We start from the raw sequence: 57,671 nt of genomic DNA on the forward strand, positions 1-57,671 counted from the left end.
TAGGACATGACTGTAATGTTGTTCAATCATCTGAATACTGGTGTGCCACATTGTTCGGCAAGCACATCGATTTGATCTTCCCCGATTTTATAAACTCTACTTTTACTTTTGAATAGAACTTTTCTTACCCACTCATTTTTTGTTCGGCCGGGTAATCTGTTTGGTCCGCTATGGGCGTGAAGCAGCTGTGCATCTACATCAGTTTATATTAGTTACGTTTTAAATTGCCGCTTCTAGCACATCAAAACCAATTAGGCTGATTTCCAAGTAACATAAAATTTAAGTTAATGGCTGTTCTTCCTTTTAAAAAGAAAGATTCCGGCTAAAAACAACCGGAATGACGGGGGTTGGATCATTTTAGCCAGTCAAACTGAGTTCCAGCACGAGTGTTTGTCACTTGCTAGAACTTAGATTGCTTGCTGGTTAAATTTATTGGGTTTTGGGCTTAACGTGAATACTGCTGGGCGCGTTTACCCTTCAGTACTTTCTTCTTGGGGCCTGTGTCTTGTGCTGGTTTATTGGTCTTTTTCACTCGCGCTGGTTTTGGTGCACTAGGTTTATTTGACTCTTCACTCGACTTAGCACGACGTGGTTTACCTTTAGCTTGGCCATCTTTTGAACTTTCTAAATCAATCACTGTTTCACTGGCGCGGTTTGAACGGCCTGAAAGTACCTTATTTGAAATGCTTTTTAACAATGAGCCTCGGCTAGTCACTTCAAAACCTGCTTTAACGATGCGTTTAACGTCAGCACCTATCAGTTTTTGAATACGCTCAAGGGTTTGCTCTTCTTCACGGCTCACAAAAGAAATGGCATTACCTGAGGCGCCTGCGCGACCTGTACGACCTATACGATGCACGTAATCTTCTGGCAAATAAGGTAAGTTAAAATTAATTACATAATCCAAACCTTGAATATCAAGTCCACGGGCTGCGACTTCAGTGGCGATCAAGATCTGTAATTTACCCGATTTGAAATCAGCAATAGCACGGCGACGAGAACCCTGACTTTTATCTCCATGACAAACAGCAGCCTCAATTTTGCTCTTTTTAAGCGCCGCTAATAATAAGTCTGCTTGCTCTTTGGTGCTGGTAAACACCAAGACTTGAAACCAGTTTTTTTCTTTTAACAAGGTTTCAAATAATTCGATTTTACGGCTTTCTTCTACCGGATACACAGCATGCCTGACGGTATCTGCAGTACTGTTAATTTTAGTTACGCGGATCTGTTGATGATCATGCAAAATCTTGTGGGATAGCTCGTTGACTGCCGGTGACGTGGTGGCTGAAAACAACAGAGTTTGACGTTTATCCGCTGTCATCTGCATTAACTTCATTACATCGGTAATAAAACCCATATCTAACATACGGTCAGCTTCATCTAGTACCACAAACTCGACGGCGGCTAATACCACGTTACCTAAGGTAATATGCTCTAACAAACGGCCAGGGGTTGAGATCACTATATCAACTCCAGCATTCAATTTGTTGGCTTGTCCACCCATTTTAACGCCACCGTATAATGCCGTAACACTGATCGGTACAAACTGCGCGTAACTGGTAATAGAAACTGCGAGTTGCTCAGCTAACTCACGAGTTGGCGTTAAGATCAAAGCACGAGGACGACGTGCCACTACTTCTTTGGGTTTATCTAACATGAGTTGCAGTATGGGTATTGCAAAAGCGGCGGTTTTACCGGTACCGGTTTGTGCTGTGACTTGTAAGTCTTTTCCACGACGGGCAGGCACAATCGCCTGAATTTGTACGGGTGTCATTGTACTGTAGCCACATTCAGTAATGCCGCGTTGCAGCTCAGGGGCTAGATCTAAAGATGAAAATTGCATAAGAGTTCCTCTGTAGAAGCGCTACAGTCAAAAAAACGAGGGCGGAATATACAGTATTTCAGCAGTATAGGTGAGTAATGATTGTAATTTTGGGTGATTTTTATGCAATTTTGTTGTTGGAGCAAGATAGAAATAGCGAAGAATACAGACTTTATTAAAAAGCGCGTACTAAACACGATTTTTATCGACGATAAGTTATCGCCAAAGACGTAATGCCTATCACGAATTATCTGGCGATTTATTATGTTTAACTCGGTAAAGCCAAACGTTTATCCCAATCACCTTGATGGCCTTTGTGACAGGCTTCTTCGCTATCAAAAAATACATTACGTCGTGGGTCTTTTAATAAGATCCCCGCTTTAAGCAGTTGTTTGTGAGTTAATTTACGCAGGTAGGCATCTTGTTGTTCAGCTTTGGCATCACTTATTTGTTGCTCGGTCAAAAACACAAAAGTCACCACTAAACTTCCAGGGAAATTGCTGTAATCAGCTCTGTGAGTCAACCAGTCAAAACCACTGACCTTTTGTTTAGCCTCTTCACATACTTTAGTGAGGGCCTTGACGACATTGTCATCAAGCTTTTTGATAGTTGACTTCACAGCAGCCATTTAACTATTTACCATAAGTACAAAGGTAGGCGGTATCAACCGTCACTTTAACTTGGAATTTAACATTAGCTTCAACCGTAAAAACCTGACTAGTACTAAAGGTTTGCCATTCAGTTTGACCAGGTAACAATACCGTTAAGGCACCACTTACCACTGTCATCGTTTCAAACTGACTAGTACCAAACTCATACTCACCCGGAGCCATTACACCAACAGTAGCAGGCAAGGTAGCCGTTTGAAACGCCATAGAAGTGACGTTGCCGTTGAAATATTCATTAACTTTAAACATGTTGTTATTCCTATCAAAACTAAAAATGGCGGCTAATCTAGCAGAAGTCTTGTGTTAAAAGAACCACCATAAAACTACAACATATTACTATTTAGTTGTTTTATATTGTCAGACAAGCTCATTAAATGACGAAATACACTGACTTATACTTACATTTCCATCAGGTCATTTAATTTATAAAGTCTAATATCGAAATTGCCACTTCATTGGGCTTTGCCATAGTAAGGTCGTGCCCTGCCCCAGAGATCAGTTTTGTTTTTATCATTGGCGCAACAGTCTTTAATCTATGTAACACCAAGTCCGCTGAATATATTTTTTCGTTTTCACCCACAACAAAAAGCACAGGCACCTTTAGATTTGCTAATTCCTGATCGGTAAACACGTTGGGGTAAACCATTTGTCTGGATGTAAAACTGCGTATGGCTAAATAGGCTTCATCGATGTGTTCATTTAACAACTGGCGTTTCTCTTGCCCTTGAAGGTAAGTATCTTGAGCAAGCCAATACATAAAACGCTTGGTAAAATATTGTGAAGGCAACATCACTGAAACAGCTCTAGCAATAAAACTGTTAGACAAATGAGCCACCACCCCTGCAGGAGCAAGCAGTACAACTTTCTCAAGCTGGTCAGGATAGTGCTGAGCGTATTGTGCAGCAATCCACCCACCATATGACAAACCAACCATATTGACTTTTTGCAGTGGAGAAATTTGCTGAATAACCTCATTCAGCCAAAGTATGTAATTCTCTGCTTTACTAAATTCTTGCTGAGGTACGCTACGACCATTATCAAACATAATATCCACCGCAAATACTTTATGCTCTGTACTCAGTTTTGCGATTATGCTCATCCACTGCAGAGAGTTTCCTCCAGAACCATGTAATAACACGATTGGGGAGGAGTTTTCTGCTCCTGATATTCGGATAAAAGTTTTTCCTTGTGAGGTTTCGATTATTAATTCTGACGATGCAACTGGCCATTTTAGAGCCCGTTTGTCATAGACCTCTAGGTATTCACTTTTAGCCTTTATACTTTTAAACGGATGATAAGGTGAATTAAAGTTTACTGGCTGTGGCGTCAACCAATAACCAACAGCGACTATGGCCAAAATCAACATGACTAGGGTTAAAATGAGCCGAATACACCAACGTTTGAGGGTTTGTAGTTTGAGTTTCATGCTATTTCTCCCTAGGCTGATGTTTATTGTTGCGATCTAAAGGATCACCCTTCTCATCCTGTTGTTTTTTTACCTCTTGTTTACGCTCAACAATTGCCTCGATAGTTTGCTGCGCTCTTGGATCGGGCAATAACATCTGTACCAATAAACCAATGGCAATCGCTCCACTACGGCGTTTTTTAGCCCACGACGTTAATTTAATACATAGTAAAATAAAGATGACAAACATCATCCACGGCAATAGCGCTAACAAAATCATTAATAAATTGTGCATATTTTTCCTGCTTAACAAATTGAATAAAATAAAGGCCTCAGGCCAAGTAAACTTTATTGGGTGTTAAGCGAAATACTGCGGTTCGTGACTCTCGTTCGAGTATTGATGAGAATAAAAATAGATGGTTGTATTAAGCACAGCATTAAGCTGCTGTTTAATACTCAATTGATGTGAAAACCAGTTGTTAATGTTGTGCTGATATTGGTGTTTATCGTTATGGAGTAACTTTGTATAGTTAAGGCTCTGCCAGAAAAGTCTACTCACTACATTTTGCATTGCTGCAGTTGCAAAGGAGCCTGATAGTGAATTTTGACTCGTTTTTTGCCATTGGATAGGTTCGAGTTTGGCTATAGGCAGCTCAACAACACTAAGTGGTATGTGTGTAGGGGCGCGTTCTTCTGGTGTTTGTGTTTGCTCTTGCGCCAATAACACCAAAGAGATAGAGGAAAATACCGCGACAAAAAATGCGATAAGGCAAAACTTAAATGTTTGTTTGAACATAACTTGCCTCCTCTCTATTGGTTTACTCTACTATGGTTGCCTTTACTGTTTTTTCAATAGGATTAATGGGCACACTTAATACAAAAAATAGTAGTATTAACTTCATGGCTTTTTTATTCACTCAACAAGAATCTATTTATGCTTATCCAACAACATATAACCGACATCCCAACAGCCACAGGCACGATGCGCACTACTGTGTATCGCCCCCAACAAGCTGGGCAGTTTAATGCCATTATTTTTTATTCAGAGATTTTTCAACAAACAGGTCCCATAGCTCGCAGTGCAGCTATCCTTGCAGGCCACGGTTTTGTGGTCTTGGTACCTGAGATTTTTCATGAATTCAACCCCATAGGCACCGTATTAGCCTATGATGACGCAGGTAAAGATAAAGGAAATGCCGACAAATTTGCTAAACCATTAGAGCATCATGACAGTGATACCGTGGCAATGATCAGCTACCTGCAAGAACAGTCATTTTTTGCCTCGAAAGTATTTAGCATGGGTGTATGTATTGGTGGTCATTTAGCCTTTAGAGCGGCACTTAATGCACAGATCAAAGGAGCCTTTTGTTTATATCCCACTGATATTCATTCTAATACCCTGCCCTGTGCAAATGGTAATGACTCTCTAAGTCGTTGTGGAGATATCCAAGGCCCATTATTTTTAGTTTTTGGCAAACAAGACCCTCATGTAAGCCCAGAAGGTAGAAAGCTTATTTATCAAACCCTTAGCGACCAGCAACGGGAGTTCACTTGGTTAGAAGTCAACGCCCAACATGCCTTTATGCGCGATGAAGGCGAGCGTTATGATGCGGCACAAGCTTTACGCTGTTATCTGATGGCCATTGAATTTTTTCAGCAAATTAGCTAAGCCGACATGGGGGTTGCTGACTTCATTAAACATCTAAAACAGGTAGTATTTACCTGTTTTGTGTTTATCTTTTTGTCAAATGCAGCCGCAGCAGATGACAGCATTCCAAATCAGTCTGCCTATCAACGTGCCACAACTCCTACACAAAAAGCCACGATAGATCAGTTTCGTATCCATGGTTTAAGCGCATTTGCCAAAGCGCCCCAAGAAGTATTAAGGCAATGGTTAAAAACAGGTGTTAATGCCACACGTACAACCTTGGGTATTTATCCACGCCCACTGGAATTATACGTTTACCCTAAAAAATCCAATCAGCCTGTGCCTTGGGCACATACTCGGCGGGATAAACATGAAAGCATTCATTTTTATGTGGATACGCAGTTTTCGCTAGAAAGTTTTGTAGCTGACTGGACGGTGTACCACGAGATGGCGCATATGGCGATCCCCTTTGTAGGTGAAGACTATGCGTGGTTTTCCGAGGGTTTTGCCAGTTATATGCAGTATCAGATTATGGCGCAAAATGGCATGTTAACCTTGCCCATCGAGCAAGCTTATGCAAACAAAATAGGCCCGCAGCTAAAATGGTTTCAAAGTGACAGCAACGCAGCTTTTATCGCCACTCACCTAATGAAAAAACGCCAGTTTCCAGCAGCTTATTGGGGCGCTGCTTGGTTTTTTGTATTGGCAGACACACAACTTAGGAATAAACATCAGCTCACATTGACTCAAGTCATCAGCCGTTATCAGCAGGCGGGCCGCCGCACCGACGACAGTATTCAAGCGCTGTTAAGTTCGCTGGATACGCTGATAAGCGATACATTGTTTAATGACCTGCTCATACAATTTGAGCAGCAGCCAGCCCATACGCTTTACCCTGTCGACTGGTCAGAGCCAAGTCAAAAAGCGGATTAAATCAATAACTTGTCGCTGCTAACAGGAATGTCTATATTGAGGAGTCTTTAATCTAAAACTCAATATGGAGATCAACATGCTTTTAGATAACACCGCGCTACGTCTGCTGCTTAGTACTTTGTTGCTGAGCTTAGGTGTATTGCAAGGCTGTAAACCCAACAATAACGACGACACTTTAGCCAATCAATTAGCTGACAAGGCCTCAGAAGTGAGTAGCCCCGTCAGTTTTAATGTGCCAGTTCATTACTCAACCTTGGACAATGGCTTAAAAGTGGTGATCTCACCCGACACTACCTCACCGGTTGCCGTGGTAGGAGTGTATTACCATATTGGCTTTCGCATAGAGCCTAAAGATCGCACAGGCTTTGCCCACTTGTTTGAACATATGATGTTTCAAGGCTCAGAAAATCTGGGCAAGATGGAATTTATCAGCTTAGTGCAAAACAATGGCGGTGTGCTCAATGGCTCTACTCGTTTTGACTACACCAACTATTTCGAAATTGTACCGGCGCACAAACTCGAAACCATGTTATGGGCAGAGGCCGACCGTATGCGCGGTTTGGCTATTACTCAGGAAAATCTGACTAATCAGCAAGGTGTGGTAAAAAACGAAGTCAAAGTTAACGTACTTAATCAGCCATATGGGGGCTTTCCGTGGTTAGATATGCCGCAATATGCCTTTAACAATTGGTATAACTCACACAACTTTTATGGTGATCTTGCTGACTTGGATGCGGCAACGCTTGAAGACGTAAACGACTTTTTTAAACAATATTATGCCCCCAATAATGCAGTGGTAGTGGTGGTTGGTGATGTGGATATAGACCACACCTTAACACTGATCAAAAACTACTTTGCTGATATCCCCTCTGCGCCGATGGCGGCCAAACCTGACTTAACTGAGTTGCGTCAGGAGCAGGAAAAGCGCTTTAACAAATTTGATAAACTTGCGCCTAAACCAGCCTTTGCCCTCGCTTATAAAATGCCGCCCCGTAATACGCCTGAGTATTTTGCCATGGGCATCATCGATCAATTGTTGGTGCAAGGCAGTGACAGTTTGATGCATCAGGAACTGGTAAAAAACAAACAAATTACTGGCGATGTGGGTGGTGGTATTAACTATCTGCTAGGCAACATGTTTAATTACGATGGCCCAATGTTATGGATGAGCTCATTTACCCATGACGAGCAACACAGTCAGCAAGCGATTATCTCTGCGGTGGATGGCGTGATTGCTCAGCTCAGTGAAATGCCTATCCCACAAGAGTCTATTGATCGTGCTCTGGTGAAGTTACGTTCTGCCTTATTTGATGAAGTGGACAGTTTTTATGGTTTTGGCAAACTGGATTTACTCGCCAGTTTTGCCCTGTTTGACAACAATCCCGCACGCATTAACGAGCTCGAAGCTCAGTTTAAAGCGGTCACACCTGAATTAATCAAATCAACGGTAAAAGAATACCTACGTGCCACTAACCGCACTATTTTAACGGTAACGCCCGGTGAAGAGCCCGTGGCAGGCACTAACAAACAAGGAGAATAAACATGTTTAATTATCTATCTATTTTTCTCATCGTAACGATGTTATTTGTAAACAGTGCCAAGGCTGAAAAACAATTACCCCCTGCTGGCGGCGAAGCTAAGGATTTTGTACTAGCCCAAACCAGCAGCATCGAGCTGGATAACGGTTTGCGTGTGGTGTTTGTACCCTACGGCAATACCCCTAAGGTTACTCTACGCTTGGTAAGTAAGTTAGGAAACGTGGATGACGGCGAAATGCATGCCATTGCCGATCTGAGTTACCAGTTAATGACAGAGGGCACAAAAAGCCTGTCGGCTTTGGATATCGCTCAGCGAGCTGCCGATATGGGCGGGCAGGTAAATACCTCTGTTGGCAGCAATTCCAGCTATTTGCAAATGGATGTATTAAGTGAATTTGTTGGTGATGCCGCAACCTTGCTTGGTGAACTGGTATTAAATAGCAATTTTAAAAGTGAAGATTTAGATCGTGCCCGCAATAACTTTTTACGCGAGCTGAGTGTGCAGCGCTCACAAGCTCAGGGATTGGCGGCCGAAGCCTTTAATAAGGCGGTATTTGGCGATCATCCTTATGCCATTACCTTCGCCGACGACAACAAAGTAAAAGCCATCACAGCCGAAGCGGTTAAGGCTTTTATTCAGCAAAATCTGGTGGCTAAACGCAGCATTCTCTATGTCTCAGGTAAATTTACACAAGGCAAAGCAGAACAAGCGATCAAGCAAGCATTTGCGCATTTACCCACTGGCACTGAACAAACCATTACTAAACCAGTTTATCAGGGCGCGGGCAAATTGATTTTTATCCCTCGTGAAAACGCCCCTCAATCAACCATCCGTTTTGGTTTACCGGTAGTTGATCCCAGCCATGCTGACTATATTGGTTTGCAATTAATGAACACCTTATTGGGCGGCGCATTTTCCAGTCGGATCACCTCGAATATCCGCGAAGATAAAGGTTATACCTATTCCCCAGGTAGCGCCGTCAGTACCCGTGTCAACTCAGCTTTATGGTATGAAACCGCAGATGTGACTGCTGAATCGACTGCTGCCGCCCTGCAGGAAATCATCAATGAGATAAGCCGCTTGCAAAACGAAGTCCCAGGCACAGCAGAAATAGACGGTTTCAAAAGTTATATGTCGGGACTTTATGTCTTACAGAACTCCTCACGTACTGCCATTATTAATCAATTGTGGTTTTTAGAAAGTCACGGTTTGCCATTGAGTCGTCTTGAAACCTATGTGCAAAAAATTAATACCGTCAGTGCTGAACAAGTATCTGAGCTGGCAAAAAAATACCTGAAACTGGAGGAGATGACCTTAGTAGTAGTGGGTGACGCTGCCTCGGTTAAACCGCAGCTTGCGGCTAATAAACAAATTGCAGCGCTGTATCAATAATACTTTTTGTCCCCATGGCCTAAACCATGGGGACTCTTTAGTTTACATCCTGACTGCTGATCAAATGAAACGAAGTTTGTCGTCCATCCATATAACTCACACCGTTGCGGTCAAAATAGGCTTCTTCTTCAAGCATAATACGAATTTCTTTGTTCCACTCAGGGATAAATGTCGCGGCATTTAGCTCAATAGAATAAGCAGTGTTTTCATGCAAGGGATAATCACCTTCGCCTTTTACTCCGCCTTGCGAGTCCCACATACCTAAGGTGGTACCGGCCGCATGTCCATGAAAACCAATAGGATGGGTATAAATCGAGGGTTTTATACCCTCAGCTATCGCTTGCTGGCGTGACATACTCAGTACTTCATTGCCGGTGCGGCCAAGCTTAAAATTATTGGTGAAAATATCTTGTAAGCGATTGGCGTTAGCTAAGGCTTTTTTTAAATAGGCGGGCGCATCTGTTTCACCTTCTTTGAGCACATAAGCATGTTGCTGTTGGTCGCTATTGAGTCGCAAATAAGTAATGCCAAAATCCATATGTAACAAATCACCAGGCAGGATGACTTGTCCCTCAGTACCTTCGCTAAAGGCTTTGAGGTGATCAAATTTTTCTGTTGAGGCACGTTGTAATGAAACACTAGGATGAAACCAAGTTTGCAGTTTTAGTTCAACCACTCGCTCACGCAGCCACCAAGCAACATCGTCAGTGGTTGTCACACCGGGTTTTACGACTTCATTTGAAAACGCTTGAGCCACAATCTCATGGCCCAACTTTATAATGTTGGGATACACCGCCATTTCCATGGCACTACGGGTTTCGAGCCATGCTATTGCTAAAGGTTCTGATGATACAATGTGAGTTTTGAACGATGGGCCTAGGGCTGCTGTAAACTCTTGATATTCGGTGGCGGTTAAACCATCAGCCAAGGCAACATTAGTCGATTTGTTTAAGGCTATTTTTTTAGGATTTTTCTGTTTAACCAAATCAACTAGAGCATCCCACTGACTAGGTTGCTGCTCTTTGTCCCATGATTTGCGGAACATGCTATCCACTGCATAACGCGCCACGGCTAAACGCTCGATGGCTTTGAAATTACCTTGTTCATCTTGACCGGGATCAAATAATACTAAGATGGTACGACGTCTGGCAGACAACCAATTGGCCGGTAACATGGTCTTGAGCACGGGATCTTCATTGTATTCCCGCGATATTAAGATCCACATATCTATACCTTCGCGGCGCATCAACGAAGGTAAGAGATTTTCTAACCTGTCATCCAACATATTATCAATTAACTGCGCTCGGTCGCGCATGCTTAAAATTCGACCATCAGCAAAAGCATTGGCAGATGCTAATAATAAAAGCCAAAGGCAAAGGTGTTTCATGTCAATAATCCTGATAAAAAAACCATGTAAAGTAGCAAATACAGCAATCTCTCTAATACCCTACTCATAAAAGTGAGGAGACATAGCGACACTGCATAAGTCTGCGTACAATAACAAAAAAATAAAAGAATACCTCAATATGAAAAAATCAATTTATGTAGCCTATACCGGCGGTACGATTGGTATGCGCCCATCAGCACAGGGATATATTCCGGCTGCTGGATTTTTATCGCAAACCGTGGCCAATATGCCTGAGTTTCATCGTGCTGAAATGCCCCATTTCACTATCCACGAATACGACAGTTTGATTGATTCATCGGATATGAACCCTGGTGATTGGCAGCAGATTGCTGATGATATCCACAACAACTATGCCCAGTATGATGGATTTATTATTTTGCATGGCACCGACACCATGGCTTACACGGCCTCAGCCTTGTCATTTATGTTTGAAGACTTAGGTAAACCAGTGATAGTGACAGGCTCACAAATACCCTTGGCTGAGTTGCGCTCAGACGGACAAGTTAATTTGTTAAATGCCTTGTATATTGCGGCCAATTATCCAATTCCCGAAGTTACCTTGTTTTTTAATAATCAGTTATTTCGTGGTAATCGTAGCCGTAAAGTCGATGCAAATGGCTTTAATGCCTTTGACTCACCCAACTTAGCACCTTTGTTAAAAGCTGGGATCAAAATAGAGGTAAACAATCAACTGGTTGGTATTCAAACGGATAAAAAAATGTATGTCAGTCCAGTCAAATCTCAACCTATAGGCGTGGTAACTCTGTATCCTGGGATCAGCTCTGAAGTTCTCAGAAACACCCTACAACAGCCCGTCAAAGCCTTGATATTATTAAGTTTTGGCGTAGGTAACGCGCCTAAAAACTCAGCGCTTTTACAACAATTAGCCGACGCAGATAAACAAGGCATAATAGTACTTAACTGCACTCAGTGTGTACGGGGTAAGGTAGATATGGGGGGTTATGCCAATGGCCATGCTCTACGCGAAGTGGGGGTGGTATCCGGCATGGATATGACCCCAGAAGCCGCCTTAGCCAAATTACATTACTTGTTAAGTCAAGACTTGCCAGTGAGTGAAATCAAACGTTTACTGACAACCAATCTTCGTGGAGAGTTATCTCAATAAGGTCCTCATTGTTAGCATATCCATGCCTGTTGAATAGCGCAGGCACTTTGACTATCCTAAGCATGAACAAACGGAGCAAGGTGGTATCCGAGTTGTACAGATAAACATATAACGATGAGATCTGACATGAAAAACCACTTGGAAAAAGTCCTTAGCGAAATCCCCCAATTCCTCCAACATTTTAGCCTTTGTTTGCTGCGGCCTCGCCGTTTTATCCATGCCGAATTACAACAAGCTGAGCAAGGAGATTGGATCAGCAAAGGAGTAGAGTTTCTCATCTTGTCGTTTTTAATCGCCTTGTTCATCAGTCAAGTATTACCTGAAGCGGTAAACCCCATCACTTTACCTGCCAACGACGCCGCTTATACCGTCATGGCGACCCAGGCATTATTTGATTTATTTTTACTGTTTTTTATCGCAGTTATCGCCTTTGGCTGCTGGAAAATTGTTGGAGTAACAGCCAGTTTTTGGCATTTTTTTCGTCTGTTTGCTTATTTTTGTGGTGTCACTTTGGTGCTCTTGGTATTTGCCGATGCAATAACCAATATTGCGATGATCGATCCCATAGTTGCAAAAAGCTGGATCCAACTCGAGCAAAGTGCAGCTGAACTGCGCCCTTTAACCGAACAAATGTTATGTCACACCGACAGCGAAACTGGCGAACTGCTGGCTACCAGTAACGAAGCCCTACAACAGCAATTGCAACAAGCCCAAGCCGTTTATGATAAGGCGACTAATCGCCCCTTATTTTTATTGGGCAATAGCATACAAGCAGTGGTTTATGTGGTTTTACTGGTCTGGCTCAGCATTGCTTGGGCCGGCTATGGTAAGGCCTTGCAGCTCTCAACAGGCAAAATCATACAAGCAGGCATTCTCACCCTGGTATTAGTTTTTATTGCTTACATGCTGCTTACCTTAGTGCAAACTGGCAGCCAAATGATGGCCATTTATCGAGCCTGTATTTGAAATCCTTAAAACTAAGATATTGCCTTGGCAATCAAGTCCTTAGGCTGTCACAATAGTCGGCTATGAGCGCCATTCCCAACAGCGGCGCCGTTTATTGTATTCAGGACTAAAGCACTATGAGCATCTACCAAGGCAATATTCGCAAAATGCGCGTGGCCACCAACAATGAACATCTCGCCCAATATCAACTGCCCGTTGGCGAACAACTGATTGAAATGAATCCGTTAATCAGCACGCAGATTAAAGTCAGTTTCGACAATCAAATTCATTGTGTACATTGCCAAAGCTTAACTAAAAAGAGTTTTAATCAAGGTTATTGTTATCGTTGTCTGATGAAATTAGCGCAATGTGATACCTGTATTATCAAACCTGAACTTTGCCACTACGATGCCGGCACTTGCCGCGAACCCAGTTGGGGCGAGGCCAATTGCCTCAACCATCATTATGTTTATTTAGCTAATACCGGCACCATAAAAGTAGGAATTACCCGTCACGTTCATGACAATGTTTCGAGTCGTTGGATTGATCAAGGTGCGACCCAAGCCATGGCTATTATGCGAGTTCAAAACCGCTTAACCAGTGGCTTAGTTGAAAGCGCCTTAAAAGGTTTTATTGCCGATAAAACCAACTGGCGAACTATGCTTAAAAGCCAGCCAGGCACTACAAATTTACAACAGTTAAAAGTCGAACTGCTTACCCAGATTGAAGATCAACTCGATGAAATCATCGATGAATATGGTTTTCAGGCTATTGAAATTCTCGACCTACCCGCAGTAGATATTTACTATCCAGTTGCGCAGTATCCCGACAAAGTAAAGTCCATCAACCTCGACAAAGACCTAAACTTCAGCGGCGTATTGCAAGGAATAAAAGGCCAATACTGGTTACTTGACGGAGACCGCGTGATCAACATGCGTAAGTATTCGGGGTATAGTTTAAATATAGAAACGGCAGAATAATACAAAGATTGACAATCTTTGTATGTCGCCCTAGCATAATTTAAAGATTGTCCAAGTTTGGAAACTGTCATGCACGTATCACTAACTAGCGAATTAGAATCCAGAATTAAGGCCAAAGTGGAAAGTGGTTTATATAATAATGCCAGTGAAGTCATCCGCGAAGCCCTGCGTTTTATGGACACCCACGAAGATTGGATCCACGAACTAAAACTGGCTCAACTGCGCGAACAGCTCAATACGGGTATTCAGGAGTTAGTTAGTGGCAAAGGCATCAAAATTGAATCAGCAAGCACGCTCGATTCACTGTTTGACGAAATAAAACGTTAAGCCTTAGCCTGTTAACAGCCATGCCTACTTATCAACTGATTATTGCCCCAGCCGCAATTGTTGATCTCAAATCTATTTATCAATACGGACTCCGCCGTTGGGGCAAAGCCCAATCTGACAGCTACATTGAAAACATTAAAACTCAGTTTTGGTTATTAACAACCCAGCCATTAATGGGAATCGAACGCCCGGAATTACTCAACAACATCAGAAGCCAGCCCATTCAAAGCCATACATTATTTTACCGAGTTACAACTAATCAAATTGAAATTGTCCGCTTACTCCACAGCCGCCAAGATCCCCAAGGTCATTTAAAATGATCAGCAGTAGCAGTTAAATTTGTTACGACCCAGTTTATTCTTTGCCTAGCTTGAGTATGGGATTGACACTTTTCTCAGTTAATTAAAAAAGCCAAATAATGATAAGGCAAATCCACGAGCTAAATTGAGCATAATTTGCTAACTTGCAACGCGACAAAAAGCAATGTCATTTTTAACATAATAAAAAGAGAACGATAGGAAACAAGACACATGAAAATTCTTAAATCAGTATTCCCACTCAGTTTACTCACCATAGCCTTAATGGCTTGCACTGATAATTCAACTCAAAATCTACAACAAACTGAGTCTAATCCTGCACAAGTTAGTCAAACCACTCAAAGTGAATCAGCGCGACTTAACACTTATTTTGCGAATATGTTTGAGCAAGATCTTAAACGCTCGCCCGAACGCCAAAGTTACCTAGGCTATAAATGGGATTATGATAAGTGGGATCAAATTGATGAAGCCAGCAAGGATGAAAGCCTAAAAATCAACCAGCAACGTTTGGCAGATTTACAAGGCTTTGATGCAACTAAGTTAAGCGAGCAAGAGCAACTCAGTTTGGCCATTGCCAAGGTTGATTTACAACGTAAATTAAACAACGAGCAATTCCGCCACCACACCTACATCATGGACCAATTTGGCGCAGTACATACTATGGTGCCGAGCTTCTTAATAAATATTCATAAAGTTGATAGCATTGAAGATGCAAAAGCCTACATTGCTCGCTTACAAAACACTCGTACCTTATTTGCACAAACCATTGAGCAATTAAAAATCAGAGAAGAGCTAGGCGTGTTTCCACCGCGTTGGTCTTATGATCAAATGATCCAAGCTTCACAAAATGTGATCAATGGCAGTCCCTTTACTCAAACAGAACAAGCTTCAACTATCTGGAATGATTTTCAAAACAAAGTAGCGAAGTTGGATATTGCACAAAACGAAAAAGACATACTAGTCGCACAAGCTAAAACAGCACTACTTGAGACCGTTAAACCTGCTTATGAACTATTAGTTGCCGAGCTTGAGAAACAACGTGAACTCACTCCACAAGGTGACGGTGTTTGGCGTTTACCCGATGGCAAAAATTGGTATGCCAATCGTTTAGCCTGGTTTACCACTACAGATTTAAACGCTGATCAAGTACACAACATTGGTTTACAAAATGTTGAACGTATTCACACAGCAATGCGCAGTATCATGGAAAAAGTAGGATTTAACGGCAGCTTAACTGAGTTTTTCGAGTTTATGCGCACAGACCCACAATTTTATTATGCCAATACCGACCAAGGCCGTGAAGAGTATTTAAAAGAAGCTAAATCACTGATAGATATCATGGAAACTAAGGTGCCTGAGTATTTTGGCTTAACTCCCAAAGCGCCTATGGTAGTAAAACGGGTTGAGGCCTTTAGGGAACAATCTGCAGGTAAAGCCTTTTATCAAAGTCCAGCCAAAGATGGCTTAAGACCGGGTACTTACTATGCTAATTTGTTTAATATGAACGATATGCCCACTTACCAGATGGAAGCATTGGCTTACCATGAAGGTATTCCGGGTCATCATATGCAACGGGCTATCGCACAAGAATTGGAGGGTATTCCAGAATTTCAAAAGTATGCTTCGTTTACTGCCTACACCGAAGGATGGGGTTTATATACCGAAGAGTTAGCCAAGGATATGGGCTTTTATCAAGACCCCTATTCTGACTTTGGTCGTTTGGCGATGGAATTATGGCGCGCTTGTCGATTAGTCGTTGATACCGGTATTCACGATAAACAATGGAGCCGTGAGCAAGCTATTGATTATTTGATTGCCAATACCCCCAACCCTAAAAATGATTCAGTCAAAGCCATCGAACGCTATATTGCCATGCCAGGCCAAGCCACGGCTTATATGATCGGTAAACTAAAAATCATGGAGCTCAGAGAGTACGCCAAACAAACCTTAGGTGATAAGTTTGATATCCGCGGTTTTCATGATCAAGTACTTAAAAATGGCCCTCTACCTTTAAACTTATTAGAAGAAAGGATCCACTCTTGGGTGGCAAGTCAAATATAGACTGCCAACAAACTTAATTTACATTCAAGTTAAAAACTAACAAAGGCGCTATTTCAGCGCCTTTTTAAAATCAATAAATCCCCGTTTAAACGTTCCCTGATTTGCTTGAATTGGCTAAGTAATCTTGTAAGCGACCAACATAGATGTTGGAAGGTAAAATAACGTAGGGAGCAGTTATCGAGATTGCGGTCGCGCAGCGATAAAGTAAGCGAAGCTTATGCTCCGTGGCAGCAGGCCATACTGTGTTGCGCAGCGATAATGCTTTGAGGCTTTTAAAAACAAAAAGGGCGCTATTCAGCGCCCTTCCCAACCAATCTAAAATCAACAAGCAAAAAACAACACTAAGCTAGCCGCTTACTCCCATTCAATGGTCGCTGGCGGTTTACCCGAAATGTCGTAAACCACTCGTGAAATACCGTCAATTTCATTGATAATGCGGTTTGAAACCTTACCTAAAAACTCATAAGGTAGGTGTGCCCAGTGAGCCGTCATAAAGTCGATGGTTTCTACTGCGCGTAGCGATACTACCCAATCGTATTTACGCGCATCGCCCATGACTCCTACCGATTTAACTGGCAAGAATACCGTAAAGGCTTGGCTGACTTTGTTGTACAAGTCGGCAGCGTGCAGCTCTTCAATAAAGATGGCATCAGCACGGCGTAACAAATCGCAGTATTCTTTTTTCACTTCACCTAATACTCGCACCCCAAGACCTGGGCCAGGGAATGGATGGCGATACAACATGTCGTAAGGTAAACCTAGCTCTAAACCGACTTTACGTACTTCGTCTTTAAACAATTCACGTAGTGGCTCAACTAAGCCCATTTTCATGTCTGCAGGCAAGCCGCCTACATTGTGGTGAGACTTAATTACATGAGCTTTACCGGTGGCCGAACCAGCAGATTCGATAACATCTGGGTAAATAGTACCTTGAGCTAACCACTTGGCATCTACCAGCTTTTTCGATTCTTCGTCAAAAACTTCAACAAAAATGCGGCCGATGATTTTACGTTTGGCTTCTGGCTCATCTTCACCGGCTAGGGCGGCTAAAAAGCGGTCTTCGGCTTCGATTTTACGAATATTTAAACCAAAGTGATCGCCAAACATGTCCATCACTTGTTTGCCTTCGTTAAGGCGTAACAAGCCGTTATCCACAAATACACAAGTCAGTTGTTTACCAATGGCGCGGTGCAACAACATGGCCACTACCGATGAATCAACGCCACCGGATAGACCTAAGATAACTTCGTCGTCGCCGATTTGCGCTTTCATACGAGCGATGGCATCTTCGATGATGGCGCCCGGAGTCCATAGTTTTTCACAGCCACAAATATCCAAAACAAAGTGCGACAAAATGCGCTGACCTTGACGGGTATGCGTCACTTCAGGGTGAAATTGCACCCCGTAAAATTGTTTTTCAGGATGTACAAAAGCAGCAAAAGGACAGCTAGCAGTTTGCGCCGCAGTAATAAAGCCGGGAGGGGCTTTACTGACTTTATCACCGTGACTCATCCATACATCTAACAGCGCATTACCGTTGTCACCAATGTGATCTTCGATGTTATTGAGCAAAGCCATGTCGGCAATGACTTCCACTTTGGCATAACCAAATTCACGCATGTCGGAGCCTTGTACTGCCCCGCCCAATTGTTCAGCCATGGTTTGCATGCCGTAACAAATACCAAATACCGGCACACCCGCTTCAAATACATATTGGGGCGCTCTAGGTGAATTTGCCGCATGTACTGACTCGGGGCCACCCGACAAAATAATACCGTTTGGCTTAAATTCACGAATTTGCTCTTCGCTCACATCCCAAGCCCAAAGTTCGCAATAAACGCCTATTTCACGCACACGGCGCGCGATCAGCTGAGTATATTGCGAGCCAAAATCAAGGATCAAAATACGTTGGTCATGGATATTTGTGGTCATGTAGGTACTCTTTTGCAAAAAAAAAAGGACTGAGCTCACCCAGTCCGATTTAACACTCTAGGTATTAACCTAAACGATAGTTTGGCGCTTCTTTCGTGATACTCACATCATGAACGTGAGATTCACTCATACCAGCGGCAGTCACTTTGACAAACTGCGGTTTAGTGCGCATTTCTTCAATAGTAGCTGAACCTGTCAAACCCATGGCTGAACGTAAACCGCCCATTTGTTGGTGAATGATGGTAGCGATAGGGCCTTTATAAGCCACTCGACCTTCAATACCTTCTGGCACTAATTTTTCAGCATTTTTACTGTCTTGGAAATAACGATCAGACGAACCATTGTTTTGATTCATCGCACCTAAGGAGCCCATACCACGGTAAGATTTGTAATAACGACCTTGATAAAGCTCTACTTCACCGGGTGCTTCTTCAGTACCAGCTAACATGCTGCCCACCATCACACAGCTTGCTCCAGCAACAATCGCCTTAGCAATATCACCAGAAAAACGAATACCACCATCGGCGATAACCGGAATGCCCGTACCTTGTAAAGCTTCAACCGCATCAGATACCGCAGTAATTTGTGGCACACCACAGCCCGTGACGATACGAGTAGTACAAATAGAACCTGGACCTATGCCTACTTTTACTGCATCAACACCAGCGTCTGCTAAGGCTTTAGCGCCCTCGCCTGTTGCTACGTTACCCGCAATGAGCTGTACGTCAGGATAAGCGCCACGTATTTTACGCACACGATCAATAACCCCTTGTGAATGGCCATGGGAGGTATCAATTAATAATACGTCAACGCCCGCTTCAACCAATAAGGCAATACGCTCATCAGTACCTGGGCCTACGCTAACAGCAGCGCCAACCCGTAAACGGCCACGCTCGTCTTTACAGGCATTGGGTTTACTTTCGGCTTTTTGGAAATCTTTAACGGTGATCATGCCTGTTAACTTAAAAGCATCATCGACTACTAGAATTTTTTCGATACGGTGTTCGTGCATTAATTCCAGCACTAACTCAGATTTAGCCGCCTCTTTAACGGTGACCAAATCTTTTTTCGCAGTCATCACGCTAGAAATTGGCTGATCAAAACGTTTTTCAAAACGTAAATCACGACCAGTCACAATACCAATAAGGTTATTGTCTTCATCAACTACTGGGAAACCAGAGAAGCCATGTTGCAAACCTAGGGCGTTTACTTCGCCAATGGTCGCGGTATGCAATACGGTAACGGGATCGGAGATCACACCACTTTCGTATTTTTTAACCGTGCGTACATGTTCAGCCTGTTGTTCAGCTGTCATGTTTTTATGAATAAAACCTATGCCACCTTCCTGCGCCAGCGCAATGGCTAAGCGAGCTTCCGATACAGTATCCATAGCGGCAGAAACAAGGGGAATATTTAAGCTAACACCGCGAGTCAATTGTGTCTTTAAATCAGCGGTATGAGGGAGGACAGTAGAGTGCCCGGGTAAGATCAAAACGTCGTCAAACGTTAGGGCTTCTTTGGCGATCCGTAACATGCAATTTTCACCTTTAAAGGGGGTTTTAATTGCGGCGCGATTCTAGCGGAAATGCTTAGCAAGGTAAACTTAAAAACACAATTTCCTGTGCTTTAATGCACTTATTTTCTGTTTCCTGCTTGTGTAAAAATTACATTTCAACGAAATCATTACACTAGCCCCTCGTCCAAGTGTTTATATTTTAAGCACAAAATCCCGTAAACCCTGTATTTCTGCTTGTTTTATATGCGAAAAAAATTGGCATGTCCTCTGCAATATTCGATTTAGGAACCTTTTCTTTTTTATAAATATATTGGAGCATGATTATGAAAAGTAAAATGAAAACCTCTTTATCACTGGCAGCACTATCTTTGGCTGTAATAGGTTTATCTGGTACCGCACAAGCACAATCTGGCATAGATAATACAGGGTTCTATGTGGGTGCTGGTTATGGACAATACTCTTTCCAGTTTGAAGATCGCGAAAATGACATCGACTTTGACGACGATGCAGGCGTATTAAAAGGTTATATAGGCGCACAATTTAGCCCCTATTTGGGTGTCGAGTTAGCTTACCTCAATTTTGATGAACTCAACGATAACGACAATTACAGCGAAGTAGACGGTTATTCCCTCGCTGGCCGTTTATCCTTGCCGCTGTCTGAGCGCTTTTCACTGTATGCCAAAGGTGGTTGGTTTGAGTGGGAAGCTCAAGTATCAGCTAATACACCGGCATTTATCGACATTTCATCCACTCAAGAAGGTGGTGATGTATTTTATGGTGTAGGTATGCAGTATGCCTTTACGCAGAATATTCAAACCCGTCTCGAATACGAACGTTTTGAGTTAGAAGACGATATAGAACCCGATATGGATGTAGCGTCTTTATCAATTCAATACATGTTTTAGTTAAGGTTGGTTTGGTCTTAACTAAAACAATCTCTACAAACAGGGGCAAAGCGTAATACCTTTGCCCTTTTTTCGTGGTGCATAAGCAGGTAAACTGGCCCCAGATTTTTATAAAATAGTTAGCCTTGATGTTCAGTCAACCATCCGCTTCACGCAATATCCTCACTGTCAGTAAACTGAATCGCTTAGCCAAAAGTGTGCTGGAAGCAGAGATTGGTCAAGTGTGGCTCACCGCCGAGATATCTAACTTTGTCGCTGCCAGCTCCGGTCATTGGTATTTCACTTTAAAAGACGAACGGGCCCAAATCAAAGCCGCTATGTTTAAGGGCGCCAATCAGCGGGTAAAACAAAAACCTAAAGAAGGTGACAAAATTTTAGTGCGCGCCAATATCAGTTTGTATGAACCCCGTGGTGATTATCAGCTCATTGTGGAATTCATGGAGCCTGAAGGCGAAGGCCAGCTCAAACAACAGTTTGAACAACTCAAAATAAAACTGGCGGCCGAAGGTTTGTTTGCCCACGAACATAAAAAAGCGCTGCCAGAAGCGGTGTTAAAAGTGGGGGTTATAACTTCAGCCACCGGCGCTGCCTTACACGATATTCTTACCGTACTGAAACGCCGTAACCCTGCCATTGAAGTGGTGATATACCCTACTCAAGTGCAGGGTGATGCGGCAGTAGCGCAAATATGTCAGGCCATCAGTGTGGCCAATCAACGGGATGAAGTTCAAGTGTTGATCGTCGGCCGTGGTGGTGGCTCTTTGGAAGATCTATGGTGTTTTAACCACGAAAATGTGGCTCGCGCCATTTTTGCGTCAAACTTACCCATCATTAGTGCGGTAGGTCATGAAGTGGATGTGAGTATTGCCGACTTTGTGGCCGACTTACGCGCCCCTACTCCCTCGGCGGCGGCAGAACTCGTCAGTCGTGATCAAGGTAGCTTAAATCTAGCCGTGCATAACTTGCGCGAACGTTTGAACAAACTTATTCGCGTTCAATTAAACGAACTGACTTACCAACAACAATTTTTACAACAAAGTCTGCAGCGTAACCACCCACAAAAACAACTGGAGCAGCAATACCAGTATGTTGATCAACTGAGCCAACGACTCGAAAAAAACCTGTTGAACAAGCTAAAACAAGAACAAAACCAACATAATAATCTGCAAAATCGTTTAGCCCAGCACAATCCAGCTAAATTGTTAGAGCGCCAAACTAAAGTGGTTAGCGAATTACAAAGCAGGCTCAGCCATAGTTGGCAACAAGTGTTTAGCCGAAAACAACAGGTACTTGCCAATGCCAGTCACTTACTTAATACGGTGAGTCCGCTGTCTACTTTGGCACGGGGTTATAGCATCAGTTTTAAACAAGGTGAGATAGTACGCAGTGTTAAACAGGTGACTGCGGGTGATAATTTGGATTTGCGTTTAGCCGATGGTGAAGTGAGTGCCACGATTAACAGTGTTAAAAATAAACAAACGTCAGCTTTAAACAACAAAGTGTAACAATAAGCTAGACTGCTTAGCCGCTGACTTTTTGCAAAGTATGGGGTAAAGTAGGCCTAGTTCCTCTTAACCAGTAATAGCCTAGAGCATAATGCCAATTCGACTGCAGCCCTATCTCATGATTATCATTCTACTGTTAAATCAGTGGTTTGCTGCATCTGCGTTGGCCAGTCATAGCCATGTTAAATCCCAGTCAATGTCGGCTGTCGATATGACAGTATGTAATATGGCACAGGGAAATATGATACAAGGCATGGACATGTCGAACATGGCTCACGGTATTGCTGAAGTTGATAGCGCACAAAACACCAACGATAAAGATTGTTGTGAGCACGATTGCAGTTGTCCTGCTAGTGCCTGTTCAAGTGCCGCACTGATTAATATTGCTGCATCAAAGCTCAATTTAAATAGCAGTTTTGTTTTGCTTAACTATGAATTTTCCAGCCTCACAGCATCTCTTTCTCTCCTCCAAAAACCACCTCAAGCTTAATAACACAGCATAGATCCGCCTGAAATACGGCAGACTCTTTAAATAACGGGGCTTCCCCACTGTGTTTAAACCTAGCGTTATCAGCCTTAATGGGTCTGTTAACATGAGATTATTTTATGTACTTTGTTTTATTATCATCCACTTATATGCGCCTGTGGCTACTCGCCCTAACAGGCATTTTTATTGGTCTAGCCTCTAGTTCGGCAGCCGCAATAAGTTTACCAGAAGCTCAGCAACTCGCTATCCAATACGATCCTTGGCAGCAAACAAGTAGCCTGCAAGAGCGAGCTCTGGTAGCAGACAGCAGTGCCGCCGCCACGCTCAGCGATCCGGTATTATCAGTCGGTTTAGCCAATTTACCCACCGATGGTTTTCAATTTAACCAAGAAGGTATGACCCAATTAAAAGTGGGTTTAAGCCAGCAGTTTGCCCGCGGTGACAGTCTCGAAATAAAACGCCGGCTAATATTAAATTTAGCCGCTAGACATCCCCTGTTACGTGCCGAGCGACAAGAAAAACTCAAGGTCATGGTGGGCAAGCTGTGGTTAGATGCCTTCAGTACCCAACAAAGAATGCATATTATCGCCAGCAGCAGGCCATTATTTGTGCAGCTCAGTGACATAGTAGAGGCCAGTTATGGTTCAGCCCAAGGTCGCACTCGTCAACAAGATGTGATCCAAGCTCAAGTTGAACTTGCCCGTTTAGATGACAGATTAAGTGCCTTAGCAACAGAGCGTGACAGCAAGTTGGCGAGCTTAGCTGAATGGCTGTATGAACATGATAATTATGGCAAGGACTTAACACTCAGTGATAGTTGGCCAAAAATTGACGTGCCAGATGCCAAAATATTGCACTTATTGCAACAACAAAACAAATCGCAGCTAGCACAGATATTGGCCTTACACCCGTCCATGTTGGCGGCCGAACAGCAAATTAAGTCACAGTTAAATGGGGTGGAATTAGCTCAACAAAAATACCAGCCCCAATGGGGCGTGAATGCCAGTTATGCTTATCGTGATGACGATGTGAATGGCAATAGTCGCGCTGATTTTTTCTCAGTGGGTTTTAGTCTTGATTTGCCCTTATTTACCAATAATCGCCAAGACAAAGAAGTGGAATCGGCTACCTTACAAGCCGAAGCGGCCAAAACCGAGCAACAATTATTGCTGCGTAACTTACTCGCTCAAGCGCTCAATAACTGGCAAGCCGCACAACAAACACAACAACGTATTCAGCAATTTGAGCAAGTGATTTTACCTCAATTAGCCGAACAAGCCGACGCCACATTGAATGCCTACACGAGCGACAATGGCGATTTTGGCGATGTTATGCGCAGCCGGATCGCCCAGCTCAATAGCGAATTGGTTCTCATTAAATTGCGAAATGAACTGGCTCAGTATCAAGTGCAGTTACTCTATTATTTTAAACCCGCCAATTTTAGTGTGAAACAGGGCGACTCAGCCACTGTAAACCACGCAGGAGACAAGTAATGAAAGCAGTAGTAACTGGCCTAAGCGGCCTCGTTGTAGGTGTCGCTCTCACCTTGTTTTTTGCCACCAACCAGTCACATGACATGACCAGTGATACCGCAGGTTCAGGGGCGAGTAACGAGCCTTTGTACTGGGTGGCACCGATGGATCCTAACTATCGTCGTGACCAACCGGGCAAGTCGCCAATGGGCATGGATTTGGTGCCGGTTTATGCACAAGACTCACAGCAAAAAGAGCAAGTTGGGGTGATTAAAATTGAGCCCAATGTCATCAACAATTTGGGCGTCAGAACAGCTAAAGTGCAACGCCAATCTTTGCACGTGCCCATTAATACCGTGGGTTATGTGGGTTATAACCAAGATACTTTGGTGCATATCCATCCTCGAGTAGAAGGTTGGGTAGACAAACTGTATGTGAAAACAACAGGACAACAAGTGACTAAAGGTGAGCCTTTGTATGCCCTTTATTCGCCCCAATTAGTTAATGCCCAAGAAGAATTTTTACTGGCGCGTAATCGCCAAAATACTAACTTAAGCACAGCCGCCTTAGAACGCCTCAAAGCTTTACAAATGCCCGCGGCGGCCATTACTCAACTGACCAATACGGGCAAGGTACAACAAACCGTGATTTTTAGTGCGCCCCAATCGGGTGTGGTGGATAACCTCAATATTCGTGAAGGATTTTTTGTAAAACCCGGCACTACTTTGTTATCTATAGGCGCTTTGGACGAAGTGTGGGTTGAAGCTGAGGTATTTGAACGCCAAGCCTCGTTAGTTAAAGCGGGCTTAAGTGCCACCATGACGCTGGGCTTTTTGCCTGGTGAAGTATGGCAAGGAAAACTGGATTACATCTACCCCACTCTAGATGCTGTTACTCGTACCGTGCGGGTGCGTCTGCGTTTTGCTAATCCTCAGCGCAAACTCAAACCCAATATGTTTGCCCAAATCACTATTCATAGTGACTTAAATCAAGACTCATTGCTGGTACCAAAAGAGGCAGTTATTCGCACAGGTCAACAAGACCGTGTGGTATTGGCTTTAGGTCAAGGGCAGTTTAAATCGGTGGCGGTTAAGCTTGGTTTAGTCACTGCCGATCAGGCACAAATATTAGCTGGTTTGGCTGAAGACGAAGAAGTGGTCACTTCAGCCCAGTTTTTACTCGACTCCGAAAGTAGCATTAGCTCTGATTTTAAACGTATGTTTCATGGTGATAATGAACAGCAAATGAACATGGCGTCTGAGTCACAAGCTGACTCAACGCCCAGCATACAAAGCGCCAGTGTCAGCGGTAAAATTCTACAAATCGACCCAAGTCAGCGGATCATCACCATTCACCGGGGACCCATAGAAAAATGGCAGCGGCCTGCCGCCACCGTGGATTTTATCCTCGCCACCGACCTTAATATTGATGACTTAAGCAGCGAACAAAACATCCACTTCACTTTTGAGATCCAACAAGGTGAGTTTGTGATCACCGACATAATGCCTGATCACAGCAAGCATATGCAGATGGAGTCAAAACCATGATCGAAGGCATTATTCATTGGTCGGTAAAAAATCGCTTTTTTGTGCTGTTGTGTACCGGTATTGTTATTTTCTGGGGTTTGTTTGTCATTAAAAACACGCCCGTTGACGCCATCCCTGATCTGTCCGATGTACAAGTTATTATCAAAACCACTTATCCGGGTCAGTCGCCACAAGTGGTAGAAGATCAAGTAACTTACCCACTGACCACAGCCATGTTGTCGGTACCAGGCGCCACCACAGTGCGTGGTTTTTCGTTTTTTGGCGACTCTTACGTGTATGTGATCTTTGATGATAATACCGATATGTATTGGGCGCGCAGCCGAGTATTAGAATATCTATCCCAAGTCTCAGGCAATTTACCTGATGCCGCCAAACCACAAATAGGCCCAGATGCCACGGGCGTGGGCTGGATTTTCCTATATGCCTTGGTTGACCGCACAGGCCAACACGACATCAGTCAATTACGTTCCATTCAAGATTGGTTTTTAAAGTTTGAATTGCAAACTGTCACGGGGGTATCCGAAGTCGCCACTATTGGCGGTATGGTCAAACAATACCAAGTGAATGTAGATCCGGATAAATTACGTGCCTATGGTATTCCCTTAAGTTTGATCCAAACTGCGATTAAACAAGGTAATCAGGAAGTCGGGGCCTCGGTTATTGAAATGGCCGAAGCCGAGTATATGGTCAGCGCCACGGGTTACATCAAGGATGTAGACGATCTTGGTGCTATCCCTTTGGGGCTTAATGCCCAAGGCACAGCGCTACAATTACGCGATGTGGCCGATATTCGTTTAGGCCCACAAATGCGCCGTGGTATTGCCGAGTTAAACGGTGAAGGTGAAGTAACAGGCGGTGTGGTGGTTATGCGTTCGGGTGGCAACGCTCAGCAAACCATAGCCGCAGTCAAAACTAAATTAGCCAGTTTACAAAGTGGATTGCCTGATGGAGTAGAAGTCGTCACTGTGTATGACCGCTCCGAACTCATCAATCGTGCCGTAGATAATCTGTGGTCTAAATTGGCCGAAGAACTGCTTATAGTTACCCTAGTATGCGCGGCGTTTTTGTTTCATTTACGCTCGTCCTTAGTGGCAGTGATTAGCTTACCTCTGGGCATCTTAGTGTCTTTTATCATCATGCATTGGCAAGGTATTAATGCCAATATCATGTCGTTGGGTGGTATTGCCATTGCCATTGGCGCCATGACAGATGGGGCCATAGTACTCATCGAAAACATGCATAAACACATCGAAAAAACACCACTGACCGATAAAAATCGCTGGCAAATTGTCGCGCAATCCGCCAGCGAAGTAGGTCCTGCGTTGTTTTTTAGCTTGCTGATCATCACCGTGAGCTTTTTGCCGGTGTTTATCTTGGAGGCCCAAGAAGGCAAGATGTTTGCACCACTGGCCTATACCAAAACCTTTGCTATGGCCGCCTCAGCTGGCCTTGCCATTACCATTATCCCGGTGTTGATGGGGTATTTTATCCGCGGAAAAATACCTAACGAGCAACGTAATCCCATCAATCGTGGTTTAACTGCCATGTATTTACCTGTGTTAAAACGTGCCCTCGCCTTTCCTAAAACGACCTTAGTGCTGTTATTACTGCTGGCGCTTATCGGTTTTTACCCCATGAACAAATTGGGCAGCGAGTTTATTCCGCCTTTGGACGAAGGTGATTTGATGTACATGCCTACCACCTACGCCGGTTTATCCATAGGTAAGGCACGGGAGCTTTTGCAACAAACCGATAAACTCATTTACACCCTGCCTGAGGTAAAAAACGTTTTTGGTAAAATTGGCCGTGCCGAAAGCGCAACCGATCCCGCGCCCTTAACTATGATGGAATCATTCATTCAGTTAAAACCCAAAAGTGAATGGCGTGAGGGTTTAACCATAGAGCAATTGCGTCACGAGCTGGATCAATTAGTGCAAATTCCAGGTTTGACCAATGCCTGGGTTATGCCCATCAAAACCCGTATCGACATGTTAGCCACAGGCATCAAAACCCCGGTGGGGATCAAGGTCGCAGGCAATGATATTAAGGTGATCCAGCGCATAGGTCAGGATATTGAAAAAATTCTGACCGACATGCCAGGTACCGCGTCAGTGTATTCTGAGCGGGTGGCAGGCGGACGTTATATCAAAGTGGATATTAACCGTGAACAAGCCGCCCGTTATGGTTTGAATATCAGCGATGTGCAACAAGTAGTGGCCACTGCCATTGGTGGTATGAATGTTAGCCAAGCGGTTGAAGGTTTAGAGCGCTACCCCATTAACTTACGTTATCCACAAAGTTATCGAGATTCGCCAGAGCAGCTAGCCTTGTTACCTATAGTCACCAAAAGCGGTCAGCGCATTGCTTTGGCGGATGTGGCGAACATCTACATTGAAGACGGCCCGCCGGGCATCAAAAGCGAAAACGCCCGCATCAATGGTTGGACCTACATAGATATCGATGATATCGACGTAGGCACTTATGTGGATAAGGCCTCAGCGCGTTTAGCAGAATCACTCGACTTGCCCACTGGTTACAGTCTTAATTGGGCTGGCCAGTATGAGTACATGCAAAGGGCCAAACAAAAACTCACGTATGTCATCCCCCTCACTTTAGCCATTATTGTGATCTTGCTGTATTTAAACTTTCGGCGTTTTGCTGAGGTGGCGATCATTTTACTCACCCTACCCTTTGCTTTGATTGGTGGGATTTGGCTGATCTATCTGCTCAACTTTAATTTGTCGGTCGCCGTGGGGGTGGGTTTTATTGCTTTAGCCGGGGTGGCCGTCGAAATTGGCGTATTGATGTTGGTTTACCTAAACCAGAGCTATGAGCAGTTAATCCATGACAGTGAACAAGCCAATAAGCCTCTCAAACAAGAGCACTTGGTCGACGCCATATTACAAGGCGCGGGCATGCGCGTCAGGCCCATAGTCATGACAGTGGCCACCGTCATCTTTGGTTTATTGCCGGTCATTTATGGCACAGGTACGGGTTCAGAAGTCATGAGCCGCATTGCCGCGCCTATGGTAGGCGGCATGGTGAGTGCGCTGTTATTGTCCTTGTTACTGGTGCCTGTGGTTTATATGCTTTGGCGACAAAATCAAATTAAAAGGAATAAGAATAATGGCACATAACTTGGACATCCAGATGGCTAAATGCTAGCGTTAGTTAACGTTTAACGATCATCTTAAACAACTGGCATTAACACAGTTTGATTTTTACATTACGGAGCGATTATGAAATTAGAGTCATTGGCACTACATCACGGCTATAAATCTGAAGCCACCACCAAGGCCGCAGCTGTACCTATTTATCAAACCACCTCTTACACCTTTGATGATACTCAACATGGTGCAGATTTGTTTGATCTCAAAGTAGCTGGCAACATCTATACCCGTATCATGAATCCCACTACTGATGTCTTAGAGCAGCGCTTAGCCGCCATTGAAGGTGGCATTGCCGCATTAGCTGTTGCCTCTGGAATGGCTGCCATAACCTATGCGATTCAAGCGCTAACCCAAGTAGGTGATAACATCGTCAGTACCAGCCAATTATACGGCGGTACTTACAACCTATTCGCCCATACTTTGCCACGCCAAGGTGTTGAAGTACGCATGGCCGCCTTTGATGATTTTGCCGGTTTAGAAGCCCTCATTGATGACAAAACTAAAGCCCTATTTTGTGAGTCCATCGGCAACCCAGCAGGCAACATAGTTGATCTGCAACGTTTAGCCGACATTGCCCATAAACATGGGGTACCACTCATTGTGGATAATACCGTGGCCACACCTGTGTTATGCCGCGCTTTTGATCATGGTGCCGACATCATTGTGCATTCGTTAACCAAATACATTGGTGGTCATGGCACGACTATTGGCGGCGTGATCATCGATTCAGGTAAATTTGATTGGGTAGCCAATAAAAAACGTTTTGCGGTACTTAACGAGCCCGACCCTTCTTATCACGGTGTGGTGTATACCGAAGCCTTTGGGCCCGCCGCTTTTATTGGCCGTTGCCGCGTAGTGCCTTTACGTAATACCGGTGCTGCGTTAGCGCCACAAAGCGCGTTTTTACTACTACAAGGTTTAGAGACTTTAAGCTTAAGAATGGAGCGTCACTGTAGTAACGCCCTAGCCTTAGCTAAATTTTTAGAGAAACATCCTAAGATCAGCTGGGTTAACTATGCCGCCTTACCAAACAGTCCATTCCAAGCAAACTGCCAAAAAATCACTGGCGGCAAAGCCTCTGGCATTATCAGTTTTGGCATCAAAGCCGACTCAGCCGAACAAAGCAAAGTCGCAGGGGGCAAGTTTATCGACGCCCTGCAAATGATACTACGCTTAGTTAATATAGGTGATGCCAAGTCACTAGCCTGCCACCCTGCCAGTACCACTCACCGCCAATTAAGCCCACAAGAACTGGCCAAAGCGGGCGTATCAGAAGACTTAGTGCGCATATCGGTAGGTATTGAACATATCGACGACATTATCGCCGATGTCAGCCAAGCTTTAGATAAAGCCACGGCTTAAGCGAAAAGCAGCTGCGAGTAAATAGATACTAGCTGCTAGTTAAAAGACAAAAAACGCCATCGTCTGATGGCGTTTTATTATTGCTATGATGATCATGGGACTAATTCCGTTAACCATTGTATAAAAAACCTGCGACTTGACTGACGTTAGACAAATAACCGATAGTTGCGTGATCGTAAATAATTATAACTAATCACATCCTCCCTTTTGGGCACTGGGTTCAAGTCAATCAATAACTTACGATAGGATGTCAGTGCTTATCTATCAACTTCGTCGGGAAACAAATTTTATGAACCGCGTTAATCAGTTTTGTCTCAGTCTTACCTTAATAGCCAGTATCAGTGCCTGCACCGATTCCCCCCCGCTGATTGAGGATAACAAGCTTGACCATAGTGCAGAAACCCAAGTGGCTTCAACGACGGTTGACGGTCAACGTCTATCCAATATTGTTCAAGTGTTGGCATCAGATGAATTCGAGGGTCGTGCACCCGGCGGACCGGGCGAAGCAAAAACCCTTGCTTATTTGGTCGAGCAGTTTAAGTCAATTGGTCTTGAGCCCGGAGGAGTGGATGGCTCATGGACTCAGTCAGTTCCCTTGATCCATACTCAATTAGCCCAAAATGGTAAATTGAGTGTGGCAATAGGTGATACAAGCCAATCCTGGCAACAAGGTTTTGATGTTGCTGTTAGTACGGCACGTGCAGTAGAAACTGTCGAAATTGATTCGGCTCCGTTAGTATTTGTTGGTTTTGGTGCCAGTGCGCCAGAGCGAGATTGGGACGATTTTGCTGATATTGATTTAACCGGCAAAGTAGCGGTATTTTTGGTCAATGACCCCGATTTTTCGGCCACAGCTGACGAGCCAGTAGCGGGACGCTTTGGTAATAAACGCATGACATATTATGGCCGCTGGACATATAAATACGAAGAAGCGGCACGCCGTGGAGCTCTTGCAGCATTGGTGATCCATGAACCTAAAGCAGCGGGTTATGGATGGAATGTGGCAGCATCATCACCAGGAGAAAAATTTGCGCTGGCTCAAACTAGCGATCCTTTACCCCCACTGTTACAGGGTTGGTTGCAATATGATGCGGCTGCGGTCATGTTTGCCGCTGCTGGGCTCGATCTTGCCGAACAACGCAAACTCGCACGACGAGATGATTTCTCTGCGTTTGAACTACCTCAGGTATCTTTGAGTGCAAGCTTTAAGGTTGCTCTTGAAAAAATTGACTCACAAAATGTACTCGCGCGCCTGCCGGGTACAACCCAGGCTGATGAGACCTTGATGGTGTCTTCTCATTGGGATGCTTATGGTCAGGGTGAGCCAGATGCGCAGGGTCGCATTGTGCGCCCGGGAGCCAATGATGACGCACTTGGTACGGCAGGTGTAATAGAACTGGCCAGAGTGCTTAAAGCCGGCAGGCCGATGGCGCGCAGCGTTGTGTTTGCCGTGTGGACCGCAGAAGAAAGTGGCCTGCTTGGCTCAGCCGCTTATGCCACGCAGCCGATTTATCCAATGCATTCAACCGTCGCTAATCTTACCTTAGATATTTTGCAAACGGCCGGTCCGGCGCGTGATGTTATTTTAGTTGGCGAAGGTCAAAGTGATTTGGAAGACGATCTAAGCCGAGCTGCAGCTTTGCAATCTCGTGTGGTAACGCCAGAAAATCTGCCAGAAAATGGTCTGTTCTTTCGCGCTGATCATTTTTCTTTAGCACGGCAAGGCGTACCTGTATTACTAATTATGGGGATCGCTGGCGGGGCTGACTTAGTTGAAGGTGGCCGTGTTGCCGGCGATCAATGGATTGCCGATTACACTGGCAATTGCTATCACCAGACCTGCGATGCGTGGAGTGCCGATTGGGATTTACGTGGCGCGATTGATGACATTGAATTATTTCACACTATCTTGCGGGAACTAGGTGATTCAACGCGCTGGCCTCAGTGGAAGACAGGTTCTGAATTTCGCGCTATTCGCTCAAAAACCGATAAGCTGCGTGAATAACCCTCAGCAATTTAACAACTCAAAACAAGTATGCGAGCAACTAACCGTTTTAGCGTTAAACGCAGACTGTCATCGATTGAATTTTTCTATCAAGCGATGATGTTAGCTTGCAATCCCTTGTTATAAAGAAAAACGCTCACGTAAAAAATGCGCGATACCATCTTTATGATGATGTCCAATGACCGAACTTGCAGCTCGTTTTATCTCTGCTTTAGCGTTGTCAGGTGCGTAACTTTCATCCGCCAAAGCAAACATACTTAAATCGTTATCGCCATCACCAAAACACATAACCTTACTCGCACCTAGTTGTTTTTTTAAGTTCATCACCGCAGCGCCTTTATTCGCTAAACAATGATGCACATCTAGCCACATTAAATTGTTGCCTTCTATGGCCATGCCAGAATAGGCAATAAGATTGCCATGGCGATTAAGCTCCATCCATATTTTATGCATGGTATCAGCGGCGCCAATCATACTAATGTTGGTGACTTGGCTATCCAATGGCAGGGCTTCTAAAGGTAAGATTATTGCTTCGGGTGCAGAAAAGAACTTTTCAACCAGTCTTTTTTCTGCTTCGTGGCGAGTTTCAGAGTGAAAAATAACATGATGGTGATCCTGCTCAGATTTAAAACCAATGGCATTCACAAATGGCGTAATGCCATGTACCAAGGCGCAATTAATCACACTTGCAACCTCGGCCTGACTGAGTAAGTTATCCAAAGTGAGATGTTGCAGTTTTGGATCCCATATAGTCACGCCATTATTATAAATGTGGGGCAAGTCAAAGTTATGTCCGGCTAAAATGCGTTGCGCCGACAACTTAGTGCGGCCCGTTGCAACGGTAAAAGCGATGTCTTTTTCTTTCAACAGCAATAGTGTGTCACGGGTGAAGGTGGATATCTCCGATTCATCGTTTAATAAGGTGCCATCAAGGTCAAAAAATATAAGCTGCATATTGGTATCAATCAGAGTTAGGGGCACTTATGCACCCTCGTTTTTAAGAATAGTTTTTGCCAAGCGACAACCGCCGCCAATGCCACATAAAGTCGAGGTATTAAAACACAAGTTGTAGGTCTGCCTCTACCTTACAAAAAGTGTTTTATTATCAACCTTAAGTAAAGAGTACTAAGGCTGCAATGATCACTTCCATCCTTGTTGCCATTGCAATGGATCTTTTAGACTTTGCCATTGAATAAGTGTACTGCGCTTAGTCATGATTGCTTCAATACTGCAACTAAGCACTTGGCCTTCTTCGTCAAATTCAATCTCGCTGATGATAAAATGTTTTTCTTTATTCTGCGGTTTAAGCGCCGTCCATTTGCTGTTTAATAGTTTTTTGGGATTAATCATCAGGGCCATAGTTTGTCCTACTTCAAGATGTGCGCCATTTATAGCCAAACCACTTGGAAACGCTGAAACTCGCCTTTCCAAGTCGTTCGGTATTAAGCTTTGCCATGATGATATATAAGCAGACTAGACCTTTTTGGATCAACTTTATGCCGTTTTATATTGAACTAATATGCTTAAGCCCCAAATTTCACGCGCACCCCAGCATTAGCAATAAAACCGTCATTTCGTGACCAAATATCTGTGGTCCATTGGCCACTAGCGGTTCTTGAAGGCAATAACAGTGGATGTTCATCGGTCTGTTTAACATCTAATAAGTTTTCTAGATTGATAAACCAACTGAATCGCCCAGTAGTAATTTCGCCCATCAAACCTAAGTGCCAATAAGGATTCGACTCATCCATATAAGGGTTGTCGTTCAAACGTTGCACTCCAGTGTAATAAGCTTCGAAGCCCACTCTAAAATTACCATGTTGCTCCCACATCGCCACAAAACCAGCAGAGTGTTCTGGGGTTAATGCAATCTCTCGTCTGCCTTGGGCATCCGGTGATTCTTCTGTGGCATCTAAATACAAATAACTGGCTGTCAGTTTGAGATCTTGCCAGCGGTAACGTAACAAGACTTCAGAGCCTCGAATTTGGCTTTCGCCCTGTGCATTAACCAAGCGAACTCGGTCTAATTCACCATTACCATTACTGGCTGAAAATGCCTCCAATTCAGTGGCATTTTCTACGTTTGAGGCAAATAAAGTGACACTGGTTTCGATATTTTCATAGGTATAAGTGAAATCAAGTGACGCCGTTTCAGCCAGCTCTTCTTGCAAATTTTGGATGTCGGCAAGTCGCGATAAGCTACTGGCTTCAATTTCTTCCACAAAAGGAGTTGGCGCGTAATACCCCTGGCCATAAGAGCCGCGGATGGTTAAGTTGCCAGGTCGATACAACAGCGACACTCGTGGACTAAATTGACTGCCATATTCGCTATGATCATCCACGCGAGCGCTAAAAGAGGTGGTCACTTGCTCACTAAGCTCATAATCCAACTGGGCAAATAACCCAGGCACGTCATACGCATAATCAAACTGTGGATAGGTCAGCGAGCTGTAATTTTCCGATTGATAGGCAAGCCCTACGACCCAATCACTCCTGTCGTTATATCCGGCAATGCTGCTTTCGAGTAAGTAACTTTCGTGTTGATCATCTTCGTTTATGTCGCCATAAACATGGTCGTGCTCTTGCACCATGGCCGACGCACGGGTATTAAATGTCAGGCTATCCAATACTGGCATGGTAAAGACCACGCCGCCGTCCATACGCTGTGAATTTTGTAACTGGGTAAACGACGTCCCATCGGCAACGCTATACCCGGGCAAATTTCCGCCTGCGCGTCGTTCAGTCATAAAACCCGCCGTCGCATACAGGGTTTGGCCCTCGTCACCAGACCAAAACAAGCGAGGGCGTGCGGTGTAGCGTTCATAACCGGCTAAATCAATCCAGCCATCATTATCAATATCTTGTTTTTGCTGATGGTGAGCACCCGCCGTTAACGAACCTTTTAGGTCTGTACTGAGTGGTGTTTCAATGTAGGTAGTAAGATCCTGTCCGTCACGGGTCGTCAGGTTTAACAAGGTTTCACCGCTGAATTCATCACCCGGTTGGCGCGAAACAAGGTTAATCACACCGCCAAGGGCTGAGCCACCATACAAGGATGAAGCCGAACCTTTGATGATCTCCACCCGCCCCAAATCGGTAGGCGGAATTTGTAATAGACCGATAGACGAAGCATTACCATAAAGCGGCAAACCATCGGCTAATAATTGGGTATAACGCCCATACAAACCTTGCAAGCGAATATTGGCACTGCCTAAAGCGGGTGAGGTGGTTTGCACACGCACTCCACCGGTTTCAGCCACCAACATCGATATATTGCCGGGTCGCATGGCCGCTTTTTCTTCAATTTCTTCTCGAATGATCAGCTCAACACGAATAGGTTGATCGTCAGCAATGCGCCCTGAACGCGTAGCTTGCACGATGATTTTTTCCACTTCGTCGTCATGTTCGTGCCCATGCTCATCATCATGGTGAGCCCCCTCTTCGCCTTCATCGTGATGTTTATATTCATCATGATGGTCTCCCTCATCGTGCTGGTCATCTTTGTCTGCATCAATGATCAAGGCTTTTGATTGAGAGTGAGTGGTGGTAAGTGGGCTAAGTTCATCAGCATCACTGAGTGGAACAACACCAAGGGCAACAAGGATTAGACTAAAGGGAAAAACACGAGACATTGACAACTTCTTGAATCAGGTGAATAAATGATATGCTTAAGACTAAAGCTTACAGTAACTGGAAGGTCAACTTGAAAATTAGCGAATTAGCCACAAACACGCAAATCCCCACTAAAACCATCCGTTATTATGAACAGGTCGGTTTATTATCGCCACCACTGCGCAGCGATAATGGTTATCGTCATTATCAGCACAAAGATATTGAAACCTTGGTGTTTATTCGCCGCTGTCGCGAATTGAACATTTCTATCGATGACATAAAGCAGCTTGTCGATGTGCAACAAAACCCCAAAGCGTCCTGCGCTTTGGTGGATAACATCATTGCTGAGCAACTGGCTCGCATTCAACAAACCCAACGCGAACTCGCCATGTTAGAACAATCCCTAGCCACACTCGCTACCTGTTGCAACCACCAGCAAATTGAGGATTGTTCGATTTTGCATAGTTTGAAATCAGCTTGAGGGATTCTAAGTATCGATATTAGATTTTAAGGTAATAGATTTTTATCGTTTTTGCTCTGACTGCAGAATTGCCGTTTTGCAATTTCATCGCAACAACAAAAATGATGGCTTAAATTTTTATTACTTTAGGGCGAATAAAGAAACCAATAAAATGTCCAAAAAGGCTCTGGTACATTGATTCGATTTCCTCTTTGTCAATGCTGCCTCCACGAATTAACAACTCGTGCCTTTCATCAGGCTCTTGCACAATAAAACCTGAGGATATAAATCCATTTTTTGCATAAAACGCTTTACGTTTTATGCGCTGCTGGTAGTTGTTTGTTTGCTCATCAAGTTCTTCAATATTGAGTACTATTCTTTTACCTCGCTGCAAATCCACCAAAACATCCATGACCTTGCTACCATAGCCCGCTGAACGACAAGCTTCTACGATGGCCAAAAATTGGATAAAAACGATGTCCCTATACTCGATGAAATAGATAAGACCAATCCACTCATCATTGTCATAAAGCACATAAAAACCTTGTTTGCCATTTCTCAGTTGGTAACGCAGCCAAAATGTCGGTATATGTTGTGCGCCAGCAAAGGCATCTTTATATAGAGCAATCACCTTACAGTAGTTAATATCATGTTTGTTAAACAGTCGAAAATTAATGCTCATATGCAGTGCTCACAAAGAAGTTTGGATGGTGAGGTAGATAAATGAATAGTGATAAAAACCAAGACTTTTGTCCTGCTTTAAGGGCGGCTGATGATTTTACTACAGCAATTTGATTAGTTGAATAAAATAGCTAGCCACTCAAATGTCAGAGCTGTGGTAAAAATTTTTAATCCTACTAAAGCAATAGTGAGGAAAATTAAAGCCACTTTCGCTTTTTTACTTTGAATGTTATTCCAAAACAATAACTTGGCCTTAACTTCAGTTTTTAATTCTGCAATTGCTTCTTTCATAAAAACCACTTAGTCAAATGCACTTTGTTTATTTACAAAATCATAAATAGCCCCAGGAATTAAAGAAGGTAAGCCCACTGTTAAAACCAAAATTAAAAAGCTAATTTTGTCTAATCTATCTTTTGATATCGAAGTGCTAAAAATTGAATCTCTTAGTATGTTTACCCACACAGTAGAACTGTGATCCGTCCAATAAAGATATAGGGCAACAGAAAGCACGGGCATCAATACACTAAGATGAATAATCTTGGCTTTTAAGCTCACTTTGCTAAAAGTAAATCTAGACTCCACCACAGGAAGGTCTTTTTGGATGAGCAATTCAGCTATAGAGCATTCATAAACAGCAGCTAACGATTTTGCCGATTCTTGTGATGCAATCCCTGTTTTTTCAACTCGTTGAATAGTTCTCAAGCTCAACCCTGATACCTCAGCTAATTGAGTCTGACTCCAAGCTCGACTCTCTCGGTGAGTTTTTAATGTTTTGTTGTTTAACTCCATTTCCATTTTTCAAACCCTCTCCATAAATGTTTACCCAATATGCAGAAAGTTAGCCTTGTTTGCTACGACATAGATATGCCAGAAGTGTGACAGTAATGCGCCAAGTATACCGATTGACCGTTTCATTGCCGATTATCACTTAGTTAAAGAGTACAAATAATACCGCGGATTGAGCTTGAGTTGTTTAACCTTCGGTTAAAGCACCAGCTATCTTTGAGACCGTAATTCGTTGACGCTGTTGGTTGCCACTATTTGTTGCGACAGTTGCAAAGGCTCTATTCTACTAGGTGCGCGGGATCTGACTTAGGCATATTTTTGTCGTAGCCCCACCCATACAAAGTGATAAAGTTCGCGCCACTGTCTTCATCAAAACGATAGCCAATATTTAAGATGGCTGTCCATGTAAATCGCTGTCCATGTAAATCAATCGCACCCGCATAGGCGGATACTGGCAAAGGTTCTTTCAAATCTGCGCTTAGAAGCAGCCAGTCAGTAATGACTGCTTCTAAGCAAGTTTACTAAGAAAGCAGCCGTTGGTCATCCATCACTTTATGTTAACTTTAAGTATTGAACCACCTTAATTAAACTTCTTTATGTGGATCAATTTTTTACATTAGATGCAGATAATAGGCGGGATGTAGCCATAAACTTTATAAAAGAGAACTTATCGCTTCAATAGGTAATAACCTTGAATCAACAATTGCTGCCTCTCGATGACCTAACACAACTTGATATTGAGGGTCAGACGCAAACGAAAGAAAACTATCTAATGACTTTTGTTTTATTATCATCACTAAGTCCCACTTTTCTTCCATTGGGCCAATAAAAAAATGTTCGCTTTTACCAAGTAACATAATTTTACCACCACTTTTTTCTAAGAATGGTAACGTTTGATTAATATAGATTTGGTAAGCCTCTTTTCCTGTTATAGGTGTTTTAGGTGCTATATCAGAAAACTGGCTATAGTCTGCAATTTCTTTAAAACGAAGTAAGTTTAGCATAATGACTTCGCCTCTCATTGATTTTGAAAATAGTTGCTTTGCTGATTCGTCAGTTGGATTTAAGTAGCTAGTTTGCATGATCATTTATCTCTAGATATTTTTTCCATTAATTATACGTGCACCTTTCTTTTATGCTTTTCCATTCTTGCTAGAAAATATTAAGAATAGCAATATTGGAAAATCCCACTAATGCATTCGTTGATAAACTTAATTGGATTGAACTAATAGAGAGCATTTAACATGAAAACGAATCAACGAGTATTAAGGAATTTTATTTATCTCGCGTTTATACTTTTTTTATATACAAAGTTTTGGTTGCAACCATCACAGAGCACACAAACTGGTTCCACAACCCTTCTACTTATATCAACCGAACTATGTTGCTCATTTAAAGTAGAAAGGCGAACTAATAGCCTTGCTATTTCAGTGACAATAGGAGGTTAAAATGAATCCCATATATAAACAAAGAATTTTGGCTGCACTTAGCTATATTGAATCAAATCTAGCACAACCTCTTAATTTGGATTTAGTTTCAAATCATTGCCATTTTTCACCTTTTCATTTTCATCGTATTTTTAGTGGTGTTATGAATGAAACGTTGAACAATTACGTTGCGAGAAAAAGGCTAGAAAAAGCGGTTAATTTATTGGTATTTAGAAGAGAACTTAGTATTACAAATATTGCATTGGATTGTGGCTTTTCGTCTAGCGCTAATTTTGCTAAATCGGTTAAAAAATATTTTGGTTATAGTCCTTCCGAAATTCGTTCTCCAAAGCCTGATGAGTTACCCAACCTTGGTAATATTTTTAGCAAATACGGAAAGAAATTCAATCCTAATGACTTATATCCCGCACCAATAGATCGCACTTCTCAAAACAATAATCAAATGAATGTGGAAGTTAAAACAATAGAGCGAAAGCGTTTATGCAAATTAGTATCTAAAGGTGGCTATCAGCCAGAGTCGTTATTTGAAACATGGGATATATTAAATCATTGGGCTAAATATCAAGGAATACCTGAGAAAACGCAATATAGGTTAGCGTGGTGTTATGACAACCCTTCATTGACAGCTGCTCACAAGTGCCAATATGAAGCATCAATAGAAATTGATGATACGGTAACCGTTAATGAACCGTTTGGGGTAGGAGATTTACCTGAAGGGAAATATGCTGTGATATATGTTAAAGGATCTCCAGAAGATATCACCCAAGCACAGCTCTACTTGTTTAGCTGTTGGTTGCCTGACAGTGGTTTCGAACCAGATAATTTACCCATGTTAGAACGTTATTTAAATGACGTTAGAGTTGATGGTTTTCTAGAATCTGAAATTATGCTTAAGCTGAAAGTTTTAACCTAACCTCAATTTGAAATCTACAAGTAGCGCATACAGTTGATTTTTAAGATGTATTAGTCCCGACTTAATCTGACGTTTGAAAGCTAGTGCTCTTTACCTGATTTGAAATCCAGCCTTGTACCAAAAAATGTTACGTTTTATTAACAGACCAATACTTATTGAAATACCAGTTTCCAAATAAATGAGTATGGCATTGCTCTTCTTTAGATATGCCTTCCTCCAAGTCCTCACAATTGTCGTTATCTGGAGGTAAACCAAAATACATCCAAGCGTGGATAGTGTTCCCATTTACTTGCCAGTCAGGAGAAGCATAAATAAACCACCCACCATCATATTTTCTCAAACGAACTATTTGTAGTCCCTCTGATTTGGCAACTTCAATGACTTCTTGAAGATCTGGATTTTTTACTTTTTCATGAGTATTTTCTCTCTTGATCCAAGCGGTATACGTGTAGCCAGAGTCTGGTAGTAATGGGCAATCTGGACATAAGCTAATGCTACTGTATGGTGTTTTGTCAACTGCCGTAATTACCGCTTCAAATTGAGCTGACTTTAGAAATAGAAGCCATTTATACTTGAATTCGGATTCATCCAAATTTAGTAATATCTGTTCCTGCCAAAATATAATACTCAGAATAACTGCAGATAAAAATGTAAGTATTACTTTCATAATTTCCCTAGTTTTTACTATCAATACATTTTAATGGTCAATGATCACATTTCCACATTTAATTGAGTTTCGACACATCAACCGTCCGCTTTTTCTTAAGCTCAATTATCACAGTGTCCTCAGCGGTGAAAATGCTTTGGATTTTTTCTGCCCTATTGCGCCCTACTCCTTTATAATCCCGCATATTGTAAAGTGAAATTAGTGACATTTTAGTCAAGAGAAATAAAAGAGCATGTTCGACGAACTCGATTTAGATGATGATTTATGCCGCGCTGTCGCGGAATTAGGCTACAAAGAGCCAACCAGTATTCAACAACTGGTGATCCCAGCGGCAATGGAAGGCAAAGATATTCTAGCCTCTGCACCTACAGGTACAGGTAAAACCGCGGCGTTTTTGCTGCCCATCTGCCAGTTTTTATTAGATTATCCACGTCGTCAGCCCGGCGCTACACGCATATTGATCCTGACCCCGACTCGTGAGTTAGCCTTGCAAATTTTTGAGCAAGCCAAACTCATTAGTAAATATTGCCCACACATTCATTGTGGGGTGATCACCGGTGGTATCAACTACGGTACGGATCTGGATTTACTCGACAACGAATTGGATATCTTAGTCGCCACTCCCGGTCGTTTGTTTGAACACATCGAAACCGAAAAATTTGATTGTCGTGACATTGAGTGCCTCGTTTTAGATGAAGCCGATCGTATGCTCGACATGGGCTTTTCGGCCATTGTTAATCAAATTGCCGCAGAAGCGCGCTGGCGTAAACAAAGTATGTTGTTTTCAGCCACCTTAGAAGGCGGCGGTATCGCGCGTTTTGCTAAAGATTTATTAAATGATCCTGTTGAATTAAGTGCCGATCCAAGCCGAAAAGAACACGCTAAAATCCATCAGTGGGTACATTTAGCCGACGATGCAAAACACAAATATGCCTTGTTATGCCACATCCTTGAACATCAAGTAGATAGCGCCGTGGTATTTGTTAAAACCCGCGACCGTTTAAACGAAGTAAAACAATTACTTGAGCGTGATGGCTTTTTAGTCGCTTGGTTACAAGGTGAAATGCCACAAGATAAACGTAACGAAGCCATGCGCCGTTTCCGTGAAGGTGAAGTTAAAATCCTTGTCGCCACCGACGTAGCGGCTCGTGGTATTGACGTTGAAGACATCAGCCATGTGATCAACTACGACATGCCACGTACTGCCGATGTGTATGTTCACCGTATTGGTCGTACTGGTCGTGCCGGTAAAAAAGGCACAGCAATATCTTTAGTGGAAGCCCATGATATGGCCATATTGCCCAAGATTGAGCGTTACACAGAGCAGTTGCTTAAACGTCGCATCATCGAAGAATTACGCCCCAAACACAAAGAAGCCAAAATCACTAAAAAGCCAAAACTGAGCGCTAAGGTGAAAAAATCCTTGGGCAAAAAAGTGAAAAGCAAAGTGAAAAAGAAAAAAGGCCGTGGCAAAAAATCGCCAGAGCTAAAATAAGCTTAACTTTTAGGGGCTGTTAAACCACAGCCCCATTGTAATTTTCCTGCAATACTTTGGTATCTCTTCATGCAAAATAATCTTACTCCACACAACGTCATGCAAAAAGTCGTGCTGGCAACCGGTAATAAAGGCAAGGTCAAAGAATTGAGCGCCATGCTCAGCGAGCTAAAAATAGCAGTTGTTCCGCAAAGTGACTTTTACGTCAGTGAAGTGGCCGAAACCGGTAGTACTTTTGTGGAAAATGCCATTATCAAAGCCCGCCACGCTGCGCGTATAACTGGCCTGCCCGCAATGGCAGATGATTCTGGTTTGGCAGTAGATGCTTTAGGTGGTGCACCGGGAGTCTTTTCTGCTCGTTACGCTGGTGAAGATGCAACTGATGCTGACAATGTACAAAAACTACTCGAAGCCCTAAACGGTGTAGCGCCAGAACTGCGTCAGGCCCGTTTTTTATGTGTACTGGTGTATATGGCCCATGCCGATGACCCAACACCTATCATTTGCCAAGGTGAATGGCAGGGTTCGATTACTACACAAACCATGGGTACTAACGGTTTTGGTTACGATCCGATATTTTGGGTGCCTGAGCAAAACTGTAGCTCGGCCCAGCTTAGTCCTGAGCAAAAAAACCAACTGAGTCATCGTGGTAAAGCTTTAGCTCTGATGGTCAAGGCCTTGGCAGCACGCCTTGTTTAACGCTAGCCAGCCAATGCCAAACTTAATAGCAGACTTACAACTGCCTCCCCTGTCGTTATATATCCATATTCCTTGGTGTGTGCAAAAGTGTCCCTATTGTGACTTTAATTCTCACGGCCAAAAGCAGCAAGAACTGCCCGAAAGTGAATATGTCAGTCATTTATTGGCCGACTTGGCAGAGGATGCCGCCTTAGTTGGCAACAGGCCGATCCATAGCATCTTTATTGGTGGCGGTACGCCAAGTTTATTCAGTGCGCAGGCCATAGATAAACTGCTGACAGGTGTGCGTGAGCGCGTTAACTTACTGCCTGATGCCGAAATAACCCTAGAGGCCAATCCCGGCACAGTGGAAAGCCAACGTTTTGCTGGTTATGTGCAAGCTGGGGTAAATCGTATATCCATAGGCGTGCAGAGTTTTCAGGCTGATAAATTATTAGGTTTGGGCCGTATTCATGATGATGCTCAAGCCAGTACTGCGGCAACTATTGCCCACAATGTAGGGCTAAACAGCTTTAATTTAGACTTAATGCATGGCCTGCCTAAACAAAGTTTACAAGATGCTCTGTTTGACATTAAAACCGCACTGGCGCAAAGCCCACCCCACCTGTCGTGGTATCAACTTACTATTGAGCCCAATACCCAATTTCACTCCAAACCACCTAAGTTACCTGAAGATGAATTGTTGTGGGATATTCAAGAACAAGGCCATGCCCTGCTTGAAGCGGCGGGTTATGAGCAATATGAAATTTCGGCCTACAGCAAAGTGGGCCAACAATGTCTGCACAATCTTAACTATTGGCGCTTTGGCGACTATTTGGGCATAGGTTGTGGTGCCCACGGCAAAATCACCCTGCCTGAGCAAAACAAAATTGTGCGTACGGTAAAGGTTAAACATCCCAAGGGTTATATGGACTTAACCAAAGCCTATACCAGTGAACTAAAAACCGTGGTGGATGAAGACTTGCCCTTTGAGTTTTTTATGAATCGCCTGCGTTTAGTGGAGCCCTGCCCTAAGGCTGACTATCAAAAATACACAGGTTTGGCGCTGAGCGAAGATGTACAGGCTAACCTGCAAAATGCCTTAGACAAGGGTTTGTTAACTGAAACAACGACCCATTGGCAAGTTACCCCTTTAGGCCGCCGTTATCTTAATACCTTGCTTGAATTGATGGTGTAAGCCTTAATTAGTTCACCGCATCGTATTAACACCAAGGGATTATCTTCCCCAATTTGGTAGTGGCCAGCAATGAGCCAATTCCGGTCGTTAGCAATGGTTACATTATGAAAGTATTTTTAATACCGTTTTAATTTACAATTCAGTGGCGTTTGACGGTTATTGGCAATCTTTGCCATAATCGTTAAAACAGCGTTCAAGGAACTTTTATGGCTACTCTAAATGTATCATTACCCGACGAAATGAGGTCTTGGATAGATCAGCAAGTGGCAAGTGGTAAGTTTGCTAATGCTAGTGACTTTATTAGGGACCTGATACGACGAAATCAAACTGAGCGTGAGGCTATTCAACTTGCACTAATTGAAGGTGAATTGAGTGGGCGAAGCTCAAAAAATATCTTAGATATAATTTCTGCTAAAAAGTCTTAGCTAGTAAATGACGACTTATACCCTTTCAAATAAAGCTAAAGAAGATGCCGAAGGCATCTATGATTATACAAATGAGAAGTTTGGCTCTGCACAAGCAGAGGCCTATCTAATTGCAATTCATGAATGTTTATCAATGCTCTCAGTCTCTCCAAAGTTAGCGATTACTGCAAAAGAGATACGTGAAGACTATTTTAGATATCCAATTCATAAACACATGATTTTTTTTAAGCAAGAAGAAAATGGCATCTATATAGTCAGAGTGCTTCACCAACAGATGCAATATTCGCTACATTTGGTTTAATAGAAAATACCTAAACTATTGTTCTATCTCTGCTTAGATCTGCAGGGTGCGATTAAAAGTCTACAATGTCGGCAGTTCCGACAAAGCCATTATTTAACGTTGTTCTGACCCCGATATACATTGTTCTGACCCCGATATACATACATTGTTCTGACCCCGATATACATAAGTCGAGTATTACTAGTTTGCATCGAATGTTAACTTTCATGTTTTGTGGTATCAAAACGTAATTAAAAGTCATACGTTATGAACATATTGGAGAATCCACCTGTAGGATTAGTTAAAATCTAACAAGAGTTAAAGTACTTGAATGGAATCTAAGAAAACTAATAGCCGCTATTATTTTTACTTGTTATTAGGTGGTTTACTACTTTTTGCCTTTTTATGCTTGCTAGTAACAGCTTCGATATACTTTTATTTCTTTTCTGGCCCAATCGGAAATCAAGAAACTTTTGCTCAGTTTGGAGATTTTATGGGAGGAGTACTTAATCCAATCTTTTCGTTTCTGACGATTTTCCTTTTAGTAGGATCTTTAGCTTTACAACGACAAGAGTTAAGTAAAGTCATAGAAGAACTAGAGCTCACAAGGCACGTACATCAATCTACCGTAAATATGAGTCACTATGAATATATCCTTGAGGAGTTTGAACGAGGTAACTCTGGTATGCATGAAGCCGCATCAGGGTTTGCTGATAAATTAGACGAGTTGATCACGCTGGACAATTCATCTAAAGAAATCGGCAATACCAATGAGTATTCAATGTTAAATATACTTTCAAACGACCCGTTGATGACCATAGCATCCCAAAAAGGCTACTTTCCTCCGCAAGGCCTTCTTGGTGTTAAGATAAACGCGCGAGATTTCAACGAAAAACTAGAAGTATTAGATGCGAGCGTTAAAGTGATGCTCGGAGAGATAAAACAACTCAAAAGTCTCGGTTGTCCAGAACTTCGTGCTAAAGCATTTATTCAAGTGGGCCGTGATCTGATATTAGAACGTTACGATTCATCAATAATTAACAATACAGCCAGGAAAAACATCTCTACTAACATAAAGCACTTTGATGAATTTCGTGAGGCTTTTAAAAATTATCCATAAATATGTATAAACTGGCTAAACGTTTTAACTAGTTGCTCAGTAATTAGACAGTCCGTTTCCCGTTCACATTAGTTCATCGAATCGGCTATGAGCTGGGCCTGCATACTCAACTCTGCCGCTTTAAATACGTGTTGTTGAGTCATGGCGTTTTCGGTTCTGTTTAAACAATCCAGAATTAACTGACCAAAATACGGAAAGCTAGATTGACCTAAACAATCTATTTCTTGCTCACCTTCGGCATTAGTCAAAAACACTTTTGAGGCTGGCGCTTGCCTTGCCACATCGTTGTATTTTCGACATTCAATATTGCCTGCTGTGCCCACAATAAAGGTACGACCATCTCCCCAAGTGGCTTGACCTGCTGGGGTAAACCAATCTACTCGGGTATAAAACGAAGCGCCGTTATCCCCTGTCATGGATATTTCACCAAAATCTTCGAGATCAGGTTTGTCGGCGTTATTTAGATTGCTAGCACGGGCAAAATTAATCGTGGCATCGCTTGCACCGGCATAAGTTAAAAACTGTTCAACTTGATGAGAGCCGATATCAGTCAAAATGCCGCCATATTGTTGTTTATCAAAAAACCAGGCTGGGCGAGTGGCTTTGGCTAAACGATGGGGCGCTAAGTTGATCACTTGCAACACACGGCCAATGGCGCCTGCGGCAATTAACTCTCCGGCCTTCCACGCAGCTTCGTTATGTAAACGCTCAGCGTAATAAACTGCATATTTTTGGCTAGTTTGTTCAACTACCGCTTTGACTGCGGCCAACTGTTCAAGCGTGGTAAAAGGTGATTTATCGGTAAAATAGTCTTTACCCGCTTGTAATACTTGAATGCCAATATCAGCACGTTGATTAGGTATAGCCGCGGCGGCCACTAACAAAGTCGCATCGTCAGCCAATATTTGTGCAAAGCTTTCTGCCACTTGAGCTTGTGGGTATTTTTCACAAAAAGCACTGAGTCTTTTAGGATCGGGATCGTAGACATAACGCAGGCTTGCACCGGCTTGTAACAAACCATTGGTTTGCCCATAAATGTGGCCATGATCCAAATAAGCCACCGAAAAACCAAATTGATTTGGCTCGACTACTTTTTGTGACTGACCGACTGGTGCGTAATTAGCACCATCCTTAAAATTTACTTTAGTTGTTACTGTCATGTTCTAAACCAATTTCACCCAAGTTGAATAAACCACACTGGCGATAACCGTTACTATGCAAAGTCCCATGGCCAGATTAAATAATATCCTATTTTTGCCGGTAGGCATGGCCTTACCTAAATAGCTGGGTTTGTTGTGTAAAATTGCCCAACCGATATAAGCGATAGGCAATAAAAAGCCACAAATGGCCGAGGTGGGTAATACCACATAAGCGCCCATAGTGGACCAAACAAAAACCCCAAGTACCGCAGGTGTTGGTGCCAACAAAGCCAGTTTGTATTTTAAACTGCCCTCTGGCCAATTAAACATGGCCGCTGCCGCTGAGCCACAACACAACATATGCATGACCAACGAGCCAACCGCCATACCTAAGATACCAAAGGCAAAAATCAAACGGCTAGTGACTTCATCAAGACCTGCCGACATAAACATTTTACCGGCGCTTACTGGACTTAACTTACCTTGAATATCCATATCTGAGCCAAAAAATGCGCCTGCTGCCGCAATTGAAATCAAACTGGTTACCAGTATGTAAGGCACCACTAAACCCATGCCAATATCGTAGCGCGATAGTTCAACATGAGCTGGGGTCCATTTTTTATGCAATAAGGTATAGCCATAAATAAAGGTCATGTTGATGCCAACAGCACTGCCCAGAGCGGCCATCAATACGGTTACTCCTTGGGCATCTTGGGGTAATGAGGATGGAATATAACCTGCCATCACCGCCGACCAATCAACCTTGCCATTTAAACTGGCACTGATCACCACCCAAGCAAAGGCCACAATCACTAAACCGCTTAATAACTTTATACCTGTCTCAAAGACTTTTACCGCATTGCCTTTACCTGCTTGTGCATCTGCGTTGTCACCCGTTTGCTCACCGTATTTCCACGCTGTATAAGCGCAACCTGCCCACACCAATACAGCCAAGGCTAACAGATACATATCACGAGCAAAGACATTTTCTGGATCAACCGACCACCCCGTCGAAACCACCACGATTTCTTCTAACATACCGGCACTGAGCGGATAGTGAGCAAAGCCCCAAATAATGCTCGAGGCAAAAGCCGCGATTGCCCAGCCCCAAGCCAAAGGTGCGTTAACGTGATTTTTCATGGATTCAAAGGGCTTTTTCTGGGTATGCAAGGTTTGATGAGACAGGGCAAACAGCATAATACAGCCGATAATCATGGCCACAGGTTGTACCCATAAAAATTCATAACCAAATAAGGCCCCTATGGTTAAGGAGGTAACCGCACTGCCGCCGCCCAAGGTCATGGCGCCTTGCAACCAACCAGGTCCACTTAAGGCTAAATAGGTCGGCACTCTGGCATACCAAGGTTTGCTCGCAAGCTTGTTTAAAGTGGCTATTTCAGCGTTTACTGAGTCGGTCATGGAGTGTCCTAAAATTATTGTGAGCTAGATGCAAAACGAACAACGGCAGGTATCAACGATACGATGCCGCCATGTCCACTTTGGCTTGTTTATCTGATTTTTGACGTAATACCGAGCTGGCAATTTTGCCGTCTAAGGCTTGTTGATAAGCTTTGCGATCAAGTGGCAAGCTAATCGGCTGCTGCTGCCAAGTAGACAAGAGCATGGCATTGGCCATATCGAGTGACGCCAAACCATCTTGTGCTGGAGCGATAAGCTGGGCGCCATTGATGATGGCATCAACAAAGTTATTCATGATCACCGCATGCTGATTGACTTTAGCAGTGATAACAATGGCTTCGCTGTGGCACTCGGGCATTCCAAACATATTGTCGGTTTGTAGGTTAAATTCTGCGGTGCTTTGTATATTACGTTTTAAGGTTAACTGACCAGATTCAAAATGTAAGCTGCCTTTGTCACCAATAATATCAAAACGATTTACTCCCGGCGCTTCGCCAGTCGAGCCAACAAACAAACCGGTGGCGCCATTGGCATAACGGAAATAAGCCGTGACTTCGTCTTCTACTTCAATTTGATGGTATTTACCAAACTCACAAAAACCCTGCACTTGACTGGGCAAACCACAGATCCACTGAAATACATCCAAGTTATGAATACATTGATTAACCAACATGCCGCCGCCCTCACCTTTCCAGGTGGCGCGCCAATCACTGACCTGAAAATAAATCTCAGGTCGAAACCAGTTGGTCATGGTCCAGTGAGTACGTTGAATTGGGCCTAATACTCCGCTGTCTACAATCTCTTTCATTTTGCTAAAAGTAGGATCCGTACGTTGATTGAGCATCAAAGCAAATACGGTATTGTCATCGGCATATTGCAATAAGGCTTCGCCTTCAAAGGACGATAAGCCCATGGGTTTTTCTAACATCACATGCAGCTTTGACTCTAAGGCATATTTAGCCATGGCAAAGTGAGCCATAGTGGGCGTGGCAATAATCACCGCATCCACCAAACCAGAGTCACAAAGTGCGCGGTAATCACTAAAATGTTGCACGGCTAATTGAGTGGCCAATTCACCACCGTTACGCGAACTAATCGCGGTCAGCTCACAATGTTGCACTGCACCTTTAACGATATTATCGATATGTTGTTTGGCAATGTTACCTAAGCCAATCACGCCAATGCGTACAGGCTTAGCTATTGTATTTTTTGGCATTGTTACAGATTCTTGCATCTTCTAGTGCCCTAATTCTTCAGCGGTATAAGGTTGTGTACGGGCAGCTGTTTTCTCACGCACTTGCATAACATCTTCAGGGCTTACAGCGCCTGCCGCATTGCCCCAGTTATTACGAATATAAGTGGCAATATCAGCATTATCTTCGTCACTAAAACTTGAGTTAGCACCGAGTCCTGGCATCACCATGGGTAATTGATAATCCACACCATTAACACTAATCGGGCCACGTAAACCATGCAGTAATACTTTAACTAATACCTCTTTATCACCATTTACCCATTCACTGTTTACCAAAGGTGGCGCCATACCTTCAACGCCTTGCCCTTGTTTACCATGACAGCCGAAACACGCTGCGCGCCCTTCAAATATTTTTTGGCCACGATTGTATTGGTTTTGTTCTTGGGTTAGCAGATTATTGAAATTAGTCTCGATAATTTTTTGTTGGCCCACTGAATCCAGTAAAACAATAAAATCCCCATAGGCATCATTCGTTAATAAAGCACGTAATTCTTGTTTACGGCCATTAATTCCACTGATAACAGCTTGGTAAATAAAAGGCTGATGGGCATAGTTAGCCAACACGGTTTTAAGCAACGCCATGGCATTATCAGTTTTTAATTCACCTGCACTTAATGCGACTTGCAAGGCAACTTGATAATCACTTTGGGCTAAGTCCAATAAGCGCGCGGAAAATTGTTGCTGCTCTTTAGCAGGCAGGCGGGTCAGCAATTCAATGGCGCTAATTTGTACTTTAGGATGAGTAGAATTCAAACCAGCTTTAATGCTTTTGACATTGACGGCATTCAGCCCTTCTAACGTCCACATGGCATTAATTTGTGCTCGATGATCTAAACTTTGTTCTACAAGTTGAGTTATAGCACTAAGCACTTTTGTCGTATTGTGTTGAATGATTAAACGGCGAGCAGTATCGCGATACCAACCATTAGCATGAGCTAAATAAGGCACTAGTTGCGCAGCAGTTTTAGTCAACAATCGAGGTTGGGTGGCAAGTTTGTTATCAGCCCAACGCAGGCGATAAATACGGCCCATAGTACTGTTATGTTTTTGCAGCTCGCGCGCTTCAGATTGTTTACGCAAATACGTGGTTATAAACTCTTTATGCTGGATCACACCATGATACATATCAACGATATACAAAGAGCCATCGGGTGCTGTGTATAAATTAACTGGGCGAAAACGCTCATCAGTAGACGTTAAAATCTCACTTTGAGGATAAAGCTCCTCCCCCGTAAACTTGCCTTGTCCTTCAATAATACGACGGGCGGAAATCAAATTTGCGCCAGGTTCTGGGGTAAAAGACACACCGTAAAATTCAGCGGGAAATTGATCGCCACGATAAACTGCATTACCGCTGGCTGCGGTAAAATTAGCTAACTTACCTTTATCTGGCCCTTCTGAAACTAAAGTACCGGGTAAATAGGCGCGGTTAACACCAGGGTTAATACGGGAGGGATAAACACGATTTCCACCAATACTATAGGCTTTCATTTCCTGCACTAAACCAGGATTTCTGTTTAACGAATTAGGCCGTAAAAATTCACCTTGGGCGGGTGCACTATTCCAGTTATGAAACAGGCGCCCATAGTCATCCATGCTTAAACCCCACTGCCCACGAAACTCCGAACCATCCATCGCCATTTTCCAGTATTTATTACGATAGATTTCATCTGCGCCTTTAGGTAATTGTGCATCTAAAGGCAAGACTTTGTAACGGCGATCACTTTTAGCGTTGTAGTACCAATTATCTAAACCAAACAACATGCCATTGGGTTTGTGTTCGACACTGCCACCCTGAGCATACGTAGGATCAACCACCTCGCGAATACCCAATTTGTCACCCGCTAATACTTCAGCAAAATACAACTGAGTCTGGTCAGAATACAAAATACCGCCTTGCACCAATACCACTGTACGGGGCAAGATAATGTCATCTAAAAATACCGTACGTTTATCAACCTTACCGTCACCATCACTGTCTTCCAAGATTGCAATATTACCCTTGGGTATCTCTTCATTATTACCGTCTAAGTCAGGCATAAAGGTGGTCATCTCTGCCACCCACATGCGGCCATTACCATCAAAACTCATGGCGACAGGACTAAAGATATCTGGCTCTGCGGCCACGTTTTCCAGTACAAAACCGCTTTGTAACTGCATAGACTGTAAAGCTTGCGGCACCATTAAAATCGGTGCAGGGGGAATATCTTCAGCCGCGATAGGTGCAGTCATATCATGACCTTCACGATCACCTAAATTGATCACAATCGGTTTAGCGTCCTTGTCTGCCTTTTCAACAGACAACACTGCCGCCGAATGAGTGCATATTGCTAAGGCTAAAATCAGGTAGGTTTTGTTCATTATATTTCTCAAAAATTTAATCTAATTCAGTGATAAAGACATTACGAAAGCGCACCACATTATTGGTGCTGCCAGTGGTTTTTAATTGCTCACTACCATGATGTTGTAAACCAATAAAACCTTGGCTTTCTTTGCTGTCGCGAACATGAGTGGTTAGCACGCCATTAAGGTAAATTTTAATATCGCTACCTTGGCATTCAATGCGGTACTGGTTCCACTCTAAATGGCGGTAAGCGGATGCCATTTTATCTGTCCATGCACCTAAATAATTTTCTTCAAATGCGGCATCGGGAAAAGAGCGAGTATCATGTAATGGATGTAACCATTGACGACCCGCTTGCTCATACAAACCACCGCTCCACTTGCGCTCACTGGGATCAACTTCAGCTTGGTAACCCATAGCTTGCTGACCTTTGTCATTTGTTAATACATGACCACGAAACATAATACCTGAGTTACTGTATTCACTCACATCTGGCATCAATACTTCCGCAGTCAGAATGAAGTTTTTATATTCTTTTTTAGTAGTAAAAAACCAGTTGCCGGTTGAATTAAGGATCAACTCATCGTCTTGGACTTGGGCACTGCCGTAGTCATAAATATTGTTAAATTGGCTTAAGCTATCATCGATAAGATTAATCGGTTTTTGTTGGGTGGAGCAAGCTACGATAGATACGAGGGTGAGACAGGAGAGGATTAGTTTTTTCATTATTCACCGAATTATTTAAAAGTCGAAACATAGACATTAGCAACACGCGGGCCCAATGCCTACAATTGGTAAAGCCACTTTACAATTGGATGTGCATTTATGCAACAATCAAGTTACAAAGTGCGGTAATTTAATTTTCAAAATTTTTCTTTAATAGCGCGTAAACGAGGATTTTTATAATCGCTGTTACTGCTCTTGTTGCTCTTTTGGACTGATGACTGCTTAACTTACAGTTATCGCTTATTTTATCAATGAGAGCTCCTATATTCGGTGGGCCTAACACATCAAATTTAGATTTAATCATACAAATAAAAAACGTAAATAATTAAACAACGCCGAATTTGTTGCATATATGACTGAATATCAACTATGAAAAGTTATGGGTTTTCGCTAGCATCTTGTTAAAGCTATTTTTACAGATTTTTAACAATGCATCATTTAAAAGCACTCTTGATAAGTACCCTACTAGTGAACTCTGCATCCTTAAATGCCAAGGATAAAACCGTAGACTTAAACCTCAGAATGCAAGGTTTTAGCCTTCCTGAGGATCTCAAAGTAGACGTGTGGGCTGATACAACACTTACGCAAAATCCCAGTTACTTTTATTTTGACTCCCAAGGTCGCATGCTCGTGACTGAGTTGTATCGGATCAATAAAGGAGTATTAGATATCCGTGGCTTCTCACAAGCAGCAGCCATAGCTGACATTGAAATAAAAACCTTAGATGATCGTTTGCAATTGTATAAAAATTTCCCTACTGAGTTTCCCGATAACCAAGCAGCGGGCGTAGCTGATCAGATCATATTACTTGAAGATACCAATAAAGACGGCAAAGCCGATACCTCCAAAGTATTCGCAGGTGGATTTAATCAGCCACTCGATGGTTTGGGTGCAGGTGTTATTGAGCGTGATGGCAAGGTGTATTACACCAATATTCCTAATCTATGGATGTTAGAAGATCAAAATAATGATGGCGTGGCCGACCAACAGATTTCATTACAAAGCGGCTTTGGCACTAGGGTAAGCTTTATGGGTCATGACATGCATGGCCTAACTTGGGGCCCTGATGGCCGTTTGTATTGGTCATTAGGTGATCGTGGTTATGACTTAACAACTAAAGAAGGTAAAACATACCAAGAGCCAAATTATGGTGCGGTATTTAGAGCTGATCCTGACGGCTCTAACCTCGAAGTGTTTTACAGCGGTTTACGTAATCCTCAAGAATTAGTCTTTGATGAATTTGGTAACTTGTTTACCGCCGATAATGATGGTGACCACGGTGATACCGAAAGGGTTAATCATCTGATTGAAGGGGGTGATTCAGGCTGGCACGCGGGTCATCAAAGTATCATGAGTTTTACGCAAAAATTAGAACTGCGCTCCTTTAAGTATACCGGTGATACTGATATCCCAGTGGCGTGGCTGACCAATGAAATGTCTGTGCCACGCAATGACAGCCAACCTGCTTATATGTTGCCTGGTATAGTGCAATTGTTTACTGGTCCTTCCGGCTTTACTTACAATCCGAGCAATTATTTGGGTGATAAGTGGCGCAATACCTTTTTTGTTGCCCTCTTTGGTGGTTCGCCAGAAGGCTCCTATATTGCCACGTTTAAAAACATCAAAAATGGTGCGTCTTTTTTAACCTCACCACCAGAAACATTTTTAAAAGGCATTATTGTTACTGATATTGATTTTGGTCCTGATGGGCGTTTTTATGTTTCTGAATTCAATTTTGGTGGTTGGAGCAGCGCAAATGAAGGTGCGGTTTATGTACTCGCCTTAAAAGATCAGCCCACTGATCTCGCCAATCAACATAAAAACTACCATGTTTTATTAACTGCCGATTATGCCAAAAAGACAGTACAAGAACTGGCTAGCTTGCTGGCTATTGATCATCAACGTATTCGTCAACAAGCCCAATTTGAATTAGCCAAACGTGGCCAAGCGGGTTTCAAACAATTTGAAACATTAGCTCTCGATACCAACAAAGATGTGTTCTCTCGCATTCATAGCATTTGGGGGCTGAGTCAATTAGTGCTTAATCATAGTATTGATAAACAAAAACTAAGCTCTTTATTACCTTTGTTAAATGATGCTAGCGAGCAGGTACGTATTCAAACCGCTCGAGTACTTGGCGATCATAAAGCGGCCTTCGCAGAAAACGCGCTGATAAAAACCTTAAAGGATGACAATGGCCAAGCCGCCATGTATGCCGCAATTGGCCTGGGTAAAATCGGTTCTAACAAAGCGGTCAATACGGTTATTAATAAATTGATTCAAGTAGCTGATAAAGATCTGTGGTTGCGCCATGCTTTAGTAATGGCCTTAAAAGGCATAGATAAAAAGCATTGGATCCAACATAAAAACCATCAATCTAATGACGTACGTTTAGCCGTGCTTTTGGCCCTGCGCGCCCTAAAAGATGTACAAGTTGCCGACTTTTTACAGGATGAATCACAAGCCATAGTTGATGAAGCTATCTTGGCGATTGATGATAAAAAATTAACTAAAGCACGTGCGAAAGTAGCGGCTTTACTGAGTCCAGACTTACGCGCCGACACTGCTGTGCAGGCCTTTGTCCATCATCGAATTATCAATGCCAATTTTAATGAAGGCAGAGCTGAAGATGCAGAGCGACTATTGGCATATGCAAGCGACAAGGACTTAAAACCCCGCCTTGTTTCAGAAGCCCTAGCAGCCATTGAAAGTTGGTATGACATTAATCCCATTGACACTATTGACGGTTTACCTAGTTTGGCTAATCGCAAGCGCGCCAAAATAGATGCTTTGGTTTTACAGTATTTACCCGCTATTTTGGCCCATACTCAGGGCCAAGCTTTAGTGCAAAGTATGCGTATCGCGCAACAATTCAACTATGAGCTATCGGAGACGGTATTAGCTAAAATTACGCAAGACCAATCGGCTGATACTGACATTCGCATCCAAGCGCTGGACCTATTGAATGTAAGGTATCCAAATAAAGCCATTACTGTCAGCAATGGCTTATTAAATGATGATTTAATTAAAATAAAGGCTGCGGCTTTAGGTGTTATGTTACAACAAGATTATGCTACGGGCATAAAGGTAGTATTTGAATATTTAGCCTCTGATGCCATCCCTTTACAAAAAATTGCGTTGGCTAAACTCTCCGCCCAAAGTAATCCCCAAATTGATGCTCTGTTAGTGAACAAACTTGAAGCTCTCATCCAAAAACAAGGTGAGCACGCTATTACCCTAGAGTTAGTGTCAGCGGCGGAAAAAAGTACTAATCCAGCCCTAAAAACACTTTTGGCGCAGTATCAAACTAACATGCAAAAAAGTGATTTACTCACTCAGTATGCTGGCACATTAGCCGGTGGTGATGCCCAAGAAGGCAGAAACATCTTTTTTACCAATGGTGCTGCTAACTGTATTCGTTGTCATAAGGTCGATGGCAAAGGTTCAAATGTTGGCCCTAACTTAAGTACTATCGCTAAAAATCATTCAGCAGAATATTTGTTACAAGCACTGATTGATCCCTCTGCCGCCATAGCGCCAGGTTACGGTACCTTTAATTTAACATTGCATGATGGCAAGGTTGTAAGTGCTTTGTTTTACGCCGAAACCGATAGCACTATTACCCTTGGTAAACCTAACGAATCACTCCAAGTCTTCAATAAGTCTGATCTTAAAGAAATACAGCGCCCCGCATCGGGCATGCCTCCAATAAACTACATGTTAAACCAAGCAGAAATCCGAGATGTGGTAGCGTATCTGCAAACCCTGGTTGGTAAAAACAATAATTCAACCAGCGCACATTAATAATTGTTCAATACATACCCAAGCCAATTGGAAGTGAGCCAACAAAGGTGCAGTTTCAAGGATGAGGGTATAAAACAAGGTCAGGCATTAATTTATCCACTCTGGCCTTGTACTCTTCTTTTGCTAAATTCCTAACTCAAGGCCAAGTGTGATTGACCTGAGTCAATGTCAGCTTCACACTGGCTGTATTCAAAATATAAGGCTTAATTTAATTGGTACTGATGACCATAAAAGAGCCTTTATATTATGCCAATGCTATTAAATAAATAGGCACTGAGTTTTTTAGGATGAAGAGATGTTAAATGTGAAAAAAATGCCCTTGATGTTATTTGTACTGTGCGCCTTGAGCTGTGCTCAGGCATTTGGACAGACAGCAGAAAGTATCAGCGCTAATATAGACAAACAAACTCAGAAATTAAAAGACAGTGAGTTAACTGACGATGCCAAAACAGCCGTTAGTGAACAACTGGAACACGCCCGTAATGCTTTGGCGCAAAGCCAAGATTTTGCCAAGCAATTAAGTCAATACGAACAAGATGCTCTACAAGCCAAAGACAAACTGGCTGCATTAGCTCTGCAACAAAAACAAGTTAGCACTGAGGTCAAACCCATTGCTGAAAATACTTCTAGCGAGCAACTGGCCAATACCTTATTACTCCACAATGCCGAGTTAAATAGTCAACAGTCACAATTAGATGAATTACAAAAACAGCAGGAACAATTAAATAACCGCCCTGCTGTTATCGTAG

Annotated in this window: 51 protein-coding genes (1 of these 51 only partly in view); 28 read left to right on the plus strand and 23 right to left on the minus strand. The window is 43.0% G+C overall.

Annotated elements, in window-relative coordinates; genetic code table 11:
- Positions 1-445 precede the first annotated feature (445 nt).
- The 6 genes from AX660_RS21080 to AX660_RS21105 form a co-directional block, all read right to left on the minus strand.
- Positions 446-1,843, minus strand: a complete 1,398-nt coding sequence (locus AX660_RS21080) for a DEAD/DEAH box helicase (RefSeq protein ID WP_068381825.1) — start codon at positions 1,841-1,843, stop codon at positions 446-448.
- 247 nt (positions 1,844-2,090) lie between these two features.
- Positions 2,091-2,441, minus strand: coding sequence for a Fis family transcriptional regulator (locus AX660_RS21085; protein WP_068381999.1), 351 nt, complete (start codon positions 2,439-2,441; stop codon positions 2,091-2,093).
- A 13-nt stretch (positions 2,442-2,454) separates the two neighbouring features.
- A complete protein-coding gene (gene ppnP, locus AX660_RS21090; protein WP_068381828.1) occupies positions 2,455-2,739 on the minus strand; it encodes a pyrimidine/purine nucleoside phosphorylase in 285 nt (94 codons plus the stop codon).
- Between the two features lie 169 nt (positions 2,740-2,908).
- Positions 2,909-3,916, minus strand: coding sequence for an alpha/beta fold hydrolase (locus tag AX660_RS21095; RefSeq protein ID WP_068381831.1), 1,008 nt, complete (start codon positions 3,914-3,916; stop codon positions 2,909-2,911).
- Position 3,917: 1 nt separating this feature from the next.
- Complete coding sequence (locus AX660_RS21100) at positions 3,918-4,190, minus strand: hypothetical protein (protein ID WP_068381837.1); 273 nt, start codon at positions 4,188-4,190, stop codon at positions 3,918-3,920.
- Positions 4,191-4,253: 63 nt separating this feature from the next.
- On the minus strand, positions 4,254-4,691 hold the full coding sequence (locus AX660_RS21105) for a hypothetical protein (RefSeq protein ID WP_068381842.1): 438 nt from the start codon (positions 4,689-4,691) through the stop codon (positions 4,254-4,256).
- A 138-nt stretch (positions 4,692-4,829) separates the two neighbouring features.
- Between AX660_RS21105 and AX660_RS21110 the strand changes: the two genes are divergently transcribed.
- From AX660_RS21110 to AX660_RS21125, 4 genes are all read left to right on the plus strand, one after another.
- The gene (locus tag AX660_RS21110) at positions 4,830-5,564 is read left to right on the plus strand and encodes a dienelactone hydrolase family protein (protein WP_068381844.1); all 735 of its coding nucleotides are present in this window, start codon (positions 4,830-4,832) and stop codon (positions 5,562-5,564) included.
- A gap of 72 nt (positions 5,565-5,636) precedes the next feature.
- Entirely contained in the window at positions 5,637-6,476 is an 840-nt protein-coding gene (locus AX660_RS23610) for a hypothetical protein (protein WP_235594805.1), read from the plus strand.
- A 76-nt stretch (positions 6,477-6,552) separates the two neighbouring features.
- Entirely contained in the window at positions 6,553-8,016 is a 1,464-nt protein-coding gene (locus AX660_RS21120) for a M16 family metallopeptidase (RefSeq protein ID WP_068381846.1), read from the plus strand.
- 2 nt (positions 8,017-8,018) lie between these two features.
- On the plus strand, positions 8,019-9,407 hold the full coding sequence (locus tag AX660_RS21125; protein ID WP_068381849.1) for a M16 family metallopeptidase: 1,389 nt from the start codon (positions 8,019-8,021) through the stop codon (positions 9,405-9,407).
- 37 nt (positions 9,408-9,444) lie between these two features.
- Here the strand turns inward: AX660_RS21125 and AX660_RS21130 are convergent, their stop codons facing one another.
- Complete coding sequence (locus AX660_RS21130) at positions 9,445-10,794, minus strand: M24 family metallopeptidase (RefSeq protein WP_068381852.1); 1,350 nt, start codon at positions 10,792-10,794, stop codon at positions 9,445-9,447.
- Between the two features lie 139 nt (positions 10,795-10,933).
- Between AX660_RS21130 and ansA the strand changes: the two genes are divergently transcribed.
- From ansA to AX660_RS21160, 6 genes are all read left to right on the plus strand, one after another.
- Entirely contained in the window at positions 10,934-11,941 is a 1,008-nt protein-coding gene (gene ansA / locus AX660_RS21135) for an asparaginase (RefSeq protein ID WP_068381854.1), read from the plus strand.
- Positions 11,942-12,067: 126 nt separating this feature from the next.
- The gene (locus tag AX660_RS21140; RefSeq protein ID WP_131811845.1) at positions 12,068-12,907 is read left to right on the plus strand and encodes a hypothetical protein; all 840 of its coding nucleotides are present in this window, start codon (positions 12,068-12,070) and stop codon (positions 12,905-12,907) included.
- A 116-nt stretch (positions 12,908-13,023) separates the two neighbouring features.
- Complete coding sequence (locus tag AX660_RS21145; protein WP_068381856.1) at positions 13,024-13,866, plus strand: DUF2797 domain-containing protein; 843 nt, start codon at positions 13,024-13,026, stop codon at positions 13,864-13,866.
- 69 nt (positions 13,867-13,935) lie between these two features.
- The gene (locus AX660_RS21150; protein WP_068381861.1) at positions 13,936-14,193 is read left to right on the plus strand and encodes a type II toxin-antitoxin system ParD family antitoxin; all 258 of its coding nucleotides are present in this window, start codon (positions 13,936-13,938) and stop codon (positions 14,191-14,193) included.
- A gap of 20 nt (positions 14,194-14,213) precedes the next feature.
- On the plus strand, positions 14,214-14,513 hold the full coding sequence (locus AX660_RS21155) for a type II toxin-antitoxin system RelE/ParE family toxin (RefSeq protein WP_068381863.1): 300 nt from the start codon (positions 14,214-14,216) through the stop codon (positions 14,511-14,513).
- Positions 14,514-14,723: 210 nt separating this feature from the next.
- Positions 14,724-16,571, plus strand: a complete 1,848-nt coding sequence (locus AX660_RS21160; protein ID WP_068381865.1) for a DUF885 domain-containing protein — start codon at positions 14,724-14,726, stop codon at positions 16,569-16,571.
- A gap of 354 nt (positions 16,572-16,925) precedes the next feature.
- Here the strand turns inward: AX660_RS21160 and guaA are convergent, their stop codons facing one another.
- Both guaA and guaB read right to left on the minus strand, forming a co-directional pair.
- Entirely contained in the window at positions 16,926-18,503 is a 1,578-nt protein-coding gene (guaA, locus tag AX660_RS21165) for a glutamine-hydrolyzing GMP synthase (RefSeq protein WP_068381867.1), read from the minus strand.
- Positions 18,504-18,567: 64 nt separating this feature from the next.
- Positions 18,568-20,037 (minus strand): IMP dehydrogenase, encoded by a 1,470-nt coding sequence (gene guaB, locus AX660_RS21170; protein WP_068381869.1) that lies wholly within the window; start codon positions 20,035-20,037, stop codon positions 18,568-18,570.
- Positions 20,038-20,354: 317 nt separating this feature from the next.
- Between guaB and AX660_RS21175 the strand changes: the two genes are divergently transcribed.
- The 8 genes from AX660_RS21175 (at position 20,355) to AX660_RS21210 (ending at position 32,472) form a co-directional block, all read left to right on the plus strand.
- Positions 20,355-20,924, plus strand: coding sequence for an outer membrane beta-barrel protein (locus AX660_RS21175; RefSeq protein WP_068382003.1), 570 nt, complete (start codon positions 20,355-20,357; stop codon positions 20,922-20,924).
- 128 nt (positions 20,925-21,052) lie between these two features.
- Positions 21,053-22,429, plus strand: coding sequence for an exodeoxyribonuclease VII large subunit (gene xseA / locus AX660_RS21180; protein ID WP_068381870.1), 1,377 nt, complete (start codon positions 21,053-21,055; stop codon positions 22,427-22,429).
- Positions 22,430-22,547: 118 nt separating this feature from the next.
- Positions 22,548-22,919, plus strand: a complete 372-nt coding sequence (locus AX660_RS21185) for a hypothetical protein (RefSeq protein WP_131811846.1) — start codon at positions 22,548-22,550, stop codon at positions 22,917-22,919.
- 116 nt (positions 22,920-23,035) lie between these two features.
- Positions 23,036-24,409, plus strand: coding sequence for a TolC family protein (locus AX660_RS21190; protein ID WP_068381875.1), 1,374 nt, complete (start codon positions 23,036-23,038; stop codon positions 24,407-24,409).
- The gene (locus tag AX660_RS21195; RefSeq protein ID WP_068381877.1) at positions 24,409-25,935 is read left to right on the plus strand and encodes an efflux RND transporter periplasmic adaptor subunit; all 1,527 of its coding nucleotides are present in this window, start codon (positions 24,409-24,411) and stop codon (positions 25,933-25,935) included. The genes AX660_RS21190 and AX660_RS21195 overlap by 1 nt, the downstream gene beginning before the upstream one ends.
- The gene (locus AX660_RS21200) at positions 25,932-29,072 is read left to right on the plus strand and encodes an efflux RND transporter permease subunit (protein ID WP_068381879.1); all 3,141 of its coding nucleotides are present in this window, start codon (positions 25,932-25,934) and stop codon (positions 29,070-29,072) included. Before AX660_RS21195 ends, AX660_RS21200 begins: the two co-directional genes overlap by 4 nt.
- A gap of 102 nt (positions 29,073-29,174) precedes the next feature.
- Positions 29,175-30,467: an O-acetylhomoserine aminocarboxypropyltransferase/cysteine synthase family protein gene (locus AX660_RS21205; protein WP_068381881.1), complete on the plus strand. Its 1,293-nt coding sequence runs from the start codon at positions 29,175-29,177 to the stop codon at positions 30,465-30,467.
- A 289-nt stretch (positions 30,468-30,756) separates the two neighbouring features.
- Positions 30,757-32,472, plus strand: a complete 1,716-nt coding sequence (locus AX660_RS21210; protein WP_082769062.1) for a M28 family peptidase — start codon at positions 30,757-30,759, stop codon at positions 32,470-32,472.
- A gap of 120 nt (positions 32,473-32,592) precedes the next feature.
- Here the strand turns inward: AX660_RS21210 and AX660_RS21215 are convergent, their stop codons facing one another.
- The 3 genes from AX660_RS21215 to AX660_RS21225 form a co-directional block, all read right to left on the minus strand.
- Entirely contained in the window at positions 32,593-33,426 is an 834-nt protein-coding gene (locus AX660_RS21215) for an HAD family hydrolase (RefSeq protein WP_068382007.1), read from the minus strand.
- 186 nt (positions 33,427-33,612) lie between these two features.
- Positions 33,613-33,831, minus strand: coding sequence for a TIGR02450 family Trp-rich protein (locus AX660_RS21220; RefSeq protein ID WP_235594807.1), 219 nt, complete (start codon positions 33,829-33,831; stop codon positions 33,613-33,615).
- A 164-nt stretch (positions 33,832-33,995) separates the two neighbouring features.
- A complete protein-coding gene (locus AX660_RS21225; RefSeq protein WP_068381884.1) occupies positions 33,996-36,104 on the minus strand; it encodes a TonB-dependent receptor plug domain-containing protein in 2,109 nt (702 codons plus the stop codon).
- A gap of 32 nt (positions 36,105-36,136) precedes the next feature.
- Here AX660_RS21225 and AX660_RS21230 point away from each other — a divergent pair, with 32 nt between their 5' ends.
- Complete coding sequence (locus AX660_RS21230; protein WP_407669418.1) at positions 36,137-36,565, plus strand: Cd(II)/Pb(II)-responsive transcriptional regulator; 429 nt, start codon at positions 36,137-36,139, stop codon at positions 36,563-36,565.
- Between the two features lie 109 nt (positions 36,566-36,674).
- Here AX660_RS21230 and AX660_RS21235 read toward each other — a convergent pair whose 3' ends face one another.
- The 5 genes from AX660_RS21235 to AX660_RS21255 all read right to left on the minus strand — a co-directional run bounded on the left by AX660_RS21235 (position 36,675) and on the right by AX660_RS21255 (position 39,093).
- On the minus strand, positions 36,675-37,226 hold the full coding sequence (locus AX660_RS21235) for a GNAT family N-acetyltransferase (RefSeq protein WP_068381887.1): 552 nt from the start codon (positions 37,224-37,226) through the stop codon (positions 36,675-36,677).
- Between the two features lie 113 nt (positions 37,227-37,339).
- Positions 37,340-37,516, minus strand: a complete 177-nt coding sequence (locus AX660_RS23430; RefSeq protein WP_164483525.1) for a hypothetical protein — start codon at positions 37,514-37,516, stop codon at positions 37,340-37,342.
- Positions 37,517-37,525: 9 nt separating this feature from the next.
- Positions 37,526-38,020 carry a helix-turn-helix transcriptional regulator gene (locus AX660_RS21245; RefSeq protein WP_068381889.1) on the minus strand — a complete coding sequence of 165 codons (495 nt, stop codon included), beginning with the start codon at positions 38,018-38,020 and terminating at the stop codon, positions 37,526-37,528.
- 269 nt (positions 38,021-38,289) lie between these two features.
- Positions 38,290-38,481: a hypothetical protein gene (locus AX660_RS23615; RefSeq protein WP_068381890.1), complete on the minus strand. Its 192-nt coding sequence runs from the start codon at positions 38,479-38,481 to the stop codon at positions 38,290-38,292.
- Between the two features lie 183 nt (positions 38,482-38,664).
- Positions 38,665-39,093, minus strand: a complete 429-nt coding sequence (locus AX660_RS21255) for a DUF1330 domain-containing protein (protein ID WP_068382015.1) — start codon at positions 39,091-39,093, stop codon at positions 38,665-38,667.
- A gap of 367 nt (positions 39,094-39,460) precedes the next feature.
- Between AX660_RS21255 and AX660_RS21260 the strand changes: the two genes are divergently transcribed.
- The gene (locus AX660_RS21260; RefSeq protein ID WP_068381892.1) at positions 39,461-40,372 is read left to right on the plus strand and encodes an AraC family transcriptional regulator; all 912 of its coding nucleotides are present in this window, start codon (positions 39,461-39,463) and stop codon (positions 40,370-40,372) included.
- 127 nt (positions 40,373-40,499) lie between these two features.
- Here the strand turns inward: AX660_RS21260 and AX660_RS21265 are convergent, their stop codons facing one another.
- Positions 40,500-41,039, minus strand: a complete 540-nt coding sequence (locus AX660_RS21265; RefSeq protein WP_068381894.1) for a hypothetical protein — start codon at positions 41,037-41,039, stop codon at positions 40,500-40,502.
- A 232-nt stretch (positions 41,040-41,271) separates the two neighbouring features.
- On the opposite strand from AX660_RS21265, the gene srmB reads away from it, so the two are divergent.
- From srmB to AX660_RS21295, 6 genes are all read left to right on the plus strand, one after another.
- Positions 41,272-42,534 (plus strand): ATP-dependent RNA helicase SrmB, encoded by a 1,263-nt coding sequence (gene srmB / locus AX660_RS21270; RefSeq protein WP_068381896.1) that lies wholly within the window; start codon positions 41,272-41,274, stop codon positions 42,532-42,534.
- Positions 42,535-42,603: 69 nt separating this feature from the next.
- Positions 42,604-43,233 carry an XTP/dITP diphosphatase gene (locus tag AX660_RS21275; RefSeq protein ID WP_235594808.1) on the plus strand — a complete coding sequence of 210 codons (630 nt, stop codon included), beginning with the start codon at positions 42,604-42,606 and terminating at the stop codon, positions 43,231-43,233.
- Positions 43,234-43,246: 13 nt separating this feature from the next.
- A complete protein-coding gene (gene hemW, locus AX660_RS21280; RefSeq protein WP_068382019.1) occupies positions 43,247-44,410 on the plus strand; it encodes a radical SAM family heme chaperone HemW in 1,164 nt (387 codons plus the stop codon).
- A 206-nt stretch (positions 44,411-44,616) separates the two neighbouring features.
- Positions 44,617-44,835 (plus strand): type II toxin-antitoxin system ParD family antitoxin, encoded by a 219-nt coding sequence (locus tag AX660_RS21285; protein ID WP_068381898.1) that lies wholly within the window; start codon positions 44,617-44,619, stop codon positions 44,833-44,835.
- Between the two features lie 7 nt (positions 44,836-44,842).
- The gene (locus tag AX660_RS21290; protein WP_068381900.1) at positions 44,843-45,136 is read left to right on the plus strand and encodes a type II toxin-antitoxin system RelE/ParE family toxin; all 294 of its coding nucleotides are present in this window, start codon (positions 44,843-44,845) and stop codon (positions 45,134-45,136) included.
- 310 nt (positions 45,137-45,446) lie between these two features.
- A complete protein-coding gene (locus tag AX660_RS21295; RefSeq protein WP_068381902.1) occupies positions 45,447-46,235 on the plus strand; it encodes a hypothetical protein in 789 nt (262 codons plus the stop codon).
- A gap of 68 nt (positions 46,236-46,303) precedes the next feature.
- Here the strand turns inward: AX660_RS21295 and AX660_RS21300 are convergent, their stop codons facing one another.
- The 5 genes from AX660_RS21300 to AX660_RS21320 are packed head-to-tail and all read right to left on the minus strand — an operon-like array spanning position 46,304 to position 53,118.
- Complete coding sequence (locus AX660_RS21300) at positions 46,304-47,395, minus strand: Gfo/Idh/MocA family protein (RefSeq protein WP_068381903.1); 1,092 nt, start codon at positions 47,393-47,395, stop codon at positions 46,304-46,306.
- Positions 47,396-47,398: 3 nt separating this feature from the next.
- Positions 47,399-48,793 carry a divalent metal cation transporter gene (locus AX660_RS21305; protein WP_068381904.1) on the minus strand — a complete coding sequence of 465 codons (1,395 nt, stop codon included), beginning with the start codon at positions 48,791-48,793 and terminating at the stop codon, positions 47,399-47,401.
- 52 nt (positions 48,794-48,845) lie between these two features.
- Positions 48,846-50,009: a Gfo/Idh/MocA family protein gene (locus AX660_RS21310; RefSeq protein ID WP_068382021.1), complete on the minus strand. Its 1,164-nt coding sequence runs from the start codon at positions 50,007-50,009 to the stop codon at positions 48,846-48,848.
- A gap of 21 nt (positions 50,010-50,030) precedes the next feature.
- Positions 50,031-52,409 carry a PVC-type heme-binding CxxCH protein gene (locus AX660_RS21315; RefSeq protein WP_068381905.1) on the minus strand — a complete coding sequence of 793 codons (2,379 nt, stop codon included), beginning with the start codon at positions 52,407-52,409 and terminating at the stop codon, positions 50,031-50,033.
- A gap of 16 nt (positions 52,410-52,425) precedes the next feature.
- Positions 52,426-53,118, minus strand: coding sequence for a 3-keto-disaccharide hydrolase (locus AX660_RS21320; RefSeq protein ID WP_068381907.1), 693 nt, complete (start codon positions 53,116-53,118; stop codon positions 52,426-52,428).
- A 468-nt stretch (positions 53,119-53,586) separates the two neighbouring features.
- On the opposite strand from AX660_RS21320, the gene AX660_RS21325 reads away from it, so the two are divergent.
- Positions 53,587-56,922 (plus strand): DUF7133 domain-containing protein, encoded by a 3,336-nt coding sequence (locus AX660_RS21325; protein WP_131811847.1) that lies wholly within the window; start codon positions 53,587-53,589, stop codon positions 56,920-56,922.
- 295 nt (positions 56,923-57,217) lie between these two features.
- On the plus strand, positions 57,218-57,671 hold the start of the coding sequence (locus AX660_RS21330; RefSeq protein WP_068381909.1) for a mechanosensitive ion channel domain-containing protein. 2,882 nt of this gene lie beyond the right edge of the window; the window shows 454 of its 3,336 coding nt (coding positions 1-454); the start codon lies at positions 57,218-57,220; its stop codon lies off the right edge, out of view.

The organism is Paraglaciecola hydrolytica, assembly GCF_001565895.1.
Taxonomy (GTDB): domain Bacteria; phylum Pseudomonadota; class Gammaproteobacteria; order Enterobacterales; family Alteromonadaceae; genus Paraglaciecola; species Paraglaciecola hydrolytica.

Excerpts from the sequence above, each read along its gene's own strand:
- AX660_RS21080 (WP_068381825.1), bottom strand. The coding sequence starts at position 1,843 with ATGCAATTTTCATCTTTAGATCTAGCCCCTGAGCTGCAACGCGGCATT.
- ppnP (WP_068381828.1), bottom strand. The coding sequence starts at position 2,739 with ATGTTTAAAGTTAATGAATATTTCAACGGCAACGTCACTTCTATGGCG.
- AX660_RS21095 (WP_068381831.1), bottom strand. The coding sequence starts at position 3,916 with ATGAAACTCAAACTACAAACCCTCAAACGTTGGTGTATTCGGCTCATT.
- AX660_RS21100 (WP_068381837.1), bottom strand. The coding sequence starts at position 4,190 with ATGCACAATTTATTAATGATTTTGTTAGCGCTATTGCCGTGGATGATG.
- AX660_RS21105 (WP_068381842.1), bottom strand. The coding sequence starts at position 4,691 with ATGTTCAAACAAACATTTAAGTTTTGCCTTATCGCATTTTTTGTCGCG.
- AX660_RS21110 (WP_068381844.1), top strand. The coding sequence starts at position 4,830 with ATGCTTATCCAACAACATATAACCGACATCCCAACAGCCACAGGCACG.
- AX660_RS21120 (WP_068381846.1), top strand. The coding sequence starts at position 6,553 with ATGCTTTTAGATAACACCGCGCTACGTCTGCTGCTTAGTACTTTGTTG.
- AX660_RS21125 (WP_068381849.1), top strand. The coding sequence starts at position 8,019 with ATGTTTAATTATCTATCTATTTTTCTCATCGTAACGATGTTATTTGTA.
- AX660_RS21130 (WP_068381852.1), bottom strand. The coding sequence starts at position 10,794 with ATGAAACACCTTTGCCTTTGGCTTTTATTATTAGCATCTGCCAATGCT.
- ansA (WP_068381854.1), top strand. The coding sequence starts at position 10,934 with ATGAAAAAATCAATTTATGTAGCCTATACCGGCGGTACGATTGGTATG.
- AX660_RS21140 (WP_131811845.1), top strand. The coding sequence starts at position 12,068 with ATGAAAAACCACTTGGAAAAAGTCCTTAGCGAAATCCCCCAATTCCTC.
- AX660_RS21145 (WP_068381856.1), top strand. The coding sequence starts at position 13,024 with ATGAGCATCTACCAAGGCAATATTCGCAAAATGCGCGTGGCCACCAAC.
- AX660_RS21150 (WP_068381861.1), top strand. The coding sequence starts at position 13,936 with ATGCACGTATCACTAACTAGCGAATTAGAATCCAGAATTAAGGCCAAA.
- AX660_RS21155 (WP_068381863.1), top strand. The coding sequence starts at position 14,214 with ATGCCTACTTATCAACTGATTATTGCCCCAGCCGCAATTGTTGATCTC.
- AX660_RS21160 (WP_068381865.1), top strand. The coding sequence starts at position 14,724 with ATGAAAATTCTTAAATCAGTATTCCCACTCAGTTTACTCACCATAGCC.
- guaA (WP_068381867.1), bottom strand. The coding sequence starts at position 18,503 with ATGACCACAAATATCCATGACCAACGTATTTTGATCCTTGATTTTGGC.
- guaB (WP_068381869.1), bottom strand. The coding sequence starts at position 20,037 with ATGTTACGGATCGCCAAAGAAGCCCTAACGTTTGACGACGTTTTGATC.
- AX660_RS21175 (WP_068382003.1), top strand. The coding sequence starts at position 20,355 with ATGAAAACCTCTTTATCACTGGCAGCACTATCTTTGGCTGTAATAGGT.
- xseA (WP_068381870.1), top strand. The coding sequence starts at position 21,053 with ATGTTCAGTCAACCATCCGCTTCACGCAATATCCTCACTGTCAGTAAA.
- AX660_RS21185 (WP_131811846.1), top strand. The coding sequence starts at position 22,548 with ATGATTATCATTCTACTGTTAAATCAGTGGTTTGCTGCATCTGCGTTG.
- AX660_RS21190 (WP_068381875.1), top strand. The coding sequence starts at position 23,036 with ATGTACTTTGTTTTATTATCATCCACTTATATGCGCCTGTGGCTACTC.
- AX660_RS21195 (WP_068381877.1), top strand. The coding sequence starts at position 24,409 with ATGAAAGCAGTAGTAACTGGCCTAAGCGGCCTCGTTGTAGGTGTCGCT.
- AX660_RS21200 (WP_068381879.1), top strand. The coding sequence starts at position 25,932 with ATGATCGAAGGCATTATTCATTGGTCGGTAAAAAATCGCTTTTTTGTG.
- AX660_RS21205 (WP_068381881.1), top strand. The coding sequence starts at position 29,175 with ATGAAATTAGAGTCATTGGCACTACATCACGGCTATAAATCTGAAGCC.
- AX660_RS21210 (WP_082769062.1), top strand. The coding sequence starts at position 30,757 with ATGAACCGCGTTAATCAGTTTTGTCTCAGTCTTACCTTAATAGCCAGT.
- AX660_RS21215 (WP_068382007.1), bottom strand. The coding sequence starts at position 33,426 with ATGCAGCTTATATTTTTTGACCTTGATGGCACCTTATTAAACGATGAA.
- AX660_RS21220 (WP_235594807.1), bottom strand. The coding sequence starts at position 33,831 with ATGGCCCTGATGATTAATCCCAAAAAACTATTAAACAGCAAATGGACG.
- AX660_RS21225 (WP_068381884.1), bottom strand. The coding sequence starts at position 36,104 with ATGTCTCGTGTTTTTCCCTTTAGTCTAATCCTTGTTGCCCTTGGTGTT.
- AX660_RS21230 (WP_407669418.1), top strand. The coding sequence starts at position 36,137 with ATGCTTAAGACTAAAGCTTACAGTAACTGGAAGGTCAACTTGAAAATT.
- AX660_RS21235 (WP_068381887.1), bottom strand. The coding sequence starts at position 37,226 with ATGAGCATTAATTTTCGACTGTTTAACAAACATGATATTAACTACTGT.
- AX660_RS23430 (WP_164483525.1), bottom strand. The coding sequence starts at position 37,516 with ATGAAAGAAGCAATTGCAGAATTAAAAACTGAAGTTAAGGCCAAGTTA.
- AX660_RS21245 (WP_068381889.1), bottom strand. The coding sequence starts at position 38,020 with ATGGAAATGGAGTTAAACAACAAAACATTAAAAACTCACCGAGAGAGT.
- AX660_RS21255 (WP_068382015.1), bottom strand. The coding sequence starts at position 39,093 with ATGCAAACTAGCTACTTAAATCCAACTGACGAATCAGCAAAGCAACTA.
- AX660_RS21260 (WP_068381892.1), top strand. The coding sequence starts at position 39,461 with ATGAATCCCATATATAAACAAAGAATTTTGGCTGCACTTAGCTATATT.
- AX660_RS21265 (WP_068381894.1), bottom strand. The coding sequence starts at position 41,039 with ATGAAAGTAATACTTACATTTTTATCTGCAGTTATTCTGAGTATTATA.
- srmB (WP_068381896.1), top strand. The coding sequence starts at position 41,272 with ATGTTCGACGAACTCGATTTAGATGATGATTTATGCCGCGCTGTCGCG.
- AX660_RS21275 (WP_235594808.1), top strand. The coding sequence starts at position 42,604 with ATGCAAAATAATCTTACTCCACACAACGTCATGCAAAAAGTCGTGCTG.
- hemW (WP_068382019.1), top strand. The coding sequence starts at position 43,247 with ATGCCAAACTTAATAGCAGACTTACAACTGCCTCCCCTGTCGTTATAT.
- AX660_RS21285 (WP_068381898.1), top strand. The coding sequence starts at position 44,617 with ATGGCTACTCTAAATGTATCATTACCCGACGAAATGAGGTCTTGGATA.
- AX660_RS21290 (WP_068381900.1), top strand. The coding sequence starts at position 44,843 with ATGACGACTTATACCCTTTCAAATAAAGCTAAAGAAGATGCCGAAGGC.
- AX660_RS21295 (WP_068381902.1), top strand. The coding sequence starts at position 45,447 with ATGGAATCTAAGAAAACTAATAGCCGCTATTATTTTTACTTGTTATTA.
- AX660_RS21300 (WP_068381903.1), bottom strand. The coding sequence starts at position 47,395 with ATGACAGTAACAACTAAAGTAAATTTTAAGGATGGTGCTAATTACGCA.
- AX660_RS21305 (WP_068381904.1), bottom strand. The coding sequence starts at position 48,793 with ATGACCGACTCAGTAAACGCTGAAATAGCCACTTTAAACAAGCTTGCG.
- AX660_RS21310 (WP_068382021.1), bottom strand. The coding sequence starts at position 50,009 with ATGCCAAAAAATACAATAGCTAAGCCTGTACGCATTGGCGTGATTGGC.
- AX660_RS21315 (WP_068381905.1), bottom strand. The coding sequence starts at position 52,409 with ATGAACAAAACCTACCTGATTTTAGCCTTAGCAATATGCACTCATTCG.
- AX660_RS21320 (WP_068381907.1), bottom strand. The coding sequence starts at position 53,118 with ATGAAAAAACTAATCCTCTCCTGTCTCACCCTCGTATCTATCGTAGCT.